The 46,086-nt window shown below is 59.3% G+C and carries 37 protein-coding genes (1 of these 37 cut by a window edge); 24 read left to right on the forward strand and 13 right to left on the reverse strand.

Features of this window, described 5'->3' with window-relative positions; translation table 11 throughout:
• The 7 genes from sctR to ppk2 all read left to right on the forward strand — a co-directional run.
• Positions 1–468, forward strand: the 3' portion of a protein-coding gene (sctR, locus tag H6A60_RS07440; protein WP_205102946.1) for a type III secretion system export apparatus subunit SctR. Its footprint begins 183 nt before the window's first position; only the last 468 of its 651 coding nucleotides appear in the window; the start codon falls outside the window, past its left edge; it ends in the stop codon at positions 466–468.
• A 34-nt stretch (positions 469–502) separates the two neighbouring features.
• Complete coding sequence (locus tag H6A60_RS07445; protein WP_205102948.1) at positions 503–835, forward strand: STAS domain-containing protein; 333 nt, start codon at positions 503–505, stop codon at positions 833–835.
• Positions 836–889: 54 nt separating this feature from the next.
• Positions 890–1,318 (forward strand): ATP-binding protein, encoded by a 429-nt coding sequence (locus H6A60_RS07450; RefSeq protein WP_205102951.1) that lies wholly within the window; start codon positions 890–892, stop codon positions 1,316–1,318.
• A 17-nt stretch (positions 1,319–1,335) separates the two neighbouring features.
• Positions 1,336–1,596: a type III secretion system export apparatus subunit SctS gene (gene sctS / locus H6A60_RS07455; protein WP_205102960.1), complete on the forward strand. Its 261-nt coding sequence runs from the start codon at positions 1,336–1,338 to the stop codon at positions 1,594–1,596.
• A 15-nt stretch (positions 1,597–1,611) separates the two neighbouring features.
• Positions 1,612–2,436, forward strand: coding sequence for a type III secretion system export apparatus subunit SctT (gene sctT / locus H6A60_RS07460; protein ID WP_205102963.1), 825 nt, complete (start codon positions 1,612–1,614; stop codon positions 2,434–2,436).
• A complete protein-coding gene (gene sctU / locus H6A60_RS07465) occupies positions 2,433–3,479 on the forward strand; it encodes a type III secretion system export apparatus subunit SctU (protein WP_205102965.1) in 1,047 nt (348 codons plus the stop codon). Before sctT ends, sctU begins: the two co-directional genes overlap by 4 nt.
• A gap of 66 nt (positions 3,480–3,545) precedes the next feature.
• The gene (gene ppk2 / locus H6A60_RS07470; protein ID WP_205102967.1) at positions 3,546–4,796 is read left to right on the forward strand and encodes a polyphosphate kinase 2; all 1,251 of its coding nucleotides are present in this window, start codon (positions 3,546–3,548) and stop codon (positions 4,794–4,796) included.
• Between the two features lie 314 nt (positions 4,797–5,110).
• Here the strand turns inward: ppk2 and H6A60_RS07475 are convergent, their stop codons facing one another.
• Positions 5,111–6,388 (reverse strand): RNA-guided endonuclease InsQ/TnpB family protein, encoded by a 1,278-nt coding sequence (locus H6A60_RS07475; RefSeq protein WP_205102969.1) that lies wholly within the window; start codon positions 6,386–6,388, stop codon positions 5,111–5,113.
• 50 nt (positions 6,389–6,438) lie between these two features.
• Here H6A60_RS07475 and tnpA point away from each other — a divergent pair, with 50 nt between their 5' ends.
• The 7 genes from tnpA (at position 6,439) to H6A60_RS07510 (ending at position 18,194) form a co-directional block, all read left to right on the forward strand.
• On the forward strand, positions 6,439–6,798 hold the full coding sequence (gene tnpA, locus H6A60_RS14015) for an IS200/IS605 family transposase (RefSeq protein ID WP_369126654.1): 360 nt from the start codon (positions 6,439–6,441) through the stop codon (positions 6,796–6,798).
• A gap of 308 nt (positions 6,799–7,106) precedes the next feature.
• Positions 7,107–8,351, forward strand: a complete 1,245-nt coding sequence (gene carA / locus H6A60_RS07485; RefSeq protein WP_205102979.1) for a glutamine-hydrolyzing carbamoyl-phosphate synthase small subunit — start codon at positions 7,107–7,109, stop codon at positions 8,349–8,351.
• Positions 8,352–8,496: 145 nt separating this feature from the next.
• Positions 8,497–11,739, forward strand: a complete 3,243-nt coding sequence (gene carB / locus H6A60_RS07490; protein ID WP_205102981.1) for a carbamoyl-phosphate synthase large subunit — start codon at positions 8,497–8,499, stop codon at positions 11,737–11,739.
• Between the two features lie 320 nt (positions 11,740–12,059).
• On the forward strand, positions 12,060–13,031 hold the full coding sequence (locus H6A60_RS07495; protein ID WP_205102983.1) for an AEC family transporter: 972 nt from the start codon (positions 12,060–12,062) through the stop codon (positions 13,029–13,031).
• Between the two features lie 258 nt (positions 13,032–13,289).
• A complete protein-coding gene (locus tag H6A60_RS07500) occupies positions 13,290–16,220 on the forward strand; it encodes a tetratricopeptide repeat protein (protein ID WP_205102985.1) in 2,931 nt (976 codons plus the stop codon).
• Positions 16,221–16,722: 502 nt separating this feature from the next.
• Positions 16,723–16,989, forward strand: a complete 267-nt coding sequence (locus H6A60_RS07505; RefSeq protein ID WP_205102988.1) for a helix-turn-helix domain-containing protein — start codon at positions 16,723–16,725, stop codon at positions 16,987–16,989.
• Positions 16,986–18,194, forward strand: a complete 1,209-nt coding sequence (locus H6A60_RS07510; RefSeq protein WP_205102990.1) for a HipA domain-containing protein — start codon at positions 16,986–16,988, stop codon at positions 18,192–18,194. The genes H6A60_RS07505 and H6A60_RS07510 overlap by 4 nt, the downstream gene beginning before the upstream one ends.
• A 194-nt stretch (positions 18,195–18,388) precedes the next feature.
• Here H6A60_RS07510 and aroD read toward each other — a convergent pair whose 3' ends face one another.
• A complete protein-coding gene (gene aroD, locus H6A60_RS07515) occupies positions 18,389–19,255 on the reverse strand; it encodes a type I 3-dehydroquinate dehydratase (protein WP_205102993.1) in 867 nt (288 codons plus the stop codon).
• A 238-nt stretch (positions 19,256–19,493) separates the two neighbouring features.
• On the opposite strand from aroD, the gene H6A60_RS07520 reads away from it, so the two are divergent.
• From H6A60_RS07520 to H6A60_RS07535, 4 genes are all read left to right on the forward strand, one after another.
• Positions 19,494–21,674, forward strand: a complete 2,181-nt coding sequence (locus H6A60_RS07520) for a sensor histidine kinase (protein WP_205102996.1) — start codon at positions 19,494–19,496, stop codon at positions 21,672–21,674.
• A complete protein-coding gene (locus H6A60_RS07525) occupies positions 21,671–22,324 on the forward strand; it encodes a response regulator transcription factor (protein WP_205102999.1) in 654 nt (217 codons plus the stop codon). The genes H6A60_RS07520 and H6A60_RS07525 overlap by 4 nt, the downstream gene beginning before the upstream one ends.
• 143 nt (positions 22,325–22,467) lie before the next feature.
• A complete protein-coding gene (locus H6A60_RS07530) occupies positions 22,468–23,811 on the forward strand; it encodes an FAD-dependent oxidoreductase (protein WP_338054850.1) in 1,344 nt (447 codons plus the stop codon).
• Positions 23,812–23,967: 156 nt separating this feature from the next.
• Positions 23,968–24,936 (forward strand): DUF362 domain-containing protein, encoded by a 969-nt coding sequence (locus tag H6A60_RS07535; protein ID WP_205103001.1) that lies wholly within the window; start codon positions 23,968–23,970, stop codon positions 24,934–24,936.
• A gap of 24 nt (positions 24,937–24,960) precedes the next feature.
• On the opposite strand, the gene H6A60_RS07540 is transcribed toward H6A60_RS07535, so the two are convergent.
• From H6A60_RS07540 to H6A60_RS07565, 6 genes are all read right to left on the reverse strand, one after another.
• Positions 24,961–26,220, reverse strand: coding sequence for a Wadjet anti-phage system protein JetD domain-containing protein (locus tag H6A60_RS07540; RefSeq protein WP_205103004.1), 1,260 nt, complete (start codon positions 26,218–26,220; stop codon positions 24,961–24,963).
• A gap of 47 nt (positions 26,221–26,267) precedes the next feature.
• Positions 26,268–29,825, reverse strand: a complete 3,558-nt coding sequence (locus H6A60_RS07545) for an ATP-binding protein (protein WP_205103007.1) — start codon at positions 29,823–29,825, stop codon at positions 26,268–26,270.
• 35 nt (positions 29,826–29,860) lie between these two features.
• Entirely contained in the window at positions 29,861–30,778 is a 918-nt protein-coding gene (locus H6A60_RS07550; protein ID WP_205103010.1) for a DUF4194 domain-containing protein, read from the reverse strand.
• Between the two features lie 36 nt (positions 30,779–30,814).
• The gene (locus H6A60_RS07555; protein ID WP_205103012.1) at positions 30,815–32,500 is read right to left on the reverse strand and encodes a DUF3375 domain-containing protein; all 1,686 of its coding nucleotides are present in this window, start codon (positions 32,498–32,500) and stop codon (positions 30,815–30,817) included.
• A gap of 12 nt (positions 32,501–32,512) precedes the next feature.
• Positions 32,513–32,983, reverse strand: a complete 471-nt coding sequence (locus H6A60_RS07560) for a YbaK/EbsC family protein (RefSeq protein ID WP_205103015.1) — start codon at positions 32,981–32,983, stop codon at positions 32,513–32,515.
• A 268-nt stretch (positions 32,984–33,251) separates the two neighbouring features.
• Positions 33,252–33,389: a hypothetical protein gene (locus H6A60_RS07565; protein WP_205103017.1), complete on the reverse strand. Its 138-nt coding sequence runs from the start codon at positions 33,387–33,389 to the stop codon at positions 33,252–33,254.
• A 244-nt stretch (positions 33,390–33,633) separates the two neighbouring features.
• Here H6A60_RS07565 and H6A60_RS07570 point away from each other — a divergent pair, with 244 nt between their 5' ends.
• From H6A60_RS07570 to H6A60_RS07585, 4 genes are read left to right on the forward strand one after another with little or no spacing between them, the layout of a single operon-like run.
• Positions 33,634–33,831, forward strand: coding sequence for a hypothetical protein (locus tag H6A60_RS07570; RefSeq protein WP_205103019.1), 198 nt, complete (start codon positions 33,634–33,636; stop codon positions 33,829–33,831).
• Positions 33,832–33,858: 27 nt separating this feature from the next.
• On the forward strand, positions 33,859–34,839 hold the full coding sequence (locus H6A60_RS07575; protein WP_205103021.1) for an ABC transporter substrate-binding protein: 981 nt from the start codon (positions 33,859–33,861) through the stop codon (positions 34,837–34,839).
• 16 nt (positions 34,840–34,855) lie between these two features.
• On the forward strand, positions 34,856–35,797 hold the full coding sequence (locus H6A60_RS07580) for an ABC transporter ATP-binding protein (RefSeq protein WP_239477647.1): 942 nt from the start codon (positions 34,856–34,858) through the stop codon (positions 35,795–35,797).
• Positions 35,794–36,618 (forward strand): ABC transporter permease, encoded by an 825-nt coding sequence (locus tag H6A60_RS07585; RefSeq protein ID WP_239477648.1) that lies wholly within the window; start codon positions 35,794–35,796, stop codon positions 36,616–36,618. The genes H6A60_RS07580 and H6A60_RS07585 overlap by 4 nt, the downstream gene beginning before the upstream one ends.
• 210 nt (positions 36,619–36,828) lie before the next feature.
• Here H6A60_RS07585 and H6A60_RS07590 read toward each other — a convergent pair whose 3' ends face one another.
• The 3 genes from H6A60_RS07590 to H6A60_RS07600 form a co-directional block, all read right to left on the reverse strand.
• Positions 36,829–37,155 carry a thioredoxin family protein gene (locus H6A60_RS07590; protein WP_205103022.1) on the reverse strand — a complete coding sequence of 109 codons (327 nt, stop codon included), beginning with the start codon at positions 37,153–37,155 and terminating at the stop codon, positions 36,829–36,831.
• A gap of 122 nt (positions 37,156–37,277) precedes the next feature.
• Positions 37,278–38,093, reverse strand: a complete 816-nt coding sequence (locus H6A60_RS07595) for a metal ABC transporter permease (RefSeq protein ID WP_205103024.1) — start codon at positions 38,091–38,093, stop codon at positions 37,278–37,280.
• Complete coding sequence (locus H6A60_RS07600) at positions 38,090–38,773, reverse strand: metal ABC transporter ATP-binding protein (RefSeq protein WP_205103026.1); 684 nt, start codon at positions 38,771–38,773, stop codon at positions 38,090–38,092. The genes H6A60_RS07595 and H6A60_RS07600 overlap by 4 nt, the downstream gene beginning before the upstream one ends.
• Positions 38,774–38,947: 174 nt before the next feature.
• On the opposite strand from H6A60_RS07600, the gene H6A60_RS07605 reads away from it, so the two are divergent.
• Positions 38,948–40,249 (forward strand): metal ABC transporter solute-binding protein, Zn/Mn family, encoded by a 1,302-nt coding sequence (locus H6A60_RS07605; protein WP_205103027.1) that lies wholly within the window; start codon positions 38,948–38,950, stop codon positions 40,247–40,249.
• Between the two features lie 18 nt (positions 40,250–40,267).
• On the opposite strand, the gene H6A60_RS07610 is transcribed toward H6A60_RS07605, so the two are convergent.
• The gene (locus tag H6A60_RS07610) at positions 40,268–41,131 is read right to left on the reverse strand and encodes a hypothetical protein (RefSeq protein ID WP_205103028.1); all 864 of its coding nucleotides are present in this window, start codon (positions 41,129–41,131) and stop codon (positions 40,268–40,270) included.
• A 296-nt stretch (positions 41,132–41,427) separates the two neighbouring features.
• Positions 41,428–44,574 carry a DUF2185 domain-containing protein gene (locus H6A60_RS07615; protein ID WP_205103029.1) on the reverse strand — a complete coding sequence of 1,049 codons (3,147 nt, stop codon included), beginning with the start codon at positions 44,572–44,574 and terminating at the stop codon, positions 41,428–41,430.
• Positions 44,575–44,938: 364 nt separating this feature from the next.
• Between H6A60_RS07615 and H6A60_RS07620 the strand changes: the two genes are divergently transcribed.
• Positions 44,939–46,086: IS200/IS605 family accessory protein TnpB-related protein (locus tag H6A60_RS07620; RefSeq protein WP_205103030.1), on the forward strand; the 1,148-nt coding region annotated here is incomplete at its 3' end.

A 46,086-nucleotide genomic window follows, 5' to 3' on the forward strand; every position in this document is an offset into this window, starting at 1 on the left:
GTTTTCATCATGGCGCCCGTGGCGAGCGACACGATGACGCTTCTTGAAAAGGAAGCCGTTCAGGTCGAAGATTTGAAGCCCGCCGACGTCTTTACGATTGCCGAACGGGTGTCGCCGCCCTTGAAGACGTTTCTCGAAAAGAACACCGACGATCGCGTGAGCGGGATGTTCGTGACGACGGCGCGCCGCATTTGGCCCGAACACATGCACGCCGACGTCGCCAAGGACAACTGGGCCGTGCTCATTCCGTCCTTTACGCTCACGGAGCTCACGAAGGCGTTTCAGATCGGGTTCGTTCTCTATCTTGCCTTCATCGCGATCGATCTCATCATCTCGAACATCCTCTTGGCGATGGGCATGATGATGGTTTCGCCCATGACGATTTCGCTGCCCTTCAAACTGCTGCTTTTCGTGACGCTTGACGGGTGGCTCAAGATTACGCAGGGCCTGCTTTTGAGTTATCACTGAACGCGAGGCCGTCAAGAATTTTAGGAAAAAGAAGATGCAGATCACGAATACACAGGAAGCGGGCACCGCGGTGCTCGGCGTGGCCGGCAGCCTCGACGCGACGAGCGTCGCGGACTTTGATGCCGCCTGGAAGCTCGCGCTCGACGAGGGCGCCGAGAAGCTCGTCGTCGATTTGAAGGGCGTCGACTACATCAGCTCGGCGGGTTTGCGCGGCATTCTCCTTCTTGCCAAAACCGCCAAAGCCAAATCGGTGCGCGTGGGCTTTACGGGACTCGCCGGCATGGTGGCCGACATGTTCAAGCTTTCGGGCTTTCTTTCGATCCTTGCGGTCTTTCCCGATGTGAAAACAGCGGCCGAAAGTCTTTAAGCCGCACCTAAAGCGAGTACTTGCCCGCAACCGCTCCAACAAAGAGAGGCGCTTATGCCGACCATCACCGTTCCGGCCCGCATCGAAAATCTGGGCTCGACCAAGGACTATCTCAAAGCGGCGATCCCCGCGGAATTTGCCGCGCAGACTTCGAACGTGCTGCTTGCAGCCGAGGAACTCCTCGTGAACGTCTTCAGCTACGCGTATCCCGAGGGCGAAGAGGGCGAAGCGATGGTTTCGCTCAACGTACGAACGATCGACGGCGAAGAGAAGCTTGTTTTCGAGGTGCGCGACTGGGGCAAAGTCTTCAATCCCTTTGAAGAGGCGCCCGTGCCCGACATCACGGCCGAGCTCGACGATCGTCCGATGGGCGGGCTCGGGATTTACCTCATCAAGCAGATCTCCGAAGCGCAGAGCTGGCGCCTCGTCGACGGCGCCAACTGCATCGAGATCGTCTTCGGCCGCACGCCCAAGGCCCTTTGACGGACGAGGGGAGAGCCATGAATTCGATCGCGATCGACTACGCGTCCGAGTGCCTCTATCTGGTGCTCATGATTTCGCTGCCGCCCATTGTCATTGCATCTTTGATCGGCATTGTGCTGAGCCTCATTCAGGCGGTGACGCAGCTGCAGGAGCAGACGCTCGTTTTCGGCGTGAAGCTCATTGCCGTTGTCGGGACGCTTTTTGTCTTGGGCGGCTGGATGAGCCGGGAAATTCTGCAGTTTGCTGCTGAAATCTTCGAGCGGTTTTATCTGCTCTGAGAACGGACTTTCGGCATGTCGATCGCGGACTTTCTCTCGGCATACGACCCGCAGGCGCATCTGGCGGCTTTTGTGCTCGGCTCGACGCGCCTCACGGTCTTTGTGTCCGTTGCGCCTTGCTTCGGTGCGGCGCGCCTGGAGATGACCGCGCGCTCCGCTCTCGTGATTGCGCTCTACATCGTGCTGCATCCGGCCGTCGTTGCGTCGCTGCCTGCGGAACTCTTCCCGATTTCGGGGGCGAGCTGGGTGCATCTCGCGGGCTTAATGTTCAAGGAGGTCTTCATCGGCTTCGTGCTCGGGTGGCTCTCCGGTCTCGTTTTCTGGGCCGTCGAAGGCGCGGGGTTCTTCATCGACAACCAGCGCGGCGCCGGGATGGCGGCCGAACACGATCCCATTACGGGGAGCGAGACGTCGCCGACGGGCGAATTTCTCCTTATGAGCACCGTGTACGTCTTTTTTGCTTCGGGCGCATTCTGCGCAATGCTCGCGCTCCTATACGGCACCTACGAAATCTGGCCCGTGGGGGCGTGGCTCCCGGCGGCGCTCTTTGAGAAAGCGGGCGCAGCGCTCTTTTTCGGGGAGAAGCTCGCCGACCTCGCGCTTCAGATCGTGCTCATATCCGCGCCCGTCGTGCTCGCGTGCCTCTTTGCCGATGCGGCGCTCGGGCTTGTCAACCGTTTTGCGCCGCAGCTCAACGTCTACGTGATCGCCATGCCCGTGAAATGTGCCGTGGCGTCCTTCCTCTTGATCTTCTATTTCGCGATTCTTCTCACCGATGCGTCCGAACGCTTTTCGGCCTTCGGTCTTGATCTCTCCGTTTTGAGGACGATGCTGCAATGAGCGACAAGACCGAACAACCGACACCGAAACGATTGCGGGACGCCCGCGAAAAGGGCGATATCTGCAAGGGGCAGGACGTCGCGCCTGCGGCGACCGTGCTTGCCGTGGCGTTTTACTTGATCGGGAACGCCGAGACGATCTGGCAGGAATTCCTCGAACTCGTCGAAGTGCCTTTTTCCGTCATGCACGAGCCCTTCGGCGAAGCGCTCGCCAAAAGCGCGGGCGTGATCGTCGATGCGTCGGTCGGCATCGTGGCGCCTTTGGTCGGCATCGTCATGGGGGCGGCGCTTGTGGTGCTTCTTGCACAGACGGGTTTCCTGTTTGCGCCCAAAGCGGCCGCGCCCAAACTCGAGAACCTGCATCCGAAACGCTGGTTCCAGCGCGTCTTCTCGATCAAGAATTTATTCGAGTTCGTCAAAAACGTGCTCAAGGTGCTCATTCTCGGCGCCATCGTCTGGGTGGTGTTTGAGAAGTACTTGCCCGTCCTTTTCGGGGTGCCCAAGGGCGGCATCGGCGCCATGTGGCTCACGCTCGGCAGCGCCATGGGCGAATTCCTCATCTACACGGCGGGCGCTTTTGCCCTCATTGCGGCAGTCGACTTTCTCTACCAGAAGTACAAGTGGACGCAGGACCACATGATGAGCATCGATGAAGTGAAGCGCGAATTCAAGGACTCCGAGGGCGACCCGCAGATCAAGGGGCAGCGCAAGCAGCTGCATCGGGAACTCATGAACCAGAATACGCTTGCCAACGTGCGAAAGGCCAAAGTGCTCGTCGTCAACCCGACGCACTTTGCCGTGGCGCTCGACTACGATGAAGAGAAGACGCCTCTGCCGGTCATTCTCGCCAAGGGCGAGGGGGCGCTCGCGCTTCGCATGATCGAGGTGGCCAAGGAAGAGGGTGTGCCCATCATGCGCAACGTGCCGCTCGCGCAGGCGCTCTTCCGCGACGGCACCGAGAACGCCTACATTCCGAAAGACCTGATAGCGCCCGTTGCGGAAGTGCTCCGGTGGGTGAAAAGTCTCCAGGCGGGCGCGCGGTAAAAGCGCACGAATATAGGCATCTGCGGATTTCGGCAGAAAAATTCATTTCAAGGTTGAGGGGAGAAGATGTCAACAACGAAAAAGACGAACGAAGCCGCGTACGAGCGAATTGCCGTGCCGGACTTCGATTCCGGCAAGGACGCGGCGGCATTCGTGCGCGAGTCGATTGATGCATTTAACGAAGAATCTTCGGAAGCGGCCGTTGCACGCTTTGCCGCGTCGCTTGACCGCACGGGCCGGGAAAAGCTTTTTGAGGCGCTCCTCATGAAGGAAGCGCAGGAAGTGGCCGCCTTGCGCGAAAAGCGCAAGGCGATCTATGAGCTCGCCGACGGGTACAGCCGCGGAGAATATCCCTACAAAAACCGCTATCCCGAGAAGCTTTACGAAGAGGAGCTCTTTCACCTGCAGGTCGAGCTTTTGAAGCTCCAGGAATGGGTGAAGCGCACGGGAGCGCGCATCGCGATCGTTTTTGAAGGGCGCGATACGGCGGGCAAAGGCGGCACGATCGGGCGCTTTACCGAGCACCTGAACCCGCGCGGCGCGCGCATCGTGGCGCTGCCCAAGCCCACCGAAGTCGAGCTGCGCCAGTGGTACTTCCAGCGCTATGTGGCCCAGCTTCCCAATCCGGGCGAAATCTGCTTCTTCGACCGCTCCTGGTACAACCGCGGCGTCGTGGAGCCCGTGATGGGCTTCTGCACGCAGGCGCAGACGGATCTCTTCCTGAGCGAAGTGAGCTACTTCGAAAAGAGTCTCGTTCGCTCCGGCATCACGCTCATCAAGTTCTGGCTTTCGATTTCCAAAGAAGAGCAGCTTCGCCGCTTCCGCGACCGTCAGGTGAATCCCCTGAAGCGCTGGAAGCTCTCGCCCGTCGACATCGCTTCGATCGACAAGTGGGACGACTACACGCGCGCGATGCAGGCGATGTTCCGCGCGTCGGACTCGCCCGAGGCGCCCTGGACCGTCATTCTTAACGAGGACAAGCGCCGCGGTCGTCTGAACGCAATCCGCGTTCTCCTGAAGTCGATCAACTACGACGGGCGCGACCTGGAGAAGATCGGCGCGATCGACCCGCTCATCGTCGGGCGCGCGGGCCTGCTCCTTTCGGACGCCGAAGAAACGCTCTTTTCAACAGGCGCCATGACGAACGCACTCGCGAGCGGCCACGTCGCTTCGCATGAACTCGCCAAGAAAACCAAGCAGGATCCGAAGGAAGAACTCAAGCGCGCCAAGCGCATTGAAAAGCTGCAGGCGGAAGTGAAGAACGCGATGCGCAGCAAATTCACGGCGAACTTGACGAAGAAAAAGAACGGGAAGTAATGCCCGGAAGGCTGCCTCCTCGGGCGCGAGGCAGCCTTCAAGCGAGATTGCGCTCGAGCGGAAGGTTTCGGTCGACCGCGGTTTCGGAAAACGAAGACGTCCATACGCTCGTTTTTTATTCTGTTTCCCGAAAAAGTTTTTGACGAATGCGATGCATCTCGTCATGCCGATACGGTAAACATCTTTTGCGTGAGTTGCCTAGGCAGTCATTCTTCGCTTCGGGATCTGAGATCAAAAAATAATTAAAGGCCCTGATGAGGATTTGATGCTCCCCTCCCAACTTCGTTGGAAGGGGATTCTAAGGACCGTAGCCCTTATCCTAACCGCTGTCCAATTCGGACAGCGATGGGCTGCATCAAACAGCCCTCATCGGTTTCGAGTAGCTTTTTGAGCCACTCATCACCGAGTTCTTTTCTGCCGATGTTTAGGCACCCGTTCACATCGGCATTGATTTTTTGCCCATTTCGTCGGATGAACAGACCGCGAACACGCTTGCCAGAACTTTTTACTTGATGCGCATTTTTCTCCCCATAAGTAGGAAGCGGATCAAAGTCAAATGCTGACTGGCGAGAGGTGAAGCTCTCTTCGCGGATGATCACCTGTATTCCGATTTCTTCCGCCTTGTACCGAATCATGTCAATAAGTCGATTGAACGGAATACTGACAAAATGCTGATTGTTGACCTTGCCAATGTTGATCTTCTGCTTCCAGCCCTCGTTGTGACCGATAATGATTTTTCCAAGATCGTTCTGCAAACAGAAATCAACAACGAAGCGGGAGACCTTGTGCAACTGGTTATTGATGCGACAGGTGCGTTTTATTACTTTCGATTGTCGGTGCGAACTTTTGCCATGAGACTGAAGACTTGCGGCATCCTTGTTGTACAAAGCGTTGATGCTCTTCAACGCGCCCCCTTTGACAACCACAGGATGAATCCCGCTGGCCGTCGCGGCAAGAGTGACGAGATTTCGAAGCCCAACATCAACAAGGCAAGCTCGACTTCTATCGAGAGCAATTGAAGCCGGATCGTAATCCTTGATTTTATAGGTCAGCTCAATAAAAAAAGCATTTCCGTGCGGGACTATCCGCACATCGCCAATGACAGTTTCCTCCTTCTTGGCATTGAATGGCTGTTTTTCGCACGATCGAATCTTCAGCGGCAAAAAGGAGAACGCCCCCTTGCTCGTAAGAAACAGAAAACCGTTGTCGATCTTGTACCCATTTCGACCGACGACAAAAGTTCGGTACTTCTTACTGTAGCCGGGCAGACGAGGAATCGTCTCATATTTAGACGGATTCGCGAAGTAAGCTTTGCGAGCTTCCTGCCAAGCCACAAACTGCTCGTGGATGATTTGCGTCTGCCTTTGCGCAGAGGCTGCCGAAGGCATGCCTTGATACGACTCGGAGCAGACCTGACGAGTCGCCTTGTCCAATTCGCTTCTGCTCAGAAGAGCTTCTTTGGCGAAAATCCGTTGCCGCTGAATGTAGACCGCCTGATTGCCGAGCTTTCTGGCCGACGAGCACAGTCGGCGACACGCGTCAAAATGCGTATGTCCCGGTTTAACAACGATTCTTTCCACTCGCTGAGGCATAACGTGACAGATCTACGCGCAGGAGCCCATTGCGTCTACAACATATCCATTTGGTACTCGTCGTAGCCTATCGACGAAAGGCTATCTCCGGTGCCGTGATATGCACTATACAGGAAGTCCTTCATCGTATTCTTGATCGTCTGGAAGTCAAGATTCTCGAATTTTCCGGCGAGGCAGATCATGTTCATTTATTGATTTCAATTCCTCCGAGCTTCGCTGTTTCTGACCTCGTTAACAGGATCAAGACGGCTACAAGCAAGCCTATTCGCAGGGAGCATGCCAAAGAAATTGCGCCCTTCCTTTGGGGCAATCGGTTTTGGTCGAAAAGCTATTGCGCCATCTCTGTTGGTGATGGGCGATCGATTGAAACAATCAAACGATATATCCAGGGGCAAGAAATGCCGAGCTAACGCTCGGCCCGCTATCCATCCCTACCCAATGTTTCGCTTCGCTACACATTGGATAGGGAATTCCGCGGGTTAGTGTTAAAAAAAAATTTGAAGTTCGGACGTGTTTTTATGCTTGTGTCGAGCATCGACAAACCGTTGAAAACCAGGCGATTTAATGGCGATTTGGCGAACTGAAAGTCGCCTAAAAGCATTGATTTTCAACGATTTGTCGACTATTAAAAAACGCTTCGACGCACTTTGACAGGTCCCCTGACGCAATAAGACATTTCTCTTAATTGCACGCCTCGGACGCATAGGCCGCGATCGATATGATTTGCCGATCAGCAAATCTCCACAGGCAGGAAGAAATCGTGGCACTTATTCAAAAGAAATACCCTGCAGCAGCCCTCGTACTCGCCGACGGCACGGTCTTTGAAGGCCGCAGCCGCGGGGCGGCGGGTCTTGCGACCGGTGAAGTCGTCTTTAATACCGCCATGACGGGCTACCAGGAAATTTTGACGGACCCGTCTTACACGGGGCAGCTCGTCACGCTTACGACGGCGCATGTCGGCAATGTCGGCGCGAACAAGGAAGACATGGAATCGCGGTCGGTCTACGCTGCCGGTCTCATTGCGAAATCAATTGCCGAAAATGCTTCGAGCTGGCGCGCCGAAGAGTCGCTTCCCGCGTTCCTCAAGCGCCACGGGATCGTTGCGATCGACGGGCTCGACACGCGTGCGCTCACGATTCACCTGCGTCAGACGGGCGCGCAGCCCGGGGCGGTGATCGCGCTCGAATCCGGTGAAATGACCCCCGAAGCGCTTGAGGCGGCAAAGACTGCTGCTGCCGGCTGGGGTTCGATGGCGGGGCAGGACCTTGCGCAGACGGTGACGACGGACGTTCCCTATGAGTGGAAGGAGGGGAGCTGGGAGCTTCCGACGGCGCACACGGCCGGGGGCTTCCGCAAGCCCGTGGCGCATCCCTATCACGTCGTTGCATACGACTTCGGCGTCAAAACCAACATTCTGCGTCTTCTCGCCGACCGCGGCATCCGCGTGACGGTGGTGCCTGCGAAGACCACCTTTGAAGAAGCCATGGCGCTCAACCCCGACGGCATCTTCCTCTCGAACGGCCCGGGCGACCCCGCGCCCTGCACGTATGCGATCGAAACGGCGAAGAAGGCGATTGCAGCGAAGGTTCCGCTCTTTGGCATCTGCCTCGGTCACCAGATCATGGGGCTTGCCGTCGGTGCCAAGACCCTCAAGATGAAGTTCGGTCACCACGGCGCGAATCACCCTGTTGAAGCGCTCGGCGAGAAGCATGTGGCGATCACGAGCCAGAACCACGGGTTTGCGGTGGATGCGGCCACGCTCCCCGAGAACGCCCGTGCGACGCACGCTTCGCTCTTTGACGGGTCGCTTCAGGGCTTCGAGCTGCTCGATGCGCCGGCCTTCTGCTTCCAGGGGCACCCGGAAGCGAGTCCCGGTCCGCACGACATCGACGGACTCTTCGAGAAATTCGCGCGCGCCTTGGCCGAGGCGCATGCCCAAAAGGCCGAGGCTGCCGGCGAGTAATGCTGAACGGCACAAGGTCTTTGAAATCGGCGCCTCGTCTGAGCAGAGGCGCAGCCATCGGAAAAGAATAACGCGCTGCGGTGCCAGCACTGCTCAAAGGAAAAAGGAAGCGGCGGGCGCGGCAGGCGCAAAAAACGGACTCATCATGCCCAAGCGTACAGACATTCAATCCATCCTCATCATTGGCGCCGGTCCCATCGTGATCGGCCAGGCGTGCGAATTCGACTATTCGGGCGTTCAGGCCTGCCGCGTGCTGCGTGAAGAGGGCTATCGCACGATCCTCGTCAATTCGAATCCGGCGACGATCATGACCGACCCGGAGACGGCCGACGCTACCTACATCGAACCGATCACCTGGGAAACCGTTGCACGCATCATCGAGAAGGAACGCCCCGATGCGATTCTCCCGACGATGGGCGGACAGACGGCGCTCAACTGCGCGATGGCGCTTTGGCGCGAAGGGGTTTTGAAGAAGTACGACGTCGAACTCATCGGCGCCTCGCCCGAAGCGATCGACAAAGCCGAAGACCGCGAACGCTTCAAGGCGCTCATGACGGAAATCGGGCTTGAAAGCGCACGCTCGGGTGCCGTTCACTCGCTCGAAGAAGCGCTTGCCGTTCAGAAGACGGTGGGCTTTCCCGCTGTGATCCGTCCGAGCTTTACGCTCGGGGGATCGGGCGGCGGCATCGCCTACAACATGGAAGAGTTCGTTTCGATCGTCAACCGCGGCCTCGAACTTTCGCCTACAACCGAAGTGCTGATCGAAGAGTCGCTCCTGGGCTGGAAGGAGTACGAGATGGAAGTCGTGCGCGACAAGGCCGACAACGCCATCATCGTCTGCTCGATCGAAAACCTCGATCCGATGGGCGTGCACACGGGCGACTCGATCACGGTTGCGCCTGCGCAGACCCTGACCGACAAGGAATACCAGGCGATGCGCGACGCGTCGATGGCGGTGCTGCGTGCGATCGGCGTCGACACGGGCGGCTCGAACGTGCAGTTTGCCGTCAACCCGAAAACGGGCCGCATGATCGTGATTGAAATGAATCCGCGTGTCTCGCGCTCTTCCGCGCTCGCTTCGAAGGCGACGGGTTTCCCGATCGCGAAGATTGCGGCAAAGCTCGCTGTTGGCTACACGCTTGACGAACTGCGCAACGAAATGACGGGCGGGAAGACCCCTGCTTCGTTTGAACCCGCGATCGACTACGTCGTCACGAAGGTGCCGCGCTTTGCGTTCGAAAAGTTCCCGGCTGCCGACGACCGTCTGACGACCCAGATGAAGTCCGTGGGCGAAGTGATGGCGATCGGCCGCACGTTCGAGGAGTCGCTTCAAAAAGCGCTGCGCGGCCTCGAAACGGGTAAGGACGGCCTTACTCCGATTACGACGGATCGTGCTGTGATCGTTCGCGAAGTGGCAGAACCCGGGCCCGAGCGCATCTTCTACGTGGCCGACGCCATGCGCATCGGCATGTCGAACGAAGAAATTCACCAGCTCTCGAAGATCGACCCCTGGTTCCTCGAAAAGATCCGCGGTCTCGTCGAGACGGAAGCCATGATCGACGGTCATGCTCTCGACGAGCTCGACCGCGAAGACTTCTTTGCATTGAAGAGCGAAGGGTTCTCGGATAAGCGCATCGCCGCGCTCACTGGGGCAGCGGAGGCCGAAGTGCGCGCGAAACGCCTCGCGATGGGTGTTCGGCCCGTTTATAAGCGCGTCGATACGTGCGCGGCCGAATTCGAAACGGGGACGGCGTACCTGTACTCGACTTACGAGCGCAGCATGGCCGACGAAGCCATGCCGAGCGACAAGAAGAAGATTGTTGTGCTCGGCGGCGGCCCGAACCGCATCGGGCAGGGGATTGAGTTCGACTACTGCTGCGTGCACGCTGCGATGGCCCTGCGCGAAGACGGCTGGGAGTCGATCATGGTCAACTGCAACCCCGAGACCGTCTCGACCGACTACGACACGTCCGACCGCCTCTACTTCGAGCCCGTTACGCTTGAAGACGTTCTCGCAATCTGCGACATCGAAAAGCCCGACGGCGTAATCGTGCAGTACGGCGGTCAGACGCCGCTCAAGATCTGCCGCGCGCTCGAAGCCGCAGGCGTGCCCATCATCGGCACGAGCCCCGACGCGATCGACTGCGCCGAAGACCGTGAACGCTTCAAGGCGCTGCTCGACAAGCTCGGGCTTCGCCAGCCGCCCAACCGCATCGCTTTCTCCGAAGGCGAAGCGCTCGAGCGCGCAGAAGAGATCGGCTACCCGCTTGTTGTTCGCCCGAGCTACGTTTTGGGCGGTCGTGCCATGGAAATCGTCCACACGCCCGAGCGTCTTGCGAAGTACATGCGCGAAGCCGTAAAGGTGAGTCCGGACGAACCGATTCTGCTCGATCGGTTCCTTGACGACGCAGTGGAACTTGACGTTGATGCCGTTTCCGACGGCGAAGTCGTTGCCGTGGGCGGCGTGATGGAGCATATCGAGCAGGCGGGCGTGCATTCGGGCGACTCGGCATGTTCGCTCCCGCCCTACAGCCTCGCGCCGTCGCTCATCGAAGAAATCCGCCGCCAGACGCGTGAAATGGCGCGCGCGCTCAACGTCGTGGGCCTCATGAACGTGCAGTTTGCCGTGAAGAATGCGCACGCCGAGAACCCCGACATCTACGTGCTCGAAGTCAATCCGCGCGCTTCGCGTACCGTGCCCTTTGTGTCGAAGGCGACGGGCCGACCGCTCGCGAAGATCGCCGTTCGTGCGATGACTGGGCGCAGTCTTGCCGCTCAGGGCTATACGCAGGAAGCGATCGAAACGGCGCCCAAGTACTTCTCCGTGAAGGAAGCGGTGTTCCCGTTCGCGAAGTTCTTGGGCGTCGACCCGGTGCTCGGGCCGGAAATGCGCTCGACGGGCGAAGTGATGGGTATTGGACGCGACTTTGGCGAAGCGCTCCGAAAGAGCCAGCTCGCCGCCTCTTCGGGGCTGCCGCGTCCGGGCATCTGCTTCATTTCGGTTCGCGGCTCCGACAAGCCCAAGGCGATCATCGCCGCGCACGAACTTCATCGCGCCGGGTTCTCCCTCATGGCGACGCCCGGTACCGCGCAGGTGATCCTCAATGCGGGCGTGCCCTGCAAGGTTGTGCACCGTGTTCGCGAAGGGCGTCCGAACATCCTCGACCTCATTCGCAACAAGGAAATCAATCTCGTCATCATGTCGGTGGCCGAGCACGAAGGGGAGCTGGACGACGCGCGCGCGATCCGTCAGGCGTGCCTCCTCGAGCAGACGACTTACTACACGACGATGGCGGGCGGTCTGGCTGCTGCCGAGGGTATTCGACGCGGTGAAGCGGGTGCCGCCGTGCGCGATCTGCAGCATCTGCACGCGGGTATCGTTGACTGAGGTACGGGTCTCTACGAAGCGCTGAGGCGCTTCTGAGATCTGGAAGCGAGCCGCTCTTCGGAGCGGCTCGCGTCGTATTCGGATTCAGTTTTTTGTGCTTTCACACAGGCAACAACCGCCGAGGAGTTCTAATTTCAACAACGGCTGAAGCTACAGCCACTGAAGGACTTTGAGATTACAGGTGCTACGGTACTTGCCCGATTCGCTTTTTCCGGGGTCAATTGTTCTTTAAACGGTTCGGATTCGAACGAATAGAACCCCTCTTTCGCGTCGGATAATTTCCGACGAAACCAGTCCCGACCCGCCATTCTTTTCCTGCCATGAATCTCTTCCTGCACCAGCTCGATCTCTGCGCGCCGCTTTTCCTGCTCGTCTTTGTCGGCTGGGGGCTCAGAAAGGCGAGGTTCTTCACCGATGAGGTCGGCACGGCGCTTACGGGCTTCACGTTCCGGTTCTTGATTCCGGTGCTTCTTTTTGACATGCTCTCGGATCTCTCGAAGATGCCGCCCGTCGACTGGCGCGTGCTTTTGGCCTTTTTCGGCTCCTGCATGGTGCTTTTTACGGTCGGGAAAATCGTTTATCCGAAACTCTTTAAGGTGAACGCGGCCGGCTGCACGATTCTCGCCATGGGCGGCGTCTTCGGCAACAATGTTCAGCTCGGCATTCCGATTCTGCAGCTCGGGCTCGGTCCGGAGTCGATGCCGACCGCTTCCCTCATCATCATCTTCAACGTACTCATTCTTTGGACGGTCGCCATTGCCTCGGTCGAGTTCGGCGGCGTCAAACCCGATGCGATGAGGGGGCGAACGGCCGACGAAAAGTTCGCAGCAGCGGTGCCGGCGTTTGTGCGCGTGATTAAAAATCCCGTAGTGGCCGGCATCCTCGCGGGGACAGCGTTCGGACTTACCGGGCTCGAGCTTCCGACGTTTGCGCGCGACACCCTGAAGCTTGTTTCGAGCGCGACGACGCCGATCTGTCTCGTTGTGGTCGGCATGGGGCTCGCTCGCTACAGTTTTTTCGGCGCCATCGGGAAAAACCTCTGCGTCACGGTCACCAAACTCGTTTTTCAGCCCGCGCTCGTCTTTCTTCTCTGCTTGGCGCTCGGGCTGCCGACGCTTGAAACGCAGGTTGCCACGCTCATGTCGACGCTGCCTGTTGCGATTAATGTTTACATCATGAGTGCCGACTTCAAGGCAGAAGAGGGGGCGGCTAGCAGCTCGATTCTCCTCTCGACGCTCCTTTCGGCGCTCACGGTGCCTTTGGTGCTCGCGTTTTTTGGCATCACCGGGTGACTTTTGTCAAACCGCATTTTGCGGTCATTCTTTCGGTTGATTCGAGCAAGACAAGGCGCCGCTTTGTCACGCCGATCAGTGCGAACTGTTGGAAAATATGTTCTATAGACAGAAAGAACGCACGAAAACGCAAAGATGGCGAGGATATGCGGCCTTCTGCGACAGAAGCGGCTCAAAGCCTTCTTCTTCGGTAGAGCGGCTGTGTAGTTCGAGCCTAAGGAAAAAAACAAAACTGCGTTTTTGCGAAAGGATGCTTGAATGGAAGAATCGATCGTTCTGACGAAAACGGATTTTGAATTTCTTGAGGCGCTCGACGACGGTGCCACCATCTACTCCTGGCGGATCGCTCAGTACGTAGAAGACAAGATTGCCATGGGCGTCGCAAAAGGGCGCTTTACGGTCGAGGAAGCCCGAGCCGACCTGCCGTCGGCGCTGCTTCTCGGGCACGCACTCCTCAATATGAACGATTACGCGGCCTACGCGCGCGCCTTTACCGTGCTCAAAGGGGCAGAGGCTGCAGCCAAAACAAGCGGCGTCTGGCACTACCGCATGGCTTGTGCGGCGCTTTACTGCGGGAAGGTCGATCTCGCACGAAGCTACGCCGAAGCGGCCGTTTCCGTCGAGCCTGAATACCCCTGGGGTTGGCTCATGGCTGGCAAACTCCGTGCACATGCGGGCGAGCGCGAGGCTGCGCTCGAGGCGGTCGAGCGAGGACTTGCACTCGTGCCCGGGGATGCCGAGTTTCTCACGCTCAAGCATGAGATTGATGCCGGGGCGGATCTCCTTTGCATGGAGTACCACCACATTGATCCCGAGGCCGATGAGGCGCTGCACAACAACAACGGAGAAATCGAGGAAGCGCTTGAAAAGCGCCGCAGCATCGATTGCATTTTGGTCGACGAAGCGGGACTCGCGGCGGTAAAGGAGATTTTCCAATTCGAAGACTACCGGCCCGCCGATCCCCCCGAACGACTCTGTTGTGAAGGCGTTTCCGGCGTTACCGGCACGAAGTTGCGCTGGCGCTTTCTTATGAATGAAGCCGGTCTTTCGCACCTTCGGCCTGCCTGGCTGCGGCTTGTCGTACCTCTCGTGAAGGAACTCTTCCCGATTCTGGAAGTGACGCCCGAAGAGGTCGAAGAAGTACTTGTTCGCCAGGACCGCGTGCTCGGCGTTCTCTCGAAGCGCGCCCGCCAAGAGCAGGAAGCGCGCGATCGTGAGGAGTCCCAAGAGAAGCATTCGGCAGAGGTGATTCCGGACGTCAAAGTGCCCGGAATGCGGTACTTCGATATGCGCTCGCTCTTTGCCGATACCTCGGACTCGGGCGACTCGGGCGAGGCCGGCCACGGTCTCGCGCTCGCTCCGGTCGTGCGCGAGCTTAACGAAGAGGCTGCTGGCGGTAGTGTCGCCGAGCGCACCTCGCTCATGCTTCCGGCCTTCCTTTCGCCGGATCTTTCGGGTTTTTCGCAGGGGAAATCGCTTTCGCTGGACGAGGCGACCGAGTTCGTGCCCGAAGACGAAGAGGCGCTTCTCGAGCTGGTCGCCAAGTGGAATAAGGAAGAAGACTACGGGCGCATCATTCGTGCAATTGAATCGCTGCCCGCCCAAAAGCGCACCGACCGCCTTTTGGGTGAACTCGCTCGAGCCTACAACAACATGGGCTCGGAAGGTGAAGACGAATACTTCCTGCGCGCGCTCGAAATCCTGCGTGCGATTGAAGAGTCCGGGCGCGAAAGCCATCTTTGGTACTTCCGAGTGGCTTATGCGCTCTACTATCTCGACCGAGCGGGCGAGGCGCTGGATTTCTTCGAACGTGCGCTCGAACTTAACCCGGGCGACGAAGATACGATGGCGATGATTGCCGCTTGTCGGCGCGCCGTGACGATGCCGAGTTTTCTCCACCCCTTTGAACGACGTGTCGATGTCGCTTGGTTTGAGTTCAGTGTGCACCAGTCGCAGATCAAGGCCGATATTCTCGCCGGTGAACTCGAGCGCGCGGCATTCAGCGTCCGGACGTGCTTCCGCCAGGTGGGGCTCGACTGGATCATCAATGTTTCCGAGCCTGAGGCGGACGGCCGCTACAAGCTCATTGTCTCCGTAGCCGCCAATCGAGCGATGATGCCGCCGCTCCTATACTTCATCGAGAAAATGCCGCCGATTTTGGCTGAAGACTGGCAGGTCTGCGCCGGCACGCCCGCGACCGATTCGCCCGAAAAAATCAAGGCGATTTTCAACGACTGTCCCTTCAACTACAGCGATCTCGAGGTTGCCGTAACCAAGGACGAGGACACCGGGCTTCTGCGTCCTGTTTTCTACGCACCCATTTTCGCCGGTCTCGACCAGGATGATGTCGACGACGTCTTCATGAAGCTCGCCGCGGCGATCGAATTCCTCATTGGCGAAGCGGCTCTGCAGCGTTGGATGAGCGGGCTCACCATCGCGCGCCGACGTCCCGACGAGGAGCTGATGTCGCTCGAAACGTTTGCAGAGCGCTTTTTTGAAGAGTACCCGCAAGCGCGCGATTTCACAATGGCATCGCTTGCGAACAGACGAGTGGAGTACTGGCTCAAACCCGAAACCGATCGAGAGGCGGATCTCTATTGGGACGTTTCCAAAGGGTGGATCCTTGCGCCTTCGCTTCTCAACAATTACCGCAAATCCGACAACGAAGACGTCAACGCGCTCGAGCGCCAGGGGGTTGCTGCGGGCTTTTATTACTTCGAAGGCTTTGACGAACTTGAACCCGAAAAGCGTATGGAAGCCGGTGAAGCATTTCTCAAAGCGCTCGAAGAGACTTTCGAGAAGGAGTCGCGCTACGTCCAGGTCTCGGGCGCCGCGCTTGGCCTCTACCGTTTCTACCTCAACTGCTACCTTTGGGACTTCCAGCGTGCGACCGAAAAGCTCCTGCAGTTTATCGCGAGCTATCCGCAGATTCGATTTGCCGGGTGGCATTCCTTCCGTCGCCAGGCGGGTTCCGTGATGATTCGAAATGAAGAAAATGCCGATCGCTCGGAGTCCGGCAGTACGGACGAATCCGGGGCTGTGAAGGCAGAAAATCTCTGCGCAGCAACGTCTTCGGAAAACGAAGAATCGAAGACGGCTTCTTCGGTTAAAGCCGTAACGATCGATGAGGCGGACGAGGATACCGACGAATCGATTCACTGGCCGTCAATGCAGAAGGCCGAGGCGTAGTCGTCATTGTTTGCGCACTTTCAGTGCGCGCCGTAGAAAAAGCCGCGTCCGCCCGGTGAATTAATCGTGGCGGCGCGGCTTTGATCGTTGGACAGCAGCGAGCTGCGTTACTTCGAGATCGGGTAGATCAGATCGTTGGCATCGCGTATGACGGCAACGGGCATCTGCGTTGGGTTGGATCCTTTCACGCCCGAAGCATACGTCAGATCAATGCGAAGAGCTCGCCGATCAGTCGCGTGATGCGGCTGATATCCTCTTGCTCGAAACAGCGGTCGGTTTTTTTGCGCTGCGACACCAAGAGGATAGAGGTCATTGCGCTTGACGGATGGATCCGGTCAGCAATTGTTCAATGATTACATCAAGTAGAGATATCTGTGAGTGCGATTTTTATAAATGCTAAAATACGAACAATTAAATTTATTATTTAGCGATAATTCCTAAAATAGGAGCTTTTAAATTGTTCTCTCGAAGCTCGTCTACGATTGCCAATCTGAGGTCTCCTTTGGAGTTGCGACTTGAACTCGCAGAGCGGGCGAGAGCACTGCGCATTGCTAGAAACCTGCGTCAGGCGGATCTAGCCGAGCGCTCCGGCGTTACGCTGGCCTCGCTGAGGCGATTTGAACGCGATGGAGAGATCTCGCTGAAGAATCTTATGCTCATTGCAATTGCTCTCAACCGCGCACAGGATTTCGATGCAGTGTTTGCCCAAAACATCGAAACGGACCTCTTTCGCCCAGAACCCAAGCAACGTCAGCGAGCACGGAAGTGAAAGTTCAAATCTTTCTGAATATTGATGAGTCTAGACGCTTCGTCGGCATGCTGGCGTCTAATCGATTGGGTATTGCGTTTCAATATTCGGATGAATTTATAAAAACGAAGCTCGAAATCTCACCGCTTTCGATACCGCTCCAGAAAAGTATCTGGAGGTCTCAATCAATGATCTTTGACGGTCTTCCGGGTTTTGCTGCGGACAGTCTGCCGGACGGTTGGGGCAATTTGCTTCTACATAGGCAACTTACACGAATCGGTGAAAGACTCGATGCAGTCGATCCGCTTTGCCGATTATGTTGGGTGGGACGACAAGGAATGGGTGCACTCGAATACGAACCTGAGGAAAAGTTTCGAATGGACTTTCATCCGGACGATATTCGACTTGACACACTGGCAAATCATGCCGAAGAAATACTTAACGATCGGGAGGCGGGACAGGCATTGGATGAATTGGCTTCACTCAATGGTTCATCCGGCGGCGCTCGACCAAAGATTGTTTGCCTGGTTTCGCCCGACAAACGCGTACTTCAGCCCGGAAGCACGCACTCCTGTCAAGGTGACGTCGGCGAGCCATGGATTATTAAATTCCGAAGCAGCGCCGATTCAATCGAAAGCGGCGCGCTGGAGTACGCTGTATCTTTGCTTGCCAAACGAGCCGGCATCGATATGCCCGAAACGCATCTCTTCTTCTCTGAGAAAGGACCAGGCTGGTATGGGATAAAGCGCTTCGACCGGACAGAATCCGGCAAGCTTCACATGGCAACCGCTGCAGGCCTTCTTCACTGCAACTTTCGGGAGCCGTGTCTTGACTACCGAACGCTCATGGCACTGACGCAGCGGCTCACGGGCGCACGCGACCTCCTGGAAATGTTGCGTAGAGCTTATTTCAACTTCGTCATCGACAACCGTGACGATCACGCAAAGAACTTTAGTTTTGTTATGAACGGTGCGGGCGAGTGGCGCCTCGCGCCCGCATACGACCTCGTGCCGGCGACTGGCGGCTTTGAACACATGACTGCGCTAATGGGCGACGGGAAGCGTCCGCCAAGAAAAGCTTTCTTGAAGCTCGCTGCAGCTTTTGGCATCGCACCCCGAAAAACCGAAGAGGCGCTCGCACGTGTCGACGACAGTCTCGGTGATTGGCAGCAACTCGCAAAAGCGTGCGGCGTAACAAAGCCGCCCGTGCTCAAACCAATTCGTTGAGGCGATTCCTGCTGCAGCCTCTCTGAGGCGGACCGGGATATCGACGAGTCGATCCGGTGACCGTCAAGGCAGAAGGCCCCGACGTAGCCGTCAGTTGCCGAGGGTATTTAGTGCGTGCAGTAGCAAAAGCCGCGTCCGCCCGGTGCATTAACCGTGTCGGCGCGGCTTTGAGCGTTGGACAGCGCCGAGCTGCGTTACTTCGAGATCGGATAGATCAGATTGTTGGCATCGCGTACGACGGCAACGGGCATCTGCGTCGGGTTGGACCCTTTCACGCCCGAAGCAAACGTCAGATCAATGCCGAAGAGCCCGCCGATCAATCGCGTGATGCGGCCGACGTCACCGCTGCCCGAGGCGATGATCGGGTAGTTCGGATTGGCGCGACGGAAGGAGAGTGTGCCGTTCAGGAACGTCAGAACGTCTTCTTCCTTGTTGGGCTTGACGACGATCTTGGCAACGTCGCCGCCCGCAGCAATTTCGCGTTCCATGATGGCTTTGATTTCTTCACTCGAAGGCGTGGCTTTCAGGTCGTGATAGGCCACGACAAGCTTGATGTCGGTACCGGCGAGCTTCTTTTTGAAGTTTTGGATGACTTCGGGCCCGTAGGCGAGTTCGACGTCAATGAAAGCCGGCAGCTTCTCTGCGACGGCGCGTTCGTAAAAGGCGAACTTCTTGGCCGTATCAACGTCCTGATGGCCGCGTTCGGCCTTGATGCGGACCGTGAGAAGAATGGGCACGTCGGGCATTACGGCCTTGATGTCCTTGAGCATCGCGATCGACTTGTCGGTGTCTTCAATGAAGTCCCAGAAATCGGCTCGTACTTCGATGAGGTCCGGGTTGAGCGACTTCACCGTTTCGGCTTCCTTCAGGATCGCTTCGCGTGTTTCACCGACGAGCGGCACGGCAATCACGGGCTGCGTCGAGCCGAGAACGGTTTTGCCCGCAGTAATGGGGCTTGCGGGGAGCGGACGAACATAGCCTTCTGCAGCCTGCACGCTCGAGAATGCGGCGCTCAGGCAAAAAGAGAGAGCGGCTGCTGCAGCGAGTTTCTTGAAATTCATGTTGTTCTCCTATGGTCGCGGAAAAGTGGAAAAGCGCTCTGCGCTTCTTGAAGTGGATTTTGGACGCCTCTGCGTGGCGTCGCTACCGCCCAAAGTCGGTAGTGCGGCAAGGTCGTGCTGAGGCATATTTCTAGCTGGGGAAATACGCTTTTTCGAGTCGCTCAAGCTTCGCTTGAGAGGTGCGGAACCGAGACCGAGCAGGCATGGTGGGCGAGCGCCCGAAGGAGACGCTAACGAGATGAAGTCCGACAATCGGAGACCATCGGCGGCGAGCAGAAAGTGGCGGGTGCGCTTGTCGAGGCTGCTTTTGGGGCGGCGGCCCCGTCTGCTTTGCTTCTCGCTCATTCTTGCTGCGGCACTTGTTCCGGGACTGGCGTCGGCGCCCGAGCCGCAGCATGTGCCGACGGCCTCCGATTCTGAAGCCGAAGTTCACATTGTCCCGGATGCCTCGAGCGGCGCGACGCTCTCAGCGGGACATTTGTCGGCGAGCCGACAGCTTGAAGCCGCTGCGAAGGCGGGCGGCAGCGAACGAAAGCGGCGTCTCAAGGTGGCTGTCCTCGACACGCTCGTTAATCCATTTGACAGCTTCTATCTGCAGGCGACGATTGCTCGGCTTGAAGCTCTGCTGCCCGACTACGACTGGCAGACCATCACGGTTTCTGCGGCCGAAGCCCGTGAGGACATTGCCCGAGTGCAGCCCGACTTTCTTTTTGCGCCGGCGGCTTTCGTCGCCGCACTCGATCCGAGCATGCCTGCAAGCCGTATTGCCACGCGGAAAACGACGCTTGCACAAAAAGCGGAGGCCTCCGTCGGTGCTGCTTTTGTCGTCCGAGCGGGCGAAGGACTCGAGACGCTTGACGTACTCAAAGGCCGACGGGCGGCGGCAGGGATGCCGATGGCGGCTGACGGATGGCTTGCAGCTGCCGGCGAAATACTTGAGGCGGGATATGACCCGGATACATTTTTCGAACGCATAGACTTTCGAACCAATGCATACCCGGACGTGATATCGGCACTCTTGGCGGGCCGCGTCGATGTGGCAATTCTGCCCGCTTGCCTTCTTGAGACCGTTGGGAAGCGCATGCTTGTCGATGTTGAAGGTCTGAGCATTGCCGCAGAGAAGAACGGTGGCCTCGCCTGCCGGCATTCGACGGCGCTCTATCCCGACGTGACGCTTCTCGCGCTTTCGCATGCGCCCGAACGCGCCGTACGCGACGTCACCGTTGCGATTCTGAGCGAACGTAATGCTCGCGAGTACGAGTGGCTCACGAATGTTTCGTTCTCAGAAGTTCTGCGGCTTTTTGAAGCGCTGCAGCTTGGTCCTTATGCCTATCTGCGCGACATGAGCCCGGGAGCTATTTTCGAGAGACACCGCAGCGCTTTTCTACTTGCAGCTGCGGCGATCCTCTTTCTTGTTCTCAACGAGCTGCGTCTGCAACGCCTTGTTCGCCGAAGAACGCACGAACTTGCGCGCTCAGTGGCCGAAAGAGAGCGCGAGGCTGCCAATGCCGAGGCTGTTCGCAGACGACTCGCGCTTTTTGAACGACGCTCGATCGTGCAGCAGATGAGCGGCATGATTGCGCACGAAATCAATGCTCCAATCGGGGCAATTCGCACGTTTGCCGCGATTCTGCGCATGAGCGATCCGACGAGCGCATCTGCGGCAGACGCCGGTGGTACGTCAGAAGCTGGGGCTCGTGCTCGAAAAACTGCGCTTGAGGGCATCGAGCGAGAAGCCGTGCGCATCGCGGAAATCGTTGCGCGGGTGCGTCGATACGCGAAGACGACAAAGCGCTCGCATGAAGCTGTCGATCTCCGCGACGTGCTGTCGAAAAGCGTTCGCGCACTGAAGGCCGAGCGTCCGACGGTCCGGGTCGATCTGTCGCTCAAAGCTGCTTCGCCGGCGAATGTGCTCGGCGACGGGCTTGAACTCGAGCTTCTCTTTCTCAATCTTCTTCGAAATGCGGTTCAGGCCGCCGATAGCCAGACCGGCGCGAATGAGGCACACAAGTCAAGCGAAAGGCGGCAGGAGAAGAGCAAGTCCCTGCCTGATTGTGTTTCGGCTGCTCTTCGTGAGGACGCAGAGGGCTCGAGGTACGTGGTCGTCATTGAGAATCCGGGGGCGCCTCTAGGCGAGGACGTGATTAAGGCGCTCAACTCAAGAGCGTCCGGATTCGTGCGCGCGATGCGCGAGGAAATGAAAGAGGAAAATGACGTCGAAAGCATGGAGGCGTCTTCCAGCGGGGCTTCTCAGAATGCGGAGGCCTCACGCGGGCTCGGACTCGGCCTCACGATCTGCCGCGGCATTGCCGACAGTCACGGCGCCTCGCTTCGCTTCGAAGCAAGAGAAGCGGGCGGCGTTCGAGTCAAGGTGCTCTTCGATGCGGTTTTGGACAATGCGAAGGATCAGGACAGATGAATAAACGAATCCCGATGCGGCCGATCGTCCGGCTCGTGGACGATGATGACGACTATCGCGGCAGCCAGAAACTTTTTCTTGAAATGCTCGGCTGGCAGGTGCGCGCCTACGCTTCGGCTGCCGATTTCCTTGCGGCCGACGATGCACTTGCGCCGGGGTGCCTCATTCTCGATATCCGCATGCCCGAGATGAACGGGCTTGAGCTGCAGCGCGAGCTCGTCAAACGAGGGGCGTCGCTGCCCGTTATCTTCCTCACGGGGCATGGTGACGTATCCACAGCCGTTCACGCGATGAAGTACGGTGCGCATGACTTCATCGAAAAGCGCGGCGACCCGATGGAACTCAAAGCCGCGGTCGAAAAGGCGGTAGCCAAGTCGCTCGAAAGTGCCAAGCTCGCCGCGGAGGCGGCGGGGCGTCTGGCAGAATTCGAGGCGCTCACGCCCAGAGAAAGGGATGTCGTGCTTGCAGCTGCCGAAGGAGCTTCGAACAAGAATATTGCCGAGGCGCTCGGCATCGGGATCGCTACGGTGAAAATGCATCGCTCGAACGCCTTTGCAAAGCTCGGCGTGCAGAATGCACTTGAAGCCTATCATCGACTTCAAGGTCTCGGCCTCTTTGATAAAAAAGCCTCTGCAGGAAGCGGTCGATGAGCAGAAATTCTTTGGGCATGACGGCGGACGCGCTTTTGCGCAGGTCTTTGCTGCGGCGGATCCTTTGCCTCGGGCTTGGCGCATCGAGCGGTTGGCCTCAGTTTTGTTCGGCTGCCGATAACGTCGGAAGTGGCGCCGAGGCAGTGACGGACGATGATGTTCTCGTCGTCGGAAGCGGCATTGCGGGACTGTGCGCCGCCATCTCGGCGAAGGAGTCGGGCGAAGAGCGCGTGCGCATTCTTGAGAAAGGACCGCTTATCGGTGGGCACAGTCTTTACTCAAGCGGATCGATTGCTGCCGTTGCGCCCGAGCGGGCTGCGGCAAACTCAGGAAGGCTCGGTTTTGTCGATTCGGTTGAGGCGTTTGTTGCCGATGCGCTTGCTGCCGGGGGCGGTTTCGGCAACCGCGCGATTTTGACGCGCATTGCTCGTGAATCGGCCGATGCGCTCGATTGGCTCGAAGACATGGGCGTGCGGTTCGGTGCGCCCTTTCAGGCGCATTCCGGTCTGAAGCCCCGTTCTTTTTCGATGCGCGGCAATTCTGCGGGCAGAAGCTATGTGCTCGCGCTCGCAACGCGCGCGCGGTCGCTCGGCATTCCAATCGAAATGCGGTGCCGCGTCGTTTCAATTGCTCGAACCAAAAGCGCCGATGCACGGTGGTTTGCGACCGTTCAAACTCGCCGCGGAGAGCAACGCTGCCGTGCTCGCAAAATCGTGCTCGCTACAGGCGGCTTTACCGCAAACGTTGAGCGGCGGCGCGCTATTTTGCCCATGCTTTCGGCCGATATCGGGACGACGGCGAATCCTGACGGCAGCGTTTGGGAAGGGGCCGACGGCGACGGCATCGATCTTGCATGCCGGGTGGGCGGTGTTTTTCTGACGGGTTTCGGTCTGCAGCTTCTTCCCTATTGGGGCGGCCGTCTTCTCGATTACGCTGGCGGCGACATTTATGTGGATGCCGAGGGGCGGCGCTTTGTGAACGAAGCGCTTCCCTGGACACCGATTGCCGAGAAGATTTTTCGGCTCCCCGATAAAGCCTTTTGGGTGATCACGGACCGACAATCCGTCAAAGGAGCGACGCTTGGTCTCAAGCTTCTGAACGGCGCGGTGCGCCGAGCCGACACGATCGAAGGGATGGCGCTCGCCATGGACGTACCCGTTGAAACGCTCGCAAAAACACTCGCCGACTACAATGCGGCCGCCAGGCGCGGCTACGATCCGCTCACGGGAAAACGCACTTTCACTCAGACAATCGATCGGCCGCCTTACTACTTCGGACGGGAGCATATCTACGTTCATACGACGCTCGACGGCATTGCGACCGACGAACACGCCCGCGTTCTTGACAAAGCCGGCGCCTCCATTCCGGGGCTCTATGCGGCGGGCGAACTCGCTGGCGGCATCTTCGGGCGAGATCGCCTCGGCGGTGCGGGACTCGCGAACTGCATCGTGATGGGACGCGTTGCTGGTCGACGAGACGGGAACTGAGTCGCGGCCCGTTTTCTTTATGCGGTTTACAAATAAAAATATATAAATATTAATAATTTGTATTGTTTGGGCGACTCGAACTATAAAGAACGAGGATGGACTTGAGTCTGTTCCGAAAAAATTACTCGAAGTCTTTTTTGATTGTCTGAGGTCGTCATGTCTGGTTCCTCGAAACTTTCTCGCCGCGACTTCGCCGTTCGATCCGCCGCTCTTCTCGCCGGTGCCGCACTCGCCAGTCGTGTGCGTGCCGCCGGTGCCGGCCGAGCCGATTCGGCGGCTGCGCCCGTTGTCTATTACGCCCGCGAAGCCTCTGCGGCAAACTTCATTGCGATTTTTGACAGGTTGCGCCGCGATGCCGGTCTCGAAACGGTCAAAGGCAGAATCGGCATCAAGCTCCACGGCGACGAAGTGTCGAAGAACCGTGCGCTCTGGCAGGCGCTTCAGGCGCACGTGCCGGGGAGCTTCTACGTTGAGTGTAACTATGCTTCGCTCTACCCGGGCGGACGTGGCAATACGGCGGGCAATATCGAAGCGATTGCGAACGCGGGCGTGCCGCGCGAACAAATCGATGTGCTCGATCGCGATAAGCAATATCGTGACGTCCCGATTCGCGATGCGCGGTGGCTCAAAAGCATTTCGACGCCGACGGCGCTTCTTGACGAATACGGACTCGTCGCGGTGACGGCAAACTTCAAGCTGGATAGCTTCGCGGGCTACTCCGGCGCCTTGAAGAACGTCGGGATCGGCCTGGCAGGCTCATACGGCAAAACGGCCGTGCACGGTGAAGACGTCGCGCGCGATGCGGATTTCTTCCGGCGTCTTGCCGAAGCAGGGAAGGGCATTGCCGAGGCGATGCGGGGCCGTCTCCTCTACATCAACGTTTTGACGGATATTTCGCCCGAACCGCTTGAGGGCGTGAAGCTCTCGACTGGAAATCTCGGCATCGTCGGTTCGCTCGACCTAACGGCCGCAGACCAAGCGGCGCTCGACCTCGTGTACGGCTTGAAGCCCGAGGCCTACGACGCCTATCCCGAAGACGTAAAGATCGAGCGCGGTTTCCTGCAGCTTGAGCTCCTCGAGTCGATCGGCTTCGGCAGCCGCAGCTATCGGCTTGAAACGAGCTGAGTTCGACGCGCTGTTCGAAAGCTTTTACGTTCGCTCGAGCGCGAGCGAAATGGCGGCATTCACTGCCTCGAGCGGAATACGTTCCTGCTCGAGGCGGCCCTGGGTTCGAAGCAGCTCGGCGTAGAGCGCCGCTTCGCTTTCGTTGAGCGCCTCAGGGAGCGGCCCCGCCTGGCGCGCTTCCGTCACAGCGAGCGGTCGAAATCGATCGAACGTTGCCTGGTCCATGAGAAGGCTTTCCGTCTGCGGAAAGCGCTTGCGGCATTCGGCGAGGATCGCGAGGCCGTGCGTGTCGAGGTCGCCGAAGTAGAGGATGCGCGTGTCGGAGAGCCACGGGATCTCTTCGAGTGCTGCGACCCCGTAGCCCATGCCGATCAGAATCGGTATGTCCCTGGGGGCGGTGAGGCTCAGGCCCGTCTGCTCGTTCTCGACGATCAGAACCGTTCGGCTCGCGGGCGCGCGACGCGCGAGCTGCTCGATCGTCACCATGAGCGCATCGCGCTCGGGGTCATAGCTTCCCGTTGGGGAACCGTCGCCGAACCAGGGCGCCGCATGGCGAATCCGAACGTACTTGGGCGGCGTTCTGAGGCCCACCGCTGCAGCAAAGTCCGTCGGCGCAAAGGCCTCATCAAAGAGCGCGCACCAGAGCGCGGCAAGCGCCCGGCGGTGGCGTTCGAACCACTTCGAGTCGATGCCTTCGAGCGGGATCTCCCGCACGAACAGACCGCTTGCCGGGTGGGCTCTGAGCCATGCAAGAAGCGATAGGAGCCGCTCGAAATCTTCGTTTGAAAGTCTGCTGCTTCGAAGGACGCCCGTCGACTTCATGGCCGAAACAAAGTCCGCTGCCCGATCGGGGGCGGTCGACGCGGCGGGGAAGCGGCGCGCGGTTTCGCGAAGACGTTCGAGCGCCTCGCGCCACTCTGGGACGCTCCAGCCGTCGGGTGCGAGTGCTGCAATGAGCGCTTCATCGCTTTCGGGGACGACGGCAGCGGGCAGCGTGATCGTTGCGCGCAGCGCCCGGATGGCGAGGTCGCTCTCTTCGAGGGACCAGCCAGGGCGCTCCTCGAGCGCCGCGCGCCAGCTGCGGGCGGCCTCTCGAAGCGCAACGAGAGAGCCCGCGGCTTCGCGCTGCGAAACGCGCCCGAGCGTCATGCGAAAGGAGAACGCCTCTGCGCCATCAGCGTTTTCTCCCGTGCCGAACGCACGAAGGCGCAGCCGCTCGCTCAATCGGTTGAGAAAGCGGCGCCGCAGCGCATCGTCGATTTCGCGGACGGTTTTGATCGGCATGCGGATCCTCGCAAAAAGAAGCTCGGCGGGCGGCTCGAAAAAGGCGGTTACTCAAAAAGTGAAGGTACGACGGGTTCGGGCTGCGGCTCCAGAAGAGCGGCCTTCGGTCGATCGGCTTCATGCATTCGGGCGACTTTGTCGGGCGCGTGCGGTGCTTCTTCCGAGTCGAAGGCGGGTGCGGCCTCCGCCGCATATTCGCCCGATGCGACCCTTTCGATCTCGAGCCGCTCCTTCTCTTCGTCGTACGCTACGCTTACGCCGCTCGAATACCGTCGATCGCGCATCACGACGTAAAACGCGCCGCCGATATAGGGCTCGAGCGTCATGATCGACTTTTCGGGTGTAGCGACGATCATCTGGAAATTAAAGCGCCGGAAGATATTCATCGAAATGTCGGTGAACTCGCTGTCTGCCTTGTCGAACGCTTCGTCAAGAATCACGGGCGCGAAGGCGGGGAGTCCTTCTTCGCTGTTGCCGAGCTGGTAGCGAAGCGCCGCCGCAAGACACGTCGTCGTGAGCTTCTGGCGCTGCCCGCCCGATTTGCCCGAGCCCGAGAGGTAGGTTTCAATGACGTTGCCGTTCTGGTCGAGTTCGTACGCCGTGAAGCTCATCTGATTGCGCACGTCGAGGACGAGTTCGCGCCAGCGTACGTAGTCGCGGTTCGACGGATCGAGTTTTTTAACGATGTCCTGCGCTTTTGCGAAACGCGTTTCCGCCTGTTCGGCATCGAGGTCGCTCCAGGCGCCTTCGATGAGTTCGCCCATGGCCGTGCGGAACTCTTCGGCGTCGGGCTGCCGCGTGTCTTTGACTTCGATGCGAAGGTGCGACGTGCCTTCGGCCAAGCGGCTGAACGGCGCATCTTCGAGCGACGCGTTGACGACTTCCATGCGCTCGAGAATGTTCTGCCGGGCGCGCTTCAATTCCATGTTGAGGTCGGCAAAGTTCTGCAGCGACTGCCTCTCGAGGAGTTCGCGGAAGCGCTTTTCGTGGCGCGGCAGACCGTCGGCTTCAATGCGCTCGAGGAGCGCCATGAAGTCCTTGGCGTATTCGACCGTCGCGCGCAATTCCGATTCGTACGCGGGCCAGTTCTTCAGAAATTCTTCAAAGACCGCGATGAGATTCGTTTCTGCGGCAAACGCGGCGCTCTTGGCGGCATTTTCTTCGTTCGAAATCGAGATCTGCACCGACGAGCGGCAGCGGTCGAGCGTCGAAAGCCGTACGCCTTCGGCAAAGGCGTGCGCGCGCGCTTCGACGGCTGCGGCCGTTTCGTCGTCGGGGGGCTCGGCGGCGTCGGCAAGCTTCTCCAATTCCTTTTCGGCGTCTTTGAGCTTGCCTTCGAGGTCTCCAAGGGCATCGCGCATGCGGTCCGCGCTCGACTGGGCGGCGCCCGTGAGTTCGCGTCGCTTGCCGTATTCGGCTTGGGCCTTCGCGATCTCTTCTTCGAGCGCCTTCAATTCGACGTTGGCTTCAAGAAGCGCTGCGAGATCCTTTTCGATGCCGCGTGCTTTCGTACGCAGCGAGTCGACATCGATTTCCTGCCAATCGCAGTTGATGACGAACTGCGCGGCGGCCTCCTTTTTGGCGAGGTCGCCCGCCTGCGCTTCAAGCGCGCCGATCGCTTTCTTCGTTTCTTCAATCGCAGCGGCAAGCTTCGCGGCCGTTTCTTCGAAGAGCGCGAGCTTTTCGGCGTTGGAGAACCCCGTCACCCAGCGGCGGCGGTCCGAGACGCTCGAACGGTCGTCCTTTTCGTGGCGTTCTGCCGAGTGCTTCACCTGCCCCATCACCGTCACGGCCTGATCGGCTCGGCGGAATTCATCCATATTGTCGGCACACAGGTAGGAGAAGCGCCGATCGAGTTCGTTTTCAAGCCAGTTTGTCCACGGGCCCCCGGCAAGGTTGAGTTTCGAGGGAATCGAGCGTGGACGGAAGCCTTCAAGAAGGGGCTTCGCCTTTCGAACGCGAAGGTAGACCAAGCGGCCGCCCAGGTTCTCGCGCTCGACGAGTTCGGAGAAGGCCTCGTAGTTTTCGTCGGCAACAAGAATCGAAAGCGCGAAGTTGTGCAGTACGCGCTCGATCGCGCCCTGCCAGCGTGCTTCCGCCTTTTTCACTTCGATCAGCTCGCCCGCAAAGGGAAGCGCCTCTTCGGGAAGCGACAGCGCTTGGGCGAGCGCCGTTCGCATCGCAAGGTTTTTGGCCGGAATGTTCGAGGGGCGCTCGCGCATCGCGCGCACTTCCGCCGCCGTTTCCGTGAATTCCTTTTCAAGTTCGCGTCGTTTGGCAACGAGTTCGTCGCGCTCGTCGCGGCGCTTCTGCGCGAGCGCGCTCGATTCGTCGATGAAGACGCGCATGCGGTCGGCGAGTTCAAGCCAGCCGCGCAGGCTCGTCGGGATTGGTTCGCCGAGGACGGTTGTCTGCGCTTCAACGTGCGCGCGGCGCTTCGTTGTCTGCTCGAGCTGCGTCTGCGTGCGGCGGCTTTCGGTCTTCAGGTGTTCGATGCGCTCGCCGCCGCTCATGTAGTGACGGCGCTTGAGTTCATCGACGAGGGCGAGTGCGGCCGCTTCCTTTTCGCGCGCAACCGTGAGTTTGCGTTCGGCTTCGTCCAAGCGCTTCACGGCGGCAGGGCGGTCCGCTTCAAGGAGCGCACACTCTGTGCGCCAGCGCCACCAGGCGACCGCGGCGGCTTCGCGCGAGAGGCGCTGCGCCTTTTCGAGCGCGAGGCCGCGCGCTTCCCACTGTGCTTTGCCGCGCGTGAGAAGTTCGGCCTTTTTGCGTTCGGTGACGACCGCTTCGTGCGCTTCTGCGAGGTCCGTAAACTCTTCGACCAGGCGGTTGGCGAGTTCGATCGTCTCGGGTTCCTCGAGCATGAAGGTGCGAAGGAACTGATTGAGGTCGCCCAAGTTCTTGACGGACTGCGCTTTGGCGAGAAGCTTCAGCGCCGTCTTGTCTCGAATGCCGAAGAGCCGGCAGAAGGCGTCGCTGTAGGCCGTGAACGTGTCGTAGGCTTCGCCCGCAGGGAGCGTCTTTTTGAGCCATCGCCAGTCGAAGGCCGAACGCGCAAAGCCCTCGAAGTCTTCGGCATTGAAGTCGTAGCCGCCTTCGAGGATGTAGTAGCGCTTTCGTACGCCCGACTCGTCGTTGACGCTCTTTTTGATGGCGGCAACGAGCATGAGCGTTACCTCAACGCCCGTCAGGTCGCCGAAAGTGAGCGCGATTGCGGAAAAGGTCGCCTTCGGGCGCAGGTACTGCGTCACCGTGCGCGACGCCCCCGAGCCGTCCGCTTCCGTCTGCGTCGACCAGGCGCCGCGAACGTAAGAGAGAATCGTGCGGTCGCCGCGGCGCTGGTCGCCCTCGCGGGCCGCGGCGTTGTAGTTGGGGTTCGGATAGAGGAGCGTCACCATCGCGTCGAGCAGCGTCGACTTCCCCGAGCCCGACGCGCCGACGAAGAGAAAGCCTTTTTGCGAAATCGGAATGTCGTGGATATTCGAAAAAGTCCCCCAGTTGAAGACCTGCAGGCGCTTGATGAAGAACTGATTGGCGTCGGTGAGAAGCGTTGTTTGCGCGAGGTTCTCGCCGGCACGCGCCTGAGCGCGGAGCGTTGCTGTCATGCTTGATCTCGTTTGCGTCGAATTGTCTCAAAGTCTCAGCTGCGGCCCGGGAGCGGCAAGTTCTCGTCGGCGTCGGGCGACGCCTCAAAATCGTCGCCGAGCGGGTCGGCGATCGCGTCGTCCTCGGGGTCGGCCGAGAGGCCCGACGCGACGAAGCTTTGAGCTGCTTCGGCCGTCGAGCGCAGCCGCGCGCGGCGGCGCGACTTCGTGCGCGCGGGCGCTGCCGCAGCGGCCTGCGCAGCGCGCTCTGCCTGCTCGCGGAAGGCGCGACCGAGCGACTCGAGGTCGGCGCTCGTGAAGAGAAGCGGCAGCACGCGGCTGATTTCAAAGGAGTCCCCGCCTTTGAGGGGCAGGAGGATCCGGCGGCGCTTCAAGCGCTCGACAATGCCGGCGAGGTGCTTGAGGAACACCGATTCGTTCGAGAGCGAGGCGCGGTCGTAGATTTCGAGGAGGTCGCGCAGCTCAAAATAGGTGACGACGGCGCGCTCGCCCGTTTCATTGGCGCGCAAAAGCTTCTCGCGAAGTTCAAGAAGCACTGCCGAATCGAGGAAGCGAAGCCGTACGGTCGGCAAGAGCGACGGCGCCTGCAGCTCGCCCGTATCGGCCTTGCGGCAGAAGGCGATGCCCGAAGCCTCGTCGACCATGAGGTCGAGGAGGAGGTCCGAGAGCCGCGAGCGCACGAGATCGGTGTGACTCAAAAGCAGGTGCCAGAGGCGCTTATCCTGCGTGCGCTCGAAGTACGGCCCGCGCAGGAGGTAGATCAGAAGGCGGCGCAGCTCGAAGGGGAGCGTGCCGCGGTCGCCCGGGTAGAGGGCGCCTTCGACCTCTTCACTCGTTTCGGCCGAATCGTCGATAAAGGAATCGTCCGCGCCGAACGCTTTCGCCGCCGAGGCGGCGTCTTCGGGGGCGAGTTCCACTTCGTCGGGTTCGGTGTTCTCAAAAACCTCGGTCATGCTGGTGTCGTGGGTGTTCTGTGTTCCAAAGATGCGTCAGGCGCTGCGGCCGAAACGCTGCCGACGTTTCATCGCCGAGAGGCTCTCGGCGGTGAAGAAGTAGAGCGGGATCGTCGCTTGTCGGGGCGTACCGAGCCGGTCGGACCAGGCGAGGCGCTCCGTGCAGTGCGTGTGCTTGGGCGGCACGCGGAAGCCGCTCTCGAGTGCGTCGGCGCCGATCGCTGCCGCCTCTTCGGCGCGGGCTCGGGTTTCGGCCGCTTCGGCCGCTTCAATGGCGGCACGGCGGTCTATCTTGTCGGGCATGTCGTTGCCCGTCCGATCGGCGCGCTCACGACAGGCAGCATCGTTTGCTGAAAGATCCGAGAAGCGTTCTCCCGGGATTCCGTAGCGCAGCGCGAGGGAGAGCAGCCCCACCACGGAGCCGAGCCCCTGGCGATTCGAGAGAAGCCGGAAAACCTCGGCAATCGAAGCGCGTTCGGCCTCAAAGAGCGCCGCTTCAATCGCGCGCATCAAAGCCGGGTAGTCGATGTCAGCCTGCAGAATGCGCTCAAGAAGCGCAACGCCGTCAACGGTCGGTGCCTGCGCCATGCCGATCGTCGTTTCCATGCGGCTTTCTTCGGGGTCGTCGAGTTCAAGACGTGCAATGCTGTCGATTTCGGCCGAAGCCCCCGGAAAGGTCGCGATTGTTTCGAGCACGCTTACCTTCTCGGCAATCTCATGCGCTTTCTTTCTCGTTTCGCGAAGAAGCTCCGAGAGGCGCTTCTCTTCGACGAACTCGTGCGACTGCACGAATTCGCGCAGCGACGCCGCGAGCGACTTCATGACGCCGTTTGTTTCTCGAGCCAAGAGCTGCAGCTCGTACTGCATGCGCGTCAGGCGCCGCCGCTCGTCGAGCGAGAGCTTGCGCCAGAAGGCGCGTTCGGCAAGGCGCGCAATCGCATCCTCGAACTCGGCGTTTCTCGCGCGGTCGGTGAGCAGCTTGAAAAAGCCCTGAAAGGCGAGTCCCGCGTCGCTCTCTTCAATGAGGTCGTAGCCTTTGAAAAAGTTGTCGAGCACCGAGCCGCGCGGACCGGCGCTTTGCATGATTTCGGCGCGAAGCGTGCGGTTGAGACGCTCGAACTCTTCGCGAACGCGGCGAAAGTCGCCCTGAAGCTCACTGTAGATTTCGAGAATCTCGCTTGTTCGTTCAAGTGCGGCACGCTCGGAAATGGAAGGCGACTTCCCGGCCTCGATCGCGCGGATTTCTTCATCGATGCGCTTCTTTTCGAGCATCAGCTGTTCGATGCGGCTCGCGCGGCTGCGGTCCGTGTCGTTGGCGAGACGCGCGATCGCGTGCGACATCATTTCGAGGCGGCTTTCCGTGGGACCCACCCGGCGCGTCTGAAAGCGCGAGAGAAGCCGAATGGCATCAAGTCCGGCGGAGGTGAGTTCGTACGTTTCTTCTTCGGCGCCTGCGGGCAGTCGGCAGACGAGATAGCCGTCGGTGACCCAGCGGCTCGCGAGCGCGCGGGCTTCGTCGCGGGAGAGCGACTCCTCAGCGCCTTCGGCATAGCCCGAAGCAAGTCGCTCGAGAAAAAGCGACGCAGGAAGCACCCGCTCGTTGTCGTAAAGGAGCGTCTGCAAAAGCGCAATCGAAAGCGGTCCCGTGTCGGACGCAAGGAGCTTCCACATCGGCGCCTGGCGAAGCGTCCGATAGTTTTCGAGGTGCGTGCGAATGCTCATGGCACTTGGGCGTCAGGCAAGTTTCGTGACGTCAACCCAACCGGCCGGCGCAGCAGCGCGCTCGAGCTCTTCAATCGAGAGACGCACGCCCGTCGAGGCCGTTCCGCAGGCGGGATAAACGGTTTCGAAACGCCGCAGACTTCCGTCAAGCCAAACGACGACCTCGGGCTTCACGCCAAAAGGCGAAACGGCACCCGGCGCGTGACCAACGAGTGACTCAACCACGTCGGGGGCAACCATCTTGGCTTTCGTGTGGAACTGTGCCTTGAATTTCTTATTGTCGATTTTGGCGTCGCCTGCCGTAACGATGACGATCGGCCCTTCGGGGATAAGAAGCGCAACGGACTTGGCAATGTGCTCCGGGCTGCAGCCGATTTTTTGAGCGGCAAGCGCTACGGTAGCGGTGGATCCGGCGTCAAACTCAAGGATGCGGTCGGCAAGACCACAGCGTTCGAGCTGCGCGCGAGCGGCTTCGAAACTCATGGATGAAAGCCCTGCGAAAACAAAAGAGAAAAAGCTCGTCCGACCGTACGGCGAATTGTGCATGACGATCGAACACACAGGTCTTTCATTCTAGTGTCAGTCAATGCTGCTCTTTGCACCATCGCTGCGCTCAATATCCGAGCAGTGAGCGGCAAAGTCTTTGATCGGGATATTGGCTAAGCAGAAATCTCAAAAGGATCGGCAAAAGAAAACCGGGCGCTTGGCCCGGTTGTTGATGCGTATCGGGATGAGTCGGCACACGAGCGATCTAGACGCTAGTCATCGTCGTCGTCATCATCGTCATCGTCTCCATAGCGGTCATCATCGTCGTCATCGTCATCGTCATCGTCATCGTCGTCATCTCGGCGACGCCGGCGACCGCGGCGATCGTCGTCATCGTCGTCATCGTCGCCGTCGGCAAAAGCAGGCTGGAGAGGAAGAAGCAGGCCGGCAGCTGCCAAAAGCAGTAACAGTTGTCGTCGAGCAGCCATGATGGTGTTCCTTTTGTAGCGAGTGCGAGCGGAATGCCCGTGCGTTCATGTCGAGAATACAGGAATACGCGTTGGAATTGGATCGGAATTTTGAGGATTAATGCGAATTGTTGAGTGTTGGTGTGATTTCGGGGCGCATTGAGACGAGATGAAGGAAGGATGATGGAAGAGATTCCCGCAGGATCGGACAATGGCTGCGGTATATCGCACAGCCGCGATAAAGCAAAATTGGTGGTATCTTCTTCTATTCGTTTCCTTGTGGCCGTGCGGGTTCATGCACGTCAAGGCGGTTTCGGCGCCCTCGACCGATTCCCGGCCGGCGCGACTGTCGAGCGCGCGGTCATTCGATTTCATTGAGTTCGATCCTTTTTCATTGCTACTGACATGACGACGATTCATCGAGCGCAGTTCTTTAAGCGTTCCGGCTTTCTGGCGCTTCTTGCTGCCTTAGGCGCGACCGGCGCGTGTGCCGCCGAATCCTTACGCATTGGCGTTTTGCCTGCGGCAGACGCCATTGTTCTTTACGCTGCGGCCGATGAAGGACTCTTCAAAAAGGCGGGGCTCGATGTGGAGATCGTTCCCTTCAAGTCCGCGCTTGAACTCGGTGCCGCCATGCGCGCCGGGCGCCTGGACGGTCACTTCGGCGACCTCATGAATGTTTTCACGCAGAATGAAACGGGCGTGAAGCAGGCCGTGCTCCTCACGACGACCCACACGAACGCCGAGCAGCGTGCGTTCGGTCTCGTGATTGCGCCTGCGAAGGCCGGTGAAATTACGTCGCTCGATGTGCTTAAGGCAAAGAAGGGCACCGAAACGGCCATGAGTTCGACGACGATCATCGACTACCTCGCCGACCGCATGAGCGAAACGGCCGGGCTTCCCGACGGGACGCTGCGAAGCGTGGAAGTGAAGCCCATTCCGATTCGTCTCCAGATGCTCCTTTCCGGGAAGGTTGCGAGCGCCATTCTGCCCGAACCCCTCGTTTCGGTCGTCGAGTCGAAGGGCGGGCGCGTGGTTTGGGACGACAAGGCGCTTAACGAAGCGCTCGCCGTCGTGGCGTTGCGAAGCGAAAAGCTCGATCCCGCGACCGTTTCGGGTTTCCGCGGGGCTGTTGCGCAAGCGGCCCAGCTCATTGAGGCCGATCCGGAGAAATACCGTGCCGTGATGGTGAAGAAGCGCCTTTTGCCGCAGCCTGTCGCCAAAGATTACAAGATGGTCCGCTTCTCCATTTACGGTACGGCCGACGGTTTGCCGCCTTTGCCCACCGAAGCGGAAGTGAAGCGCGTCGGCGAGTGGATGATCAAGAAGGGCATGCTCAAGGCCGTGCCCGACTACGCTTCGATCGTCGTGCCTGCCGGTAAGTAATTGACAAGCGGTCGGGATGATGAAAGGGAAGAACGCCGCTTCGAATGTGCAGGTCGAGCTCCAGCAGGCGCTTGATGCGATCGATTTGTCGGCGCTTGCCGCAGGCGATTCGGTCGTCGATAAGCAGGCAGGTGATGCGGCCGCGAGCGGCGCTTCGCTTGACGTGCGGGGGCTTTGTGCTTCGCGTTCCGGGGAGACCGTGATCGAGAATCTCGATTTGAAGCTCCCTGCCGGTGCCTCGCTTGCGCTCGTCGGAGAGTCCGGCTGCGGCAAATCGACGCTGCTTGAATCGCTTGCCGGTCTTTTGAAGCCGACGGCCGGTTCCGTTCGCTGGACGTCGTCTTTGACCGGTGCCCGCGTCCCCAAAGCTGCTTTCGTTTGGCAGAATCTCGGGCTTTTCCCGTGGAAGACGGTTGAGGAAAATCTGGCGCTGCCGCTTCGTCTCGAGAATCGGCCGAGCACTGAAATTAGCTCGCGCGTTGCGGCCATGCTGGACGAACTGGGACTCTGCGGGCTTCAAAAACGCTATCCCCAGGCACTTTCAGGCGGCCAGAGACAGCGCCTTGCACTCGGTCGAGCGCTCGTGGCAGATCCGCAGATTCTTTTCTTGGACGAACCTTTTTCCGCGCTTGACGCGCTTAGACGCGAGCACTTGCAGGAATTTCTTATTCTCATGCGGCTCAGGCGCGTCGTGACGAGCGTCTTTGTGACGCATGACATTGCGGAGGCGGTCTTTCTCGCTTCGCACATTTTGATGCTTGCTGCGCATCCCTTCCGCGTGCTCGGGCTCGTTAGAAACCCGCTTCGCGGGGCGCTCGACGCTGCAGCGCGCGCGGGCGGCATGGATGCGCTGCGAGCCATTCGCGAGTCCGACGCTTTCGCGCTCGCAGCGCGCGAACTTCACGCCGCTCTTCGCCGCGGTCAGCGCCAAGGCCAAGTCAACGAGGCTTTGCTATGACGTCGTCCGAAGAACGCAAACTGAAGATGCGCCCGGTTCAGTCTCAGACCGGCGTCTTTGCTCTGTTTCGATCGAGCGCTTTTCGGTACGCGCTCGCCGCTTTTCTCTTGGGCGGCCTCTGGTCGATGCTCTCGCGCGCGCTCGGGCCCGAGATCCTGCCCGATCCGATCGAAGCCTGCGCCGGGTTTCTCGTGTCGCTTGCGGACCCGGAATTCCTGGGACACGCCGGCACGTCGCTTGCGCGCCTCGCGGGCGGGCTTTTGCTTGCCGTCCTGACGGGATTTCCGCTCGGGCTCTGGTTCGGCCATTCGAAAAAAGCCGACTGGCTCGGTGCGCCGCTCACCTTCATCACGTTCCCCGTGCCGAAGATCGTGCTTCTGCCCGTCTTCTTCACGATTGTCGGCATCGGCGACGCTTCACGCGTTCTCCTCATTGCGCTTACGGCCGGCTACCAGATTCTCGTCATTGTTCGCGCCGAAGCGCTTGCGCTTGATCCTGCTTACGCACTGGCTTTCCGGTCGATGGGCGGCAGGGGCTCGGCGCTATGGCGACACGTTTATATCCCAGCGGCGATTCCCTCGCTGCTCACCGGTCTTCGCGTCGGCGTCGGTACGGCCGTTGCCGTGCTTTTTCTGGCCGAGAGCTTCGCTACCGATTCGGGACTCGGCTGGCTCATCATGGACGCCTGGGGCATGGGCGACGTGCTGCGCATGTTCACGGGCATCATTGCGCTCAGCGTCCTGGGCGTCGCGCTCTACGGTGCGGTATCGCTCGCAGAAAAAATTGCTGCGCCTTGGCTCGCAGCAAAGGGCGGTCGCTAATGACGACGTCCGAAGTTCCGAGTTGGCAGAGCGGACTTTCGGACGCCCTGTCGCTTGGCTCAAGACGGGTGATGTGCGGCAGTCGATGCATTCGACGATCTTCTTGCGTTGAGATTCATCTGCTCGGTTTTCTACACAATCACGGGACGAACGACGAAACGCCGCAGCTCCTAAAAAGCTGCGGCGTTGCTGATGCGTTTGTTTTTTATCTCAGAGAAGCGCTGCGTCGACGAAAGCCTTGAGTTCGCCCGGCGTTTTCACTTCAACAAGGCGGCCTTCAAGCGGCTTGCCGTCGCGGAAAATCACCATCGTCGGGATATGCTGCACTTCAAGCTTGGCCTTGAGCGACGGGTTTTCATCGCTGTCGGCGTAGGCAAAAATCATGCGGCCTTCATACTGGGAGGAGAGCGCCTGATAGAAGGGCTGCGCGCGACGGCAGTCAATGCACCAGGGAGCGCCGATCGCAAGGATCACGGGCTTATCGGCCTTGAGGACGATCTCTTCAAAGGTGGCTTCGGTGACAGGAACAATGCTCATTGAATCTCTCCAAATGAAAGCGATTTATCGTTAGAGAAACTCTATCAGAAAAGCGGTTCTAAAAGTTCGACCGATGGTCGGGTATTGCGAAGTTTTACGATTTACGCAAAAACCTGTAGGGACTACGCATTTCGGCGGAGTCGTAAAGTGCGGCGGGCTAGGATGACTGCAAGCAGGAGCGCGACCGAGACGAGCGCCGTCAGGCCGCCCGGTGCAGCGCCGAGCGTATAGGAGAGGACGAGCCCGGCGAGTCCGTCAAAGAGGCTCACGGCGACGGAAATCGCGAGCGTGCGTCGAAAGCCCGCATGAAACTGCAGGGCGGTTGCAACAGGTATCGCAATCATGCTCGAGAGCACGAGGACGCCCGTCATTTGAATCGCAACAGCAACCGTAGCGGCAACGAGAAGCGCAAAGAGCCGGTTGATGCTTTTGACGGGAACGCCGGCAAGTTGGGCTGCCTCTTCGTCGAAAGCAACGTAAAGAAGTGCGTGGCGGTAGCGCAGCAGAAGCCCGACGGCGGCGAGCGTGAGTAGCCCGATCACCGTCATGTCGGTCGGCGTAACGGTGAGAATGCTGCCGAAGAGGAACGCTTCCGCATTGCCTTCGAGGAGTCCCGAGCTCATGAGCGTGACGGCAATGCCGACGCTGCCGGCCAAAATGACCGTGAGAACAAGATCGGCGTAGCGCCTGAGGCTATCTCGCAGCCATTCCGCACAGAGCCCGGCGAGGGCCGCTGCGATGAAGGCGCCCGCCACCGGGTTGTGCCCGAAGAGAAGCCCCGTCGAGACGCCGGCAAGCGAAGCATGTGCGAGCGCGTCGCCCGTCATCGACTGACGGCGCACGACGAGAAAAATGCCGATCAACGGGCAGAGGACCGCCATGGCAACGGTGACGAAAAGCGCCCGCTGCATGAAGCGGTACTGGAGCATTTCGATCATCGGATGAGGCTCCCGAAAAGACGGCCGCCCACCGACTCGTCGGCGTAGCGTCTCGGCGTACAGACGTGCGTTCGCCCGTTGACAAGATGAATGACGCTCGCGCCCGCGGAAAGCGCTGCCGTGAGGTTGTGTTCGACCGAAACGATCGTGAGGCCGCGCGTTTCTCTGAGGCGCGAGAGGAGCGAATAAATGGCCCGAACGCCGTCAGCATCAAGCCCCGTTGACGGTTCGTCAAGAATAAGGAGATCAGCGTTGCCCATCAGAGCACGTGCAATGAGGACGCGTTCGCGCTCGCCGCCGGAGAGGTCCCCGACGAGCCGGCTGCCGCGCTCGGCCATGCCCGTGAGCGCGAGTGCCTCTCGGGCGGCAGCGTGCGACTTCGCGCCTAGGCCGAGGAGTCGTCCCCAGCTCTCGAGCGCTTCGTCGACGGTGATCGGAAAAGCGCGCGCGGCAAAGTCCGTCGTCTGCGGCACGTAGCCGATTCGGCGCGATCGAACGCGAATTGTTCCGCAGACGGGCTTGAGAAAGCCGAGAATCAAGCGCATGAGCGTCGTCTTCCCGCAGCCGTTTTCGCCGGCGAGCGCTACGTACTGCCCGCGCTCGACGACAAGCGACAGGCCGTCCAGCAAATAGGGGGCGCGCCCGTTGTGAGAGAAGCAAAGATTGTCGATATCGATCATGCGGTCGGACCGTTAATGAGAATGACTGCGACTTCGCGCAGCGGCGAACTATTCTAAGATGCTCGCTGCGTTCCGTTTGTGTAGGCGCTCGAGCAAAAGAGCAGCTCGCAGGCGCGCCTGCAACCCAAGCGGCATTGGCACCGGATTCATTTGCGAACGGATTCTTGATTGAGCATGTCTTCCTTCATTCTGCCCGTCGACACGCCCCGCCGTATCCATGCGTCTTCGGCCGAGCCCGTGTCCTCGGCGTACGCTTCGGGCAATGGAAGCTCCCTGCCGGCGACGGCCGTGTTGACGCGCCGGTGCTTTCTGCAGGGGCTCGCACTGGCTGCATTTGCCGCTCTCTCGACGTGCGCCTCGGCGCAGACGGGCGGTGCGTTTTCTGACGCGTCCGATTCGCCCGAGCCCAAAGCGCTTCTTGTCGCCGCCTCGATCGATGCCATGGTTGAGCTCGCCCGCGCTGCGGGCGGAGACTTCGTGCGGGTTTTGCCGATGCTTCCCAAAGGCGCCGACGCGCATGCGTTTGAACCTTCGCCCGCTCAACTTTCGTCGCTCGCGCGTGCCGACGCCTGGGTCTTCAACGGCTTCGGGATGGAAGCGTGGGGAGAGCGGCTTCTGGCGGCGGTCGAAAAGCCCGATCTTCGCGTGATTGTTGCGTCTGACGGCGTGACGCCGCTGAGGGAGACGCCGCATGCCGGGCATGACCATGCGAACGACGAGCGCTCCGAAGCGGCGCATCGGGCCGAAAAGCTGGAAAAGCAGGACGAACACGCGCATGCGCATCCGAGTGAGCATGCGGGCGACCATGAACATGATCATACGCACGAGATAGACCATGCAGCCGAGCACAACTCGCCGCATCGTTCGGACCGCTTAAAGGTGCCGGTGCCCGCTGTTGAGAGTCCGCTCGCTTCGTGGCTCGTCAAGCTGGGTGGTCGGCTTCGGGAAGACGGTCACAGCCACGGCGCTGTCAATCCGCACGTCTGGCTTTCGCCCTTGGGTGCGGCCAAAGAGACGACAGCCATTGCCGAAGCGTTTGCAGAGCTCGATCCCTTGCACGCCGATGCGTATCGCGAGAATGCCCGGCGTTTTGCGGCAGCACTCGAGGCTATGGCAGCGGAATTTCACCGAAACATCGAACGAGCGCCGCGTCGCTATTTCGTTGTCGGGCACGCCGCCTTCGGCTACCTGTGTCGGGATTTCGGCCTTGAAGAGGTAAGTGTCGAAGGAATATACGGGCACGGCGAACCCTCGCCCAAGGCGCTTGCACGATTGGTCGATTTTTCGCGGGAAGCCGGCATCCGAACGATCTTTGCCGAAGAGGCTGCCTCGCCCGCCGTCTCGCGGGTTCTCGCCGAAGAAGTCGGCGCGCGCGTGGCGACGCTTTACACGATGGAGTCGCCCGAGGGCGGACTCGACTTTCTTGAACGCATGCGCCGCAATCTCAAGGCGATTGCGGCGAGTCTCTACGACTGATGCCCGAAAGCGCGCCGCTTATTTTGCGGGGAAAAAGCCGGCGGCGGTCATGTCCAGGTATTGATCTCGCTTATAGGAGGGGTACTCGGCTTTGACGGCCGCCTTGAACTCGTCGGCGGTTTGCGCTTTTTCGGCAGCCTGGATGACAAAGCGGACATAAGCGAGTTTCGTGTCGATCGCATCGGCCGATTCCGGTTCGTGGTGCGACGTGTAAATACGCTCGACGCCGGATTTCTTCAAGTATTCGAGGTCGGCGATATAGCCTTGCGCGGCCGCTTTGCCCGGCAGAATCGAGTGATAGTCGGCGCTCAGCATGTGAATGTAGGCAACTTTGAGCTTCGGGAAGACAAAGAGCGTGCCGTCCGAAGCGTCGTGCGCGATCACGGTGAAGCCGGCTACTTCCTGAGGCACGTCTTTTTCGAGCGTTTCGATGTTTTTCACGGCGACATCGTCAAACGTTTCGCCGAATCCTTGCCGAAGGCTTTTCACCATGGCGGCGACAGGACCGGATTGAATCGACTTTTCCGCGGCAGCGGTCGCCATCGGCTTTGCTTTGCCGTACCAGCCGCTGCCGTCTCCCGGGTGGCTCGAGAGAAGAAGCGCTTCAACGGGCTTGCCTGTTTTCGTGAGGTAGTCTCGCCAAAGAGGAAAGTCGTCGCGGAAAGCGGGCGATTCGATGGCAAGAATCGCGTTTTGGCCTTCGATGGCAATCACGGCCGAACGCATCGGATCTTCCGTTTCCCATGCGTGGATTTTGACGTCGTCGGCGCCTTTGACGGCTTCGATCGAGACATTGCCTGCGCCGAGCGGGGCGGCTTGAGAACCGGCGCAAGCGAAAAGGCCGGCAAGGAGCAACGGGAGCGTGCGAAGGTAGGTTTTCATGATCAGGTGTTCCTCAGAGTCGATGGATAGTCCCAAGCTGGGGTTATTGAGTTCGCATACGAACTAGTCGATTGTTAAAAAAAGTTCGTCCGCGAACCTTTTCGGGGGATATTAGTTCGAATACGAATTAAATGCAACTCAAATCGTACGGAACGACTGAATGCGCATCGGCATACGATGGACGAGCGCAAAGCGCGAATCCCCGCCGGAAATTGAGGATATTGCGACGGGGAAGTTGCAGTGGCAGAAGGTGCTTGCGCAAGCGGCTTAACGAGCCTAAAAGCCGGCGCGCTTCATCAGTTGTCTCGGCGGCCCGATCCGTTGGCTCCGGTTTCTTCCGCAAGACGCGCAAGCATGCGAAGCGACAGGTCTGCGGAGGACGCGTCGTCATCGTTGTCAAGCGGCGCGTTCTTCTCGAGGCGCCCGGCAACCCGCATGGCTTCTTCGTTCACGATGTTGTGCTCGAAGACGCCGTCGGCGTTGCGCAGGAAAGCGCTGCCGACGGGCGACGAGAGGAACCAGCGCACGTCAGGGTCGTAGTTGCAGACGGTATTGAGCGTTGCGCGGCGCCAGAGGAGCGGATTGAGCATCTCGGGTTCAATACTCTCAAACGTGTGGAAGAGCCAAATGCCTTCGTTCGCTTCAATGCTTCCGATGTGCTCAAACCCTTTGATGGGAAGTCCCTTCCGAAGGATGTCGACATGCACGAAGCACGGATCGTTTTCAACGCCTTCGGGCAGCAGCATGCGAAGTTTTTCCCGCGGGATGAGTTCGCCCTTGAAGAAGTCCTTCATCGTGTTCGGCCGTTTTTCGAACAACGGCGTGAAAGTTTCGGCACCCGCCTTCTCAAATAGCGTGGCGAGATCGAAGTCGGAGACGAATTGGAGCTCTTCGGGGTGAAGTGCGATGAGTTCGGAGAGAACGAGTTGGTGCCCTTCTGCGTACTCGATCGGTGGAAAGCGGCGGCAGTGCGGATCGTCGCACGCAATCATCCCTTTGTAGGGGAGCGCATCGCAGATGGTTGTCAGATTTTTGCGCTCGAGGTAGTCGGGAAGCGGCGAGCCGATGAGGGTGTCGCTCGCCTCGCTTTCTTCGGATTGATTTTCCCGCGTGTAAAGCGCATACGGCGAAAACTTGGCGTCGATCGAAGTGTGGAAGGTGGTGGCGACAGCTTCGAGCATGCCGAGCACGCCGAGCTCAAGCTTGGTGATGTTCAGGGCGGCTGCTCGGGCTGCGGGCGATTTGCCGCGGCGTCTGCGGCGGGCAGACGCAGGCGTTGTCTCGGCAAACTGGCGTACGTCCGCCTTTCTCAAGGTGACGAAAAATTCGTGGTCGACGGAGGGCGTATCGGCAAAGTAGTGCGAACTCATCGACGTCGAAATGAAGTGCAGGAGTTCGGGTTCGTTCGCATTTTCCACCACGATGAGGTCGAGCTGGTTGGATGCGCATACGCGTCGCACGATTCGTCCGATCCTCTCTTCAACAGCTTGAAACCAGGGAAGATCGAAGGCATCCGTATAGTGGTCGATGCTCAGGTTCCGAAGGTTTTCACGCACTTCGGGCATGTAGTGAATCGGGGAACCTAAAAAACTCGCTGAGGCCAAATCTTCGTCAAAAGTGAGCGATTCATGCATCATGAACGCGCGAAGCCGCCGGGCTGCCGCGAAGGCCGCAACGGCGTGCGTCTCGCTTTGGCCCGAGAGGATGAAGGAGGCGCGCAGCGCTGCTGCCCACCAGTAGGCGCCGCGGTCGGCACTCGAATAGCCGCGAAGCACGTCAAGCGCCGTACGCGCAGCTGCGAGAGCGGCATCCCCCTTTGAAGAAAGGGCTCCATAGGGCTTCTCGTGGTTCTCGAGCGCATGGAGAAGGGCGGTCTGCATGCGGATCGCGTCGTCTGAAGCAAAGCGGCGGTCAAGGCAGCGCTTCGTCGAGCGCAGCTCCGTATGGACAAAGCGGCGCACTTCTCGCGGCTCGTTCGGGAGCACGTGGGCAAAGGCGAGCATCTCGTCGCGCGTTTCCTCGTCGATGCCGACAAAAATGGAGCGCAGCCTCGCCCGCCAATAGTGAAGGCGCATTTCGTAAACGGTTCCCGCCAGGCGCGGTTCGGCATAGTCAAGGAAAGCGTTGGCCGCCTTGAAGAGTTCGCCGTCAACCGTTTCAGCGGCGAGAGCGCAGAGCGAAACAAGGAACACATTGATTTCAAAGGCAGAAATTGTCTCGGGTTCCTTCTGTGCGACCGATGCGGCAATAACGGCAAGCGCCTCCATGCCATGCTTCATTCGAATGTAGCGAAGACGCAGCAGGCTCTCTCTCGTAGCGAAGGGCGCGAAAACCAAGCTGTGCGTTTCTTCGAATTCTTGTCCGAGGCTCGCTGCGGCCTCGGCATCAAGCGCCGCCCAGTCTTCGGCGCAGCCAAAGGGAGGCTCGTCGCTCAGGACGGCATCGAGCAGCGGCGCCCCCGACTCGAGCGCAGTCCGGTCCCAGGGGAGCGTTGACAAGTTTTGTGCGTCGAAAAAGCAAAGATCGTCGATGATTTGCTTGAGCGACTCCTTCGACCAGAGACCGCAATCCTGCGCGTACTGCCCGAGCGCTCGGATTTTCCCGAGCGTCGCCTCGGCCCTTTGCCGGCGCTCTTGCTCGGAGACGCTGTCCTCCGAACCCGAGGAGACGAAAAATTCCGCACGCTTTCTGTGCATGGGCGTTTCGATGCTCGAGAGGTAGCTCCGGATGTCGTAGAACGCGTCTTCGCCGATGCCGCGAATGACCGCTTCTCGAGTCGCCCCTTTTTTGAGCGCATCTGCGGCATGGTGAATGAGATCCTCGATCGCGTCGGCGATTTCCGGCATGAGAACGCCGTTGTTTTCTTCAAGACCGATGGCGATGCAGATGGCGGCGCTGCGAACGTTGAGCGCTTGGTCGGCGCGCCGGCTGAGCTCGAAAAGCACCTTGACCGAGCGCTCGTAAGACGCCTTGAGGCGCTTCTTTGCGCGTCGAACTTTCGGTTTGTCGCCACCTTCTTCCCTAAGCAAAAAGAAGGCGGCATCGTCAAGTGCGTCGCCGAGCATCTCGAGCGTTTTGAGCGGCGGCTGCGGCCATTCCGCTTTTGCTGCAGGCTTTTTCTTCGGCAGGAGAAGTCCGAGGAGCTCAAGGCGCAGCCGGACGCGATCGATCATGTTGTCGCCGTAGGCCTTCAATTCGAAAGCGCCCCAGCCGACGAGCTTCGCGGCAAGCTTGCGGTCGCGGGCAGCTGCGGCGGCTTCGGCGTAGGGCGTGAAAACGAGTGCGCCGAGCGTTCGCACGGGTACTTTTTCGAGAAGCGCCGTCAGTGTCTCAAGCCGGTAGACGCCGCTCTCAAAATCGGTCGTGAGAGCTTCGCCCAGCGTTTGCGGGAGCTTGTGTTTGCGGATGAAGTTCTGCAGGTCTTTTTTATTGGATTTGGCCATCGCGCTCGGAGTTTGTTCTTTTAGGGTTTTTCTGAAAGCGCCGTAAGGGCGCGCCGCAAAAAGCATTCTACGGATACGGCGGCGCATGGCGGTGATTCGTTGCGATGGGGTGCCGGCAAAAGAAAAGGAGAAAGCCCGAAAGACTTTCTCCTTTTGCCGTCAAACGCTCGGGATATTCGACCGATCAGGTTGTCAACGACCGCGATCGGGCAAATTCCGCTTGAACGATCGCCTGCGCATTCCCCATCCTTTCGAAGAAAGGGTGGGGTCAAGCAGGCGGGCGAAGCCCTGTGCGAAACGGATCACATGCTCCTTGACGGATGCATGCTAAATTCTCAGACGTCATCTTAAAATCTTGACAACGATGAAGATTCACACCTCCTACAGCGTCCGCATTCAGGGCTACAGCGCCGTGCTTGACCGCACGGTAGCGCTGTACCGCAGTGCTGTGGATTTCTTCATTGATGTCATGCTTCGCAATTGGCAGCAATTCGACGGTCTGAAGCAGACGGAGTTCGTAAAACTGACTGAAGTTCTATGCATCAAAACGGCCAAACGGCCGGTGGTTGCATACGATTTCTCGGCAGATTTCTACAAATTCCCTTCATACCTTCGTCGAGCAGCGATCGCTGCGGCTTTCGGCGCTGTTTCTTCCTACAAAACCCGTCTGGCTCAATGGGAAGTGAATCCCCAAGGCAAGGCGCCGGGTCTGCCGAGGTCGGGGCGGCTGTTTCCGCCTTTATATAAAAATCAACAGTTTGTCCGCAACGGTCGTTACTGTGCTCGGATCAAGGTTTTCGTTCGAAATACCTGGGACTGGATCACCGTCGGACTGCGCAAGACAGACGTTGACTACATTGCGCTCCATTGCACTTTGCGAAAAGAGCTTTGCCCGACCGTTTGCAAAAGAGGCAAGGTCTGGTCGCTCGACTTCGCGTACGAAGAAGAGGCTGCACTCAACAAAACCGACGTCAACGATCAGGTGATCGTCGCCGTGGATCTTGGCATCAATAACGCCGCAACGGCCGTTGCGATGCGTTCGGACGGCACTGTCCTGGAAAGACGCTTCCTGCACCTTTCCAGCGAAAAAGACCGTCTTGAGCGCTCGATGGGGCGAATCGGCAAAGCTCAGCGCCGCGGAGCGAAAAAGATGCCGCGGCTCTGGGCGCGCGCCAAGGGCATCAGTGATGAGATCGCCAGAAAGACGGCTGCGTTCATCATCGACATTGCTGTCGAGGCGGGCGCGCACGTGATCGTGATGGAGCATCTTGATCTCACGGGACGAAAGCGCGGTTCCAAACGATGGCGCCTGCACCATTGGCGTGCTCAGTACGTGCAGGAAATGGTTGAGCGCAAGGCGCATCGTACAGGGATGCGGGTGAGCCGAGTTTGTGCGTGGAACACTTCCCGTCTGGCGTTCGACGGCTCAGGGCGTGTCGTTCGGGATTCGACGAACTACAGTCTGTGTACTTTCCAGACTGGGAAGCGTTATCACGCGGACCTGAACGCTGG

Source organism: Sutterella massiliensis (assembly GCF_016899755.1).
Lineage (GTDB): Bacteria > Pseudomonadota > Gammaproteobacteria > Burkholderiales > Burkholderiaceae_F > Sutterella > Sutterella massiliensis.

Excerpts from the sequence above, each read along its gene's own strand:
- H6A60_RS07565 (WP_205103017.1), bottom strand. The coding sequence starts at position 33,389 with ATGACGACGATGACGACGATCGCCGCGGTCGCCGGCGTCGCCGAGATG.
- H6A60_RS07605 (WP_205103027.1), top strand. The coding sequence starts at position 38,948 with ATGTCTTCCTTCATTCTGCCCGTCGACACGCCCCGCCGTATCCATGCG.
- H6A60_RS07540 (WP_205103004.1), bottom strand. The coding sequence starts at position 26,220 with ATGCCGATCAAAACCGTCCGCGAAATCGACGATGCGCTGCGGCGCCGC.
- H6A60_RS07445 (WP_205102948.1), top strand. The coding sequence starts at position 503 with ATGCAGATCACGAATACACAGGAAGCGGGCACCGCGGTGCTCGGCGTG.
- H6A60_RS07560 (WP_205103015.1), bottom strand. The coding sequence starts at position 32,983 with ATGAGTTTCGAAGCCGCTCGCGCGCAGCTCGAACGCTGTGGTCTTGCC.
- sctT (WP_205102963.1), top strand. The coding sequence starts at position 1,612 with ATGTCGATCGCGGACTTTCTCTCGGCATACGACCCGCAGGCGCATCTG.
- H6A60_RS07535 (WP_205103001.1), top strand. The coding sequence starts at position 23,968 with ATGTCTGGTTCCTCGAAACTTTCTCGCCGCGACTTCGCCGTTCGATCC.
- H6A60_RS07550 (WP_205103010.1), bottom strand. The coding sequence starts at position 30,778 with ATGACCGAGGTTTTTGAGAACACCGAACCCGACGAAGTGGAACTCGCC.
- H6A60_RS07580 (WP_239477647.1), top strand. The coding sequence starts at position 34,856 with ATGATGAAAGGGAAGAACGCCGCTTCGAATGTGCAGGTCGAGCTCCAG.
- H6A60_RS07495 (WP_205102983.1), top strand. The coding sequence starts at position 12,060 with ATGAATCTCTTCCTGCACCAGCTCGATCTCTGCGCGCCGCTTTTCCTG.
- H6A60_RS07610 (WP_205103028.1), bottom strand. The coding sequence starts at position 41,131 with ATGAAAACCTACCTTCGCACGCTCCCGTTGCTCCTTGCCGGCCTTTTC.
- carA (WP_205102979.1), top strand. The coding sequence starts at position 7,107 with ATGATTTGCCGATCAGCAAATCTCCACAGGCAGGAAGAAATCGTGGCA.
- sctS (WP_205102960.1), top strand. The coding sequence starts at position 1,336 with ATGAATTCGATCGCGATCGACTACGCGTCCGAGTGCCTCTATCTGGTG.
- H6A60_RS07570 (WP_205103019.1), top strand. The coding sequence starts at position 33,634 with ATGATGGAAGAGATTCCCGCAGGATCGGACAATGGCTGCGGTATATCG.
- H6A60_RS07545 (WP_205103007.1), bottom strand. The coding sequence starts at position 29,825 with ATGACAGCAACGCTCCGCGCTCAGGCGCGTGCCGGCGAGAACCTCGCG.
- H6A60_RS07525 (WP_205102999.1), top strand. The coding sequence starts at position 21,671 with ATGAATAAACGAATCCCGATGCGGCCGATCGTCCGGCTCGTGGACGAT.
- H6A60_RS07595 (WP_205103024.1), bottom strand. The coding sequence starts at position 38,093 with ATGATCGAAATGCTCCAGTACCGCTTCATGCAGCGGGCGCTTTTCGTC.
- ppk2 (WP_205102967.1), top strand. The coding sequence starts at position 3,546 with ATGTCAACAACGAAAAAGACGAACGAAGCCGCGTACGAGCGAATTGCC.
- H6A60_RS07615 (WP_205103029.1), bottom strand. The coding sequence starts at position 44,574 with ATGGCCAAATCCAATAAAAAAGACCTGCAGAACTTCATCCGCAAACAC.
- H6A60_RS07520 (WP_205102996.1), top strand. The coding sequence starts at position 19,494 with ATGAAGTCCGACAATCGGAGACCATCGGCGGCGAGCAGAAAGTGGCGG.
- H6A60_RS07600 (WP_205103026.1), bottom strand. The coding sequence starts at position 38,773 with ATGATCGATATCGACAATCTTTGCTTCTCTCACAACGGGCGCGCCCCC.
- H6A60_RS07590 (WP_205103022.1), bottom strand. The coding sequence starts at position 37,155 with ATGAGCATTGTTCCTGTCACCGAAGCCACCTTTGAAGAGATCGTCCTC.
- carB (WP_205102981.1), top strand. The coding sequence starts at position 8,497 with ATGCCCAAGCGTACAGACATTCAATCCATCCTCATCATTGGCGCCGGT.
- H6A60_RS07450 (WP_205102951.1), top strand. The coding sequence starts at position 890 with ATGCCGACCATCACCGTTCCGGCCCGCATCGAAAATCTGGGCTCGACC.
- H6A60_RS07575 (WP_205103021.1), top strand. The coding sequence starts at position 33,859 with ATGACGACGATTCATCGAGCGCAGTTCTTTAAGCGTTCCGGCTTTCTG.
- sctU (WP_205102965.1), top strand. The coding sequence starts at position 2,433 with ATGAGCGACAAGACCGAACAACCGACACCGAAACGATTGCGGGACGCC.
- H6A60_RS07500 (WP_205102985.1), top strand. The coding sequence starts at position 13,290 with ATGGAAGAATCGATCGTTCTGACGAAAACGGATTTTGAATTTCTTGAG.
- H6A60_RS07585 (WP_239477648.1), top strand. The coding sequence starts at position 35,794 with ATGACGTCGTCCGAAGAACGCAAACTGAAGATGCGCCCGGTTCAGTCT.
- H6A60_RS07555 (WP_205103012.1), bottom strand. The coding sequence starts at position 32,500 with ATGAGCATTCGCACGCACCTCGAAAACTATCGGACGCTTCGCCAGGCG.
- aroD (WP_205102993.1), bottom strand. The coding sequence starts at position 19,255 with ATGAATTTCAAGAAACTCGCTGCAGCAGCCGCTCTCTCTTTTTGCCTG.
- H6A60_RS07475 (WP_205102969.1), bottom strand. The coding sequence starts at position 6,388 with ATGCCTCAGCGAGTGGAAAGAATCGTTGTTAAACCGGGACATACGCAT.